Below are 55,398 nucleotides of genomic sequence, written 5' to 3' on the forward strand. Positions count from 1 at the left end.
CCAAAACCAACATCCCGATCTCGCCGCCTGAAAATCCAGCCGGCTGCTTAAACCATCGAAATGAGGGGTCCCTTTTAGACGCCGATCACCCCGCTAACGGGGTCCTTTTTGCACGCCGATCCACACCATGGCATGAGGTGCCGACACGATCACTGCTTTTCAGCCGCTGGCAAAAGTCCGTCTCTTACCTCTTGTAACGCAGCAGCGAACCTTAACGCCCACCAGTTTGAATCAACGCCGAGTGCGAAATGCCAACGACAACCCGGCTACGCCAGACACCGCCAAATACCGCTACAGTTGCAAATTTGGTGGAGACAATGTGGAGACAGCGACCAATTTAAGGAGCTTTGTCTCCAACATTCTGATCGCATCACGCCCCAGAAACCATTGATCTTTCGATGATTTCTGGAGCGGGCGAAGGGATTCGAACCCTCGACCCCAACCTTGGCAAGGTTGTGCTCTACCCCTGAGCTACGCCCGCTCTGGCGGTCGGAGGATGTGTCCCTCTCGACGGGTGAGGCGGCCAACTAGCAGCGCTTTTGGGGATCGGCAAGAAAGAATCGCCGAGAATGCGAAATAACTTCATAGCCATTCGAGGAATGGCGGTTTTCAAAGGATTTAAGCCATTGGTGCAGTCGTGCCTGCCACTGCCGCGCAGTGCCGTCATGCGAAAATATTGCAGGATCGCGGCGTTCGCCCTTATGTTGGACACCGTCTGAACCGATCATTTTTCCAACGTCGGCGGATCGATTGCCGCTTCCCTTCGTATCACAGGCCATACAGGAGAAACGACCAGCCATGCCGTCCGACCAACTCAGCCGCCGCGGGCTTTTGCGTGGCAGCGCTGCGCTCGCTGCTTCGACGCAGGCGTTTTCTGCGGCAAGCGCCGCATCTGCGCCAGCGACCAAGACAAAAGGAGCGAGCATGATTCCCGTCGAATTGACCGTGAACGGACGCGAAACGCATTTGCAGATCGATCCGCGCACGACCTTGCTCGACGCGCTGCGCGAACATCTGCATCTGACCGGCACCAAAAAGGGTTGCGATCACGGCCAGTGCGGGGCCTGCACTGTCATTGTCGAAGGGCGACGGATCAACAGCTGCCTGACGCTGGCGGTCATGCATGATGGGGAGAAGGTGACGACGATCGAAGGTCTGGGCACGACCGATGCCCTGCACCCGATGCAGCGCGCGTTCATCACGCACGATGGCTATCAGTGCGGCTATTGCACGCCGGGGCAGATTTGTTCGGCGGTCGCGGTACTGGACGAGATCAAGGCGGGAATCCCCAGCCATGTAACCGCCGATCTGGATAAGATCATCCTGTCGGACGCGGAATTGCAGGAACGAATGAGTGGCAACATCTGTCGCTGCGCCGCCTATCCTAACATCATCGCCGCCATCAACGATGTCGTGGAAGGGGCAAAAGCATGAAGCCTTTCGTCTATAGCCGCGCAACGAGCGTGGAGGATGCCGCCCGCACGGCCGGAACGGTGCAGGGCGCACGTTTCATCGCTGGCGGCACCAATTTACTGGATCTGATGAAGCATCAGATCGAAACGCCGACGCATCTGATCGATGTCAACCATCTGGGGCTGGACCGGATCGAAAAGACGCCTGAAGGCGGTCTGCGCATCGGCGCTCTGGTGCGCAATACAGACCTTGCCGCCGACATGATCGTGCGCAGCGACTATGCCGTGCTGAGCCGGGCGCTGCTGGCTGGCGCATCGGGCCAGTTGCGGAACAAGGCGACGACGGCGGGCAATCTGCTGCAACGCACCCGCTGCCCTTATTTCTACGATACGCGGATGCCCTGCAACAAGCGCAAGCCCGGCAGCGGATGCGGCGCGATCGGCGGCATGAGCCGCAATCTGGCGATATTGGGCGTCAGCGACGCCTGCATCGCCCAGCATCCCTCGGACATGGCCGTGGCGATGCGCCTGCTGGATGCGCAGGTCGATACGACGGGTGTCGATGGGGCAAGACGGTCCATCCCCATCGCCGATTTCCATCTCCTGCCCGGTGAGACGCCGCATATCGAAAGCGCGCTGAAACCGGGCGAAATCATCACGTCGGTCACGCTGCCCAAGCCCATCGGCGGCACCCATGTCTATCGGAAAGTGCGCGACCGGGCGTCTTACGCCTTCGCACTGGTGTCGGTGGCGGCGGTGTTCGATCGCAAGGGCGGCGCACGCTTCGCCTTTGGCGGCATCGGCGCAAAGCCATGGCGGACGCAGGCAGCCGACGCGGCTGGAAAATCCGGCGCGAAAGCGGTGGCTCAGGCAACGCTGGAAGGCGCACGCACCACCCATCACAATGCATTCAAGACCGTGCTGGTTGAACGGACGCTGGCGTCCATCTACCGCCAGAAGGAGGCACGGGCATGAAGTTCGATACGCCAGCGGGCATCAACCCGATCGACAAGGGTCGCGTCATCGGCCTGCCCCATGACCGCCTCGATGGCCCGGCCAAAGTCACCGGATCGGCCCCCTATGCCTATGAACGGCATGATGCGGCCCCCAATGCCGCCTATGGCTGGATCGTGGGTTCCGCCATTGCCAAGGGCAAGATCGCAGCCATGGATCTGCGCGCGGCCGAGGCAGCGCCGGGCGTATTGGGCATCGTGACGCATGCCAATGCGGGCAAACTGGCCAAGGGCAATAATAACACCGCGCATCTGCTGGGCGGGCCAGACATCGAACATTATGAGCAGGCGCTGGCGCTGGTCATTGCCGACACGCTGGAAAATGCGCGTGACGCGGCCAGGCTGGTGCATATCGATTACACGGTACAGGACGGCAAATTCGATCTGGCCGCCGAACGCCTGAACGGCGCGATCCCGCCATCGGGCTTTGGCGGTCCCGCCGATACCAAGGTCGGCGATTTCGACGGTGCCTTTGCCAAGGCGGCGGTGAAGGTCGATCAGAATTACACCACGCCCGATCAAAGCCATGCGATGATGGAGCCACATGCCACCACTGCCGCATGGAATGGCGACAGGCTGACTTTGTGGACATCGAACCAGATGATCGCGTGGGGCGTCGGCGAAGTAGCCAAGACGCTGGGCATCCCCAAAGCCAATGTGCGGCTGGTATCGCCCTATATCGGTGGCGGTTTCGGGGCCAAGCTGTTCGTGCGTGCCGATGCTCTGCTGGCGGCACTGGGGGCCAAGGCGGTCGGTCGCCCGGTCAAGGTAGCGATTGCGCGTCCGCAAATCCCCAACAACACCACCCATCGCCCCGCTACGATCCAGCGCATTCGCATCGGCGCGGACAAGGACGGCATCATCGACGCGATCGGCCATGAAGTCTGGTCGGGCGACCTGCCCGGCGGCGGACCGGAAACGGCGGCGATGCAGACGCGACTACTGTATCGGGGCGGCAACCGCATGACGGCACACCGGCTGGCGACGCTGGACCTGCCCGAAGGCAATGCGATGCGCGCGCCGGGCGAGGCGGTCGGCCTGCTGGCGCTCGAAGTGGCGATGGACGAACTGGCCGAAGCCTGCGGCGTCGATCCTGTCGAGCTGCGTATCCGCAACGATGTGCAATATGACCCGGAAGCAGGGACGCAGCGCCCCTTTTCCAGCCGCAAGATGGTCGAATGTATGCGCGCTGGCGCGGATCGTTTCGGCTGGAACAAGCGCAAGGCGAAGCCGGGTCAGGTGCGCGACGGCCGCTGGCTGGTCGGCATGGGTGTCGCGACCGCCTTCCGCAACAATATGGTCATGAAGTCAGGTGCGCGGATCGGTGTTAATGCGCAGGGGGGCGTGATCGTCGAAACCGACATGACCGACATCGGCACCGGCAGCTATACGATCATCGGACAGACTGCTGCGGAAATGCTGGGCGTCGATCTGAAACAGGTCGTCGTCAAACTGGGCGATAGCCGTTTCCCCGCATCCGCCGGGTCGGGCGGTCAATGGGGCGCGAACAGTTCGACGGCGGGCGTCTATGCCGCTGCGATGGCGTTGCGCGCGAAGCTGGCGGAAAAGGCGGGCTATCCCGCCGATCAGGCACAGTTTGAGGACGGCCTGATCCGGCATGAAAACAAGTCGCAGACGCTGGCGGCGCTGGCAGGGCGCGAAGGCGTGTGGGCCGAAGACAGCATGGACTATGGCGATCTCGACAAACGCTTTGCGCAGGCGACGTTCGGCGCGCATTTCTGCGAAGTGGGCGTCGATATCGACACCGCCGAAATCCGCATCCGTCGTATGGGCGGCGCATTTGCCGCCGGGCGTATCCTCAACCCCAAATCCGCGCGCAGCCAGGTGATCGGCGCGATGACCATGGGCGTGGGCGCGGCGTTGATGGAATCGCTGGACGTCGATACCCGGTTCGGTCTCTTCATCAATCACGACATGGCCGAATATGTCGTGCCCGTACATGCCGACATCCCGGAGCAGGACGTGCTTTTCATCGACGAACTGGACGATAAAAGTTCGCCGATGAAAGCGAAGGGTGTCGGCGAACTGGGCATTTGCGGCGCGGGTGCGGCGGTGGCCAATGCGATCTATAACGCGACCGGCATCCGCTTGCGCGATTATCCGCTGACCATCGACAAATTGCTGAAGGCGCAGGCGGCCTGATGGAAGGACGGGGGCTGGATTGCAGCCCCCCATCGCACATGGCATGAGACGGGCATGAAACGCATCGGCCTGCTCGGCGGCTCCTTCAATCCCGCCCATGGCGGCCATCGCGCGATATCCCTGTTTGCGATGGAAGCGCTGAACCTGGACGAAGTGTGGTGGCTGGTGTCACCGGGCAATCCGCTCAAACCGCGTAAGGGCATGGCGCCGCTCAAGGCGCGGGTCGCGCGTGCGGGCAAGGTCGCGCGCCGCGCACCGATTCGCGTGACCGCGATCGAATCGCGCCTGCAAACGCGATACACGGTCGATACACTGCGCGCGATTCAGCGAACATATGCGCGCAATCGCTTCATCTGGTTGATGGGCGCGGACAATCTGGCCCAGTTTTCCGCGTGGAAAGACTGGCGCGGCATCGCGCGACAGATACCCATTGCCGTGATCGCCCGTCCGGGTTATGATAGTCAGGCTTATGGCTCTGCGGCCATGAGTTGGCTGCGGCGCTTCGTCCGGCCCGCGCGCCAGAGTGCAGACTGGACGAATTGGAGAGTTCCGGCGCTTGTGCTTTTGCGCTTCCGCCCTGATCCAAGATCGGCAACCCTGCTCCGGCAGGCGGACCCCCTTTGGCATCGCGAATATGTTGAAAGCTGCGTGCGCGACAGGCTCACGCGGCGGTTGATCGTTTAAAGCGTTTTCCGATAGGTCATGCAGACAGGCAGGCCACCGGCTCGAAATGCGGCAACGAAGAAAGATTGGAGTTTTTTTGACCAGACCCGCCCCTGCCAACGACACGGCGTCCAACGCCGATTCAGTGGCCGCCCTGCACGCCCTCGTCATGCAATCGTTAGACGATGACCAGGCACAGGAAACCATCTCTATCCCGCTGGAAGGCAAGAGCAGCATCGCCGATCATATGGTGATCGCCAGCGGCCGTTCGTCGCGTCAGGTCGCGGCCATCGCCCAGCATCTGGCCGAACGGATCAAGAAGGAAACCGGCCGTTCGGCACGGGTCGAAGGCCTGCCGGTCGCCGACTGGGTCCTGATCGACGCGGGCGACGTGATCGTCCATCTGTTCAAGCCGGAAGTGCGCAGCTTCTACAATCTGGAACGGATGTGGGGCTTTGTCGATGCACCGGTGGCAGGCAACGCCTGACGCCTGCGGCTGAAACCTTCGCTCGATCCTTCGACAGCGGCGCGATGATGCGTTAGAGGCGCATCCATGCTCCTCCACATCATCGCGCGCGGGAAGATCGGACGGTCGCCAGAAGCCGATCTGCTCGATCGCTACGTCAAGCGCCTGACCATGCCGCACAAGATCACCGAAATGCCCGATCGCGGCGGCAAGCTGCCCCCTGCTGGTCCCGGCACCGTCACCGTGATGCTGGACGAAAAGGGCAAGCAACTCGGATCGCTGGACTTTGCCCGCCGTATCGAGGGCTGGCGCGACGCCGGTACTCGCGAATGTCGCTTCCTGATCGGCGCGGCGGATGGCTTCGATGACGCGGAACGGGCCAATGCCGACCTGCTGATCGCCTTTGGCGCGATGACATGGCCGCATATGATGGCGCGGGCGATGCTGGCCGAACAATTGTGGCGGGCCTGCTCCATCCTTGCCAACCACCCCTATCATCGCGAAGGATGAGCGTGGGCGGACGGGATATGCCATCGCAATGACGCGTGCAGGGATCAGGGCAGCGATGCTGGCAGGGGCGATGACCCTGATGGCCGCGCGCCTGATCGCCGCCGACGACCGCACGCTCATCCTGTCCGGCACCGCTGGCACCACGCTGGCGCAGGAACAGGCCGCCCTGAAGGCCGCGCGCAAACAATCTGAAGAAGCGCGTGACCGATCCGCCCGGCTGGAAAGCCAGGCCAGCGCCGCGCGCGACGAGGCCGAACAGGCGCGCCGACAGGCCGCCGCCACCGCCGCGCGCATCCAGCAGGCGGAAGCGGATATTCAGGCTGCACAAGCCCGCATCGCCATCATCGCCCGGATGCAGCGGGCGCAGGCCGCCCGCCTCTCTGCCCGGCAGGAGCCGGTCGTCCGCCTGACCGCCGCGCTCCAGATGATCGCCCGCCGCCCACTGGCGATGGCGCTGGTACAACCCGGATCGGTCAACGATGCGGTGCATATGCGCGCCGTGCTGGACCAGATATTGCCGGTGATCCGCCAGCGCACCGTCGGCTTGCGCGCCGAACTGGACCGCAGCCGCGCGCTTCGGGCAACGGCGCAGCAGGCTGCCGACGCACTGGCCCGCGCGCAAGCTGACCGGCAGGAACGACAAGCGGCGCTGGCCATGCTCGAAACACGCAAGCGCCTCGCAGCGCGCGATTATCGCACGACCGCGGGCATGGAAAGCGAACGCGCACTGGCTCTGGGCGAGCAGGCGCGCGACATCGTGGACCTGATGGACCGGCTGGAGCAGGCGGGCGACCTGCGCGAACAATTGGCCGTCCTCCCCGGCCCCCTGCTGCGTCCCGCCCGCCCCGATCAGGTCGCGACACCACCAACCGAGCGCGACACCCTGTCCAGCGGCCCGCCGCCATACCGCCTGCCCGTCATGGGCCAGCTCGTCACCGGCATGGGCGAGGTCAATGACGGGGGCGTGCGGTCGCGCGGCCTGACGCTGGTGACGCAGCCGGGCGCGCAAGCCGTGGCGCCCACGGCGGGCCGCATCGTCTTTGCCGGGCTTTATCGCGGCTATGGGCAGATATTGATTATCGACCATGGTCAGGGCTGGACGACACTGCTGACCGGCCTGCACCGCGTGACCGCACAGGTCGGCGACAGCGTGCGGCAGGGCGACCCGATCGGTATCACGGGGCAAGGGCGCGCGACCGTGACGATCGAATTGCGCCGCAATGGCAGACCCGTTGACATCGTGCCGCTGGTAGGATCGATGTGACGTGCGGCACGTTAACCCGACGCTCATCGCTCATAGACAACATTGGTCGAACCGCCTTTTGCGTCGGACCGCGAATCGGATTATGATGGAACGCAGATGCCGGAATCAAGGACAGCCATGAAATCGACCTTCCTCCAGGGCGCACTCGCGCTTGGGGCGCTTGCGCTCATTCCTGTTACCACCGCAGCGCTCGCCGATGGGGAAGCGTCGAGCTACAAGGCGCTCGATGAATTCATGGACGTGTTCCAGAAAGTGCGCACCGATTATGTCGAGAAAGTCGATGATGAAAAGCTGATCAAGGGCGCGATCGACGGCATGCTGGCCAGCCTCGATCCGCACAGCAGCTTCCTGGACGCGCGCGATTTCCAGAATCTACGCACCCAGACCGAAGGCAATTATGGTGGCCTCGGCCTGTCCGTCACGCAGGAGGATGGCGCGGTCAAGGTGATCGCCCCGACGCAGGATACCCCCGCATGGCGCGCGGGGATCAAGGCGGGCGACTATATCACCCATCTGGACGGCCAGTTGATCTATGGCGGCACGCTCGACGAAGCGGTCGACAAGATGCGCGGTGCGCCGGGCACCACCATAAAGATCACCATAGTGCGCGCCGGTCGCGACAAGCCGATCGACATGACCCTGACGCGCGAGATCATTCAGCTCAAGCCCGTCAAATGGGAAGTGAAGAATAATATCGGCGTCATCAATATCGTCAGCTTCTCCGCCAACACCGGGGCCGACGTGCGGCAGGCGATCCGCAGCATCGACAAGAGCCTGGGCCATCGGCCGACCGGCTACATCCTCGACCTGCGTTCCAACCCCGGCGGCTTGCTGGATGAAGCGGTCTCGGTCAGCGACACCTTCCTGGAACGCGGTGAAATCGTGTCGCAACGCGGCCGCACCAAGGGCGATGTCGAACGCTATTATGCCAAGCCCGGCGACGACGCCAAGGGGCTGCCGATCATCGTGCTGGTCGATGCCGGGTCCGCATCCGCATCCGAAATCGTCGCAGGCGCCTTGCAGGATCAGCATCGCGCGCTGGTGATGGGCGAACGCAGCTTTGGTAAAGGCAGCGTGCAGACCATGCTGCCGCTCAGCAACACTACCGCGCTCAAGCTGACAACGGCACGCTATTATACACCATCGGGCCGGTCGGTGCAGGAAGGGGGCATCCAGCCCGACATCCGCGTGCCGCAACTGTCCGACCCCGATTACAAGAACCGCCCGAAATATCGCGAAAGCGACCTGCGCCGCCATCTGATCAACGAGATCAAGGCGGACGACAAGGTGCTGGAGGAAGACAGCAAGGACGATCCACGCTTCGTCCTGTCTGCCGAGGATCTCAAGAAGAAGGGTGTCGAGGACTTCCAGCTCGACTATGCGCTCAAGACGATCGCGCGCCTGGCCGGAACGCCCGGAGCAACGATCGCCCAGACACAGGTCGCGGCGCGTAAGCCGGGAGCGAAATAGGAGCGCACCGTGTTCCCGCGCAGGCGGGAACCCAGATCAAGCGGCGGGACTGGGTTCCCGCCTGCGCGGGAACACGGTGTAATTACTTCGCCGCCCGGTCAAGTTCAGCATGACGAAAGGGTCCGGGGCGTCTAAGCTCAGGGCGATGACGAAACTCCCCCTCGCCCGCACGCTTGCGTTGCTGATCCCTGTCGTCTTGCTGGGCGGCGCTTATATCTCCCAATATATCGGCGGCCTGCACCCCTGCGACATGTGCTGGTGGCAGCGTTATCCGCATATGGTGGCGATCCCCCTGGCCCTACTGGCGTTCGCAACAAAAGAGCGCCCCGGAACGAGCGCAACCTTCACAACCCTCGCCGCCATCGCCATCGCCATCAGCGGCGGTATCGGGCTGTTCCACGCCGGGGTCGAATATGGATGGTGGGAAGGGTTGACCACCTGTTCCACCACGCCGTCAGGCGGCAATCCTGCGGATATATTGAACCAGATCATGGCGACGCCCGTGATCCGCTGCGACGTCGCGCCCTGGACCCTGCTGGGCATATCGCTGGCGGGCTATAACGGTATCTTGTCGGTCAGCGGCGCAATAGCCATCTTGACGCTGTTGGCTGGCAAAGGACGCCGCGCATGAGTGTATCGAACGACTTCCCCCGCCCCGGCCGCCGCGTGACCGGCGACGCGCGCGACGCGATGGTGCGCGTCGATCAGGCTGGCGAGTTCGGGGCTACCCGCATCTACGCCGGACAACTGGCCGTAATGGGTGACAGGCACCCTTATGGCCGCCTGATTGCTGGCATGGCGGCGCAGGAGGAGCGGCATCGCATTGCGTTCGACGCCATGATGACCCGACGCAGCGTCCGTCCGACAGCGCTCGCGCCGATCTGGAACGTGGCGGGTTTCGCGCTGGGCGCCGTTACGGCGGCGATGGGACCAAAGGCGGCGATGGCCTGTACTGCCGCGATCGAAACCGAGATCGATCGGCACTATGCGCATCAACTGGACGCATTGGGCAAAGACGACCCGGAACTCTCCACCGCCATCGCGGATTTTCAGGCAGAAGAAGTCGAACATCGCGACGCCGCACTGGCGCATGGCGCGGAGCAGGCTCCCGCCTATCCGCTCTTGTCCGGCGCGATCCGGCTGGGATGCCGCGCTGCCATCGCGCTGTCGAAACATATTTGATTAAGGAACGAGCGACGATGACACACCCGATGATCGCCAAAGCCCTCGCCATCGGGTTGATGATGGGCGCGAGCGTCCCCGCGCTGGCGCAGCAGGCAAGCGCGCCGACGGCCGTTGCCGGTCCCAGCAATGAAAAGATCAATCTCGTGATCGTCTATGGCGAGGACGCGTGCCCGCAAAGTCAGGGCGACGACATCGTCGTCTGCGCGCGCAAGGGCGAAGAAGAGCGCTATCGTATCCCCGAACCGCTGCGTGGCAATCCCAATGAACCGAGCAAGCAGGCCTGGGGCGAGCGCGTAAGGTCGATGGAATATATCGGGCGCAGCGGGACGGAAAGCTGCTCGCCGGTTGGCAGCGGCGGTGCGACCGGTTGCTTTGCCCAACTCTCCCGCCTTGCCAAGGCGGAGCGACAGGCGCTGGATAATGCCAGCTGGAAGGATCTGGTCGAGGCTGAGCGTACAAAACGCCTGTCCACGATCGATTCCGACAGCGACAAGATCGAGGCACGCGTGAAGGCTGAAGAAAAGGCGGCGGCGCAGCAACAGCCCACTGCCACTACCCCCGGCCAGCCCTGACGGAAAGCTACGCCGTCTGGCGTCATGATATTATGATATGGCCGGGGCAATGGGCCGCCCCGGTTCCACCACAGGGGACATGAAGGAACTGATCCGATGCGGCGCTCTGTCGTACTGCCCCTTATCGGCCTGATGCTGGCCCCGCTTCTGCCGTCCTCCGCGCTGGCACAGACGCAGCCGCCGCCGGAGCGGATCATTAACCTGCTGGTCTATGGTGACGATCCCTGTCCGCAAAGCCAGGGCGACGACATCGTCGTGTGCGCACGCAAGCCCGAAGCGGAACGCTATCGCATCCCCAAGAAATTGCGCGAAAAGCCAGCTGTTTCCGGCGGTCCCGGCTGGGGCAGTCAGGTCGCGACCATGGAACAGGTGCAGCGCCAGACCCTGCCCGGCAGTTGCAGCGCGATCGGCAGCAACGGCTTTACCGGCTGCGCGGCGCAGCGGTTGCAACAATGGTTCGCCGAACGGAGGATGCAGGAATCCAAGGGCGAACCGTAAGGCTGGTTAGCGACGCATGCCCGGCTGATACATACGCTTGGCCGCATTGACCTTGTCGATCAGGCTGACCAGCGGTTCGGGCGAACTGATCGTCCGGCCCGGCATCGAAATGGCATCCATCCGCTGGCTCAAGGCGTAAAAAGCGTGGTCGATGCGGTCCATCGGATTGTTCCCAAAGCATGTGATGCCTCGTCATCGGACCTTCGTGGTTAAGGAAGCGTAAGCAACGCCCCCGCTTTGCGCCGAACCGAATCAGATCGCAGGCGACAAACAGGCAGACAGGCCTTCGCGATAGGTGGGATAGCGGAGCGACCAGCCCAGCAGCCGCTTTGCCCGGCCGTTCGCAACGCGGCGATTTTCGGCATAGAAACCGCGCGCCATCGGCGACAGCGCCGCCTGCTCCAATGTCTGAACCGGCGGATAGGGCAGCGCGAGCAGATCGCAGGCAGCTTCGATGACGCTATTCTGCGCGCAGGGCAGGTCGTCGGCCAGATTATACACGCCCGGCGGTCCGTCGAACGACGCCATGATGCCGGACACGATGTCATCCGCATGCACCCGGCTGAACACCTGCCCCGGCAGGTCGATACGATGCGCTTTTCCCTCACGCACGCGGTCCAGAGCGGATCGACCGGGACCATAAATGCCGGGCAAGCGAAAGCGCCTGACATCGGCCCGTAGTTCGCCCCAGTCCGCATCGGCCTGCGTCCGCGCCGTGCGGCGGCCCACGCCGATCGGGCTGGCTTCGTCCACCCAAGCGCCGCCTGCGTCGCCATAAACGCCAGTGGAGGACAGATAGCCGGTCCACAGCGCATGCGCAGCGGCTATGGCGGGACCGTAGCGGAGCAGCACCGGATCGACTTCGCCCTCTGGCGGGACGGAGGAGAGGATATGGGTCGCCTGCATGATCGCGACCTGCACAGACGACGCATCGTCAAAGGCCAGGCTGTCGCCATCGGCCGCGCGGCGGATGCCGGTCACGCGCCATTCCTTCGCCCGCAGACGATCGGCCAGCCGTCCAGCCGTATAACCCATGCCGAAAATCAGCAGATGGGGCATCAATGCCCGCCGGTCAGACCGTGAAACTTTCGCCGCACCCGCAACTGCCCTTGGCATTGGGATTGTTGAACACGAACCCGGCGGTGAAATCATCTTCCACCCAGTCCATCGTCGATCCGATCAGATACAGCACCGACCCGCCATCGATATAAAGAACGCCGCCGGGGGTTTCGATCTTCTCGTCGAACTTCACTTCCTGCGTCACATAATCGACCGAATAGGCAAGGCCGGAACAGCCGCGCTTGGGCGTCGACAGTTTGACCCCGATCGCGCCTTCAGGCGCGGCAGCCATCAACTCGGCAATGCGCGCCTGCGAAGAGGGCGTCAGGATGACGGCGGCGGGACGCGCGCGGGTTTTGGTCTGGACGTCTGTCATTCTCATGATCTCCTCCCCTCCCTTTAGGGAGGGGTTGGGGGAGGGTGTGTCGGATAAGAGGAACGTTACAGCCCCTCCCCTGCCCCCTCCCTAAAGGGAGGGGAAAATATTATAGCATGCCCAGTTCCAACTTGGCCTCATCGCTCATCTTCTGCGGATCCCATGGCGGGTCCCAGACGAGATTGACCTCGGCATCGCCCACGCCCGGCACCGCGCCGACGCGCAATTCGATTTCGCCCGGCATGGATTCAGCCACCGGACAATGCGGCGTCGTCAGCGTCATGGTGACGACGACATGGCCTTCATTGACATCCACGCCATAGATCAGGCCCAGATCGTAGATATTGACTGGGATTTCCGGGTCGTAAATCTCCTTGAGAGCCTCGATCACTGCTTCATACAGGTCGCCGCCCGGTTCGCCGACGGGCGTCTCCACCGGCTTTTGCGTCAGGAACCCATCGAGGTAGTCGCGCTGGCGTGACACAGGAGCGATCGGCTCCACGCGCGCCTTGGGCGGCGCTGCCACGGCATCGACTTCCTGCGTCATGATCTTATGGTCTTCGCTGCTCATCCGAAGATCTTCCTTACCCGTTCTATGCCTTTGACCAGCGCGTCCACGTCGCTCTGATCGCTGTAAATGCCAAAGCTGGCCCGCGCGGTCGCTTCGACGCCCAGATGCCGCATCAGCGGCTGGGCGCAATGATGCCCGGCCCGGATCGCGACGCCGGTTTCGTCCAATATGGTGCCGACGTCATGCGGATGCACCCCCCCGACTTCGAAAGACAGGATACCCGCGCTATCGTCCGGCCCGAACAGCCGCACGCTATTGAGGTTGCCGAGCGCATCGCGCGCACTGGCGACCAGCGCACATTCATGCGCGTGGATCGCATCCAGCCCATGGCCCTGCACATAATCGATCGCCGCCGACAGACCCACGACGCCGGTGATATGCGGCGTTCCCGCTTCGAACCGGGTCGGCGCGGGCGCGTAGGTCGTCTTTTCGAACGTCACCTTGTCGATCATCGACCCGCCACCCTGATAGGGCGGCATGGCGTCGAGCAGTTCGCCCCGCCCCCACAGCACGCCGATGCCGGTCGGGCCGTAGAGTTTGTGCGCGGAAAAGACGTAGAAATCGCAATCGAGCGCCTGAACATCGACCGCCAGACGCGGCACCGCTTGGCACCCGTCGATCAATATCTTTGCGCCGACCATATGGGCGATGTCGGCGGCGCGGCGGCAATCGAGCACGCTGCCGAGCACGTTCGACACATGGGCCAGCGCCACCATCCGGTGCTTTGGTGTAATCATCGCGCGCATCGCGTCGAGATCGATTTTGCCGTCGCCGGTGAGCGGCACGACGTCGATCGCCGCGCCGACCTTCTCCGCCGCCATCTGCCATGGCACGATATTGCTGTGATGCTCCAGCGTGGAGAGCAGGATGCGGTCGCCCGCCTTCAACTGTTCCCCGGCCCAGCATTGCGCGACCAGATTGATCCCCTCGGTCGCGCCGCGTACATAGACGATCTCGCTATCCGACGACGCGCCGATGAACGTCGCAACCTTGCGCCGCGCCTCTTCATAGGCGAGCGTCATGTTCGCCGACCGTTCATAGACGCCGCGATGCACAGTCGCATAATCGGGGCCATAGGCCCGCGCGATCGCGTCAATCACAGCACGCGGCTTCTGCGCCGTGGCTGCGCTGTCGAGATAATGCCAGTCGCCAACACCGGGGAAATCGTGGCGCAGGGAAAGCGTCATACCATCCTCCCCTGCAAGGGGAGGTGGCAGCGCGCAGCGCTGACGGAGGGGTGTCCCCCTATCGAGAGGGCAACACCCCTCCACCACTTGCAGGGGAGGATTTTGGCGTATGTCATACCAGCGCCTCCAGCTTGGCGATCGCCGCAGCTTCCAGCGCATCCTTCACCGCCTCATCCGCCACGCCGTCGAACACGCCCGCCACGAAGGAGCGCAGCAGCAGAGTCTTGGCCGTTGCCGGGTCCATGCCGCGCGACGCCATGTAGAACAGCGCCGCCTTGTCCAGCTCGCCCACGGTCGCGCCATGCGCGCATTTCACGTCGTCGGCGTAGATTTCCAGTTCGGGCTTGGCATTCGCCGTCGCGGTGCGATCCAGCAGCATCGCCTTGACCGACTGAAACGCGTCGGTGCGTTGCGCATCGCGGGCCACGCGGATCGCGCCCAGATAGCTGCCGGTCGCGCGCTGGCCCAGGATCGATCGGATCGTCTGGCCACTGGTCGCGTCGGGCTGCGCATGCGTGACCGACGTGATGATTTCCAGCACCTGATCCCCGCCGCCCAAAATCGCGCCGCCCAGTTCGAAATGCGCGCCCCGACCCAATGTCACGTCCAGCGTCACGCGGCCGAATTTGCCGCCGATGTTCAGCACATGAAAATCGCACCGCGCCCCATCACCCACTGTGATGACATAGTCATGCACCGCCACCGTCCCGTCAGCCGCATCCTGCAACAGATGATGGTGCGCGCCGTCGCCCGCCGCCACGTCGATGCGCGTGGGCGCAGGCAACGGCCAGATCGACGCGACAGCCTCCACATCGCTATAGCGCCAGGCTTCGTCCTTGCGGGTGGGAAGGGCGTTCACGCCGCCGCCGCCTCGGTCCCGACGACCTCTGCATAGCCTTCGCGTTCCAGTTCGAGCGCCAGTTCGGGGCCACCCGACTTCACGATCCGCCCGCCCGCCAGCACATGGACATAGTCCGGCTTCACATAATCGAGCAGCCGCTGATAATGGGTGATCAGCAGCACGGCCTTGTCGGGCTTGCGCATGATCGCGTTGATGCCTGCGCCCACGATCTTGAGCGCGTCGATGTCGAGGCCGCTATCGGTCTCGTCCAGAATCGCCAGCTTGGGATCGAGAATGCCCATCTGCACCATTTCCGCGCGCTTCTTTTCGCCGCCCGAAAAGCCGACATTCACCGGCCGCTTGAGCATGTCCATGTCCAGGCCGAGCAGCCCGGCCTTGTCCTTGGCCAGACGGATGAACTCGCCACCGTTCAGTTCCTTTTCGCCGCGCGCGCGCTTCTGGCTGTTCAGGCTTTCGCGCAGAAATTGCAGGTTGGACACGCCGGGGATTTCGACGGGATATTGGAATCCCAGGAAAAGCCCCGCCGCCGCGCGCTCATGCGGGTCGAGCGTGAACAAGTCCACACCGTCGAATGTCGCGCTGCCCCCCGTCACCTCATAACCGGGCCGACCGCCCAGCGTATAGGCCAGCGTCGACTTGCCCGCACCGTTAGGCCCCATGATCGCATGGATTTCCCCCGCGTTGATGGTCAGCGACAGACCCTTAAGGATTGCCTTGCCGTCGATTTCATTGGTCAGGTCGGTAATATTAAGCATGGATCATTCCCGGCAGTGCGGCGTGAAAATTCATCCTCCCCTGCAAGGGGAGGTGTCGGGCCGAAGGCCAGATGGAGGGGTGTCGCGCTCTCGATAGGGCGACACCCCTCCACCACGTCGTGGTCCCCCTCCCCTTGCAGGGGAGGATTGAGGAGGTGCGCCACATCAGCCCTATCCCTTATGCGCGCGTTCGAGCGTGCGTGCGGTCCAGAAGGCCATGTCGCGCACGTCGCCGGGCGCGGGGAACAGCGTATCGATGTGGCGCTTGACCGGCATATAGGGCCACCAGTCGGCCTCGCCTTCGGGCGGACCTTTCTCCAGCAACGCCACGACAAATTCGCTCACCGGACCCATGCGGGCCAGGTTGGGCGCCTTGGCCTTATGGAACGCCTTGTCCTTTCCCAGCTTCTCGGTCATCGCCGCATCGGCTTTTTGCAGAGTTTCGCGGCTGGTTGCCTCATAGGCGTCGAGATCGCCAAACTCCGCACGCGCACGTGGCTCCAGCTCGCCCTCTTCCAACTCATAATCCTCGGTCAGGATACGGATCGCGGCGGTCCATGACTGGCCATTGCCGACATCCTCCGCAAAATCCGCGAGGGCATCCTGAATATCGTCTTCGTCGCTCAAGTCTCAGTCCTCTTAGCTCTCAATTTCCATTCGTCACCCCGGACCTGATCCGGGGTATCGCTGCCTTCTGCCGTCACGCGCAAAAAGCGGGATGCCAGATCAAATCCGGCGTGACGTGGCAGGGGTCACCCCACCGACCCTTCCAGCGAAATCCCCAGCAACTTCTGCGCTTCGACGGCAAACTCCATCGGCAGTTGCTGCAACACTTCCCGCGCAAAGCCGTTCACGATCAGGCCAACGGCGCTTTCCTGATCCAGCCCACGCTGCATCGCATAGAACAACTGATCGTCGGAAATCTTCGACGTCGTCGCCTCATGCTCGATCTGCGCGCTGGGATTGCGCACCTCGATATAGGGCACGGTATGCGCGCCGCACTGGTCGCCCAGCAGCAGGCTGTCGCATTGGGTGAAATTCCGTACCCCCTCCGCCCCCGGCGCCACGCGTACCAGCCCACGATAGGTGTTGTTGCTCCGCCCGGCCGAAATCCCCTTGGACACGATGGTCGATCGCGTGCCCTTGCCATTGTGAATCATCTTGGTGCCGGTGTCGGCCTGTTGCATATTGTTGGTCAGCGCGACGGAATAAAACTCCCCGACGCTGTTCTCGCCATTCAGCACGCAGGACGGATATTTCCATGTGATCGCGGACCCGGTTTCCACCTGCGTCCACGACACCTTGCTGTTCTTCCCCTGACACAAGGCGCGCTTGGTCACGAAATTATAGATGCCGCCCTTGCCGTCCGCATCGCCGGGATACCAGTTCTGGACGGTCGAATATTTGATCTCCGCATCGTCCAGCGCCACCAGTTCCACGACGGCGGCGTGCAACTGATTTTCGTCGCGCATCGGCGCCGTGCAGCCTTCAAGGTAGGAGACATAGCTCCCCTCGTCTGCGACGATCAACGTCCGTTCGAACTGCCCGGTATTTTCCGCGTTGATGCGGAAGTAAGTGGACAATTCCATCGGGCACCGCACGCCTTTGGGAATGTAAACGAACGTCCCGTCGGAAAAGACCGCGCAGTTCAAAGTGGCGAAGTAGTTGTCGTGCATTGGCACGATCCTGCCCATCCACTTCTGAACCAGCTCCGGATATTCGCGCACCGCCTCGCTGATCGAGCGGAAGATGACGCCCGCTTCTTCCAGTTCCTTGCGGAAGGTGGTGGCCACGCTGACGCTATCGAACACGGCGTCCACCGCGATCCGGCGGCTGCCCTTCACCCCGGCCAGCATCTCCTGCTCGGCGATGGGAATGCCCAGCTTCTTGTAAGTCGCCAGAATTTCAGGATCGACCTGATCGAGCGAATCCAGCTCCACCTTCTTCTTCGGCTCGGCGTAATAATAGGCGTCCTGATAGTCGATCGGCGGCACGTTCAGCTTCGCCCAGTCAGGCGGGGTCATCGTCTTCCACATGGCAAACGCCTTCAGCCGCCAGTCGAGCAGCCATTGCGGCTCCTTCTTCTTGGCGGAGATGTAGCGGACCGTATCCTCGTTCAGCCCCTTGGGCGCGAAGTCCTGCTCGATGTCCGACGACCAGCCATGTTCGTAGGTGGAGGCACGGTCGGCGGCCTCCTGCGCTTCGCGGTTGCGGATCGTCGTCGTTTCTTCGGTCATGCCATTTCTCGTGTCAGGCTGGCGATCGTCACACCGGCAAGGGCGGCGCGGATCGCTTCATTGGCGACGTTCATATGCGGGCGGATACGGCAATCGGTTTCCAGATTGCAATCATGCGCACCGCTTTCGGCGCAGGCGGTCATGGCGATCGGCCCTTCGACTGCTTCGACCACATCGGCGAGCGTGATCGTGGCGGGCGGGCGCGACAGGCGCACGCCCCCGCCCGTGCCACGGCTGGATTCGAGCAGCCCGGCGGCCGACAAGCGGCTCACCAGTTTCTGCGCAGTGGGCAGCGGGATACCAGTTTCGGCGGCCAGCGTGGTCGCGTTCATGCGAACGCCGCCGCAATGGCGCGCAGCAGCAGCCATCAGCACGACCGCATAGTCAGCGAAACTCGATAATTTCATATCAATTGCGAACCATTCTCAAATCGGACTGATTCCATCCGATTGGACGCATGTGGTCGCGCACGATCGCTAAATCAAGGTTTTTCTGCCCAACCTGGCCTTAACTCAGCCGGTTGAGCACGGCCACATCGCCACCCAGCGACCGGCGCATCAGCGTGAGTTGCGCCACGGCAGACGGTTCGGTCTGCAACTGATGCGGGGTCAGGCCGATGAAATGCTTGATCTCTCGAATGAAGTGCGACTGGTCATAGAAACCGGCCTCTTCGCATAATTGCTGCCAGCTTTCCTGGTCCAGCGCGATCCGCGCCGAACACCGCAGCGCGCGATATTTGCGCGCCAGCAATTTGGGCGGCGCGCCATAATATTTGTTGGTCAGTCGAGCCAGTTGGCGCGGCGACAGGCCCGTCGCCTCCGCCAGCACTTCGATCCGTGGCGATCCGTCACCCATCAGCCAGGCATCGACCGCCGCCAGCAAATCCCACGTCGCTGGCCGCAACACACTGATAAGACCGCCCATCGTGCGCCAGCACCGGGCCGCCATCGCGTCCATGTCCGCTTCGTCCGTCGCGCGCAGATCAAGCAGCAGCCGGGCATAGATCTCGCCCTGTGCCGCCTCCATATCGCACAGCCGATCAGCCATCCCGCTGGCGTCATCGCCATGGAGCGCCAGCCACCCTGCTGGCAGAAGAGAAATGCCCAGCACGCGCGATGGACGATTCAGTTCAAACCGTGTCGCGCCCATTGTCGGTCCCAACAGGCAGACGTCCGGCGTCGCCATCACCGCGCCATCGTGAAAATGATAGGATCCGCCACCCGCCACCATGAAGCGCAACTGCGGCACATCCGCGCGGGTCACATCGGCATAGTAATCCGCCGAAACGGTGAAATAATAAAGTGCCCCGAAATATTGCCTCAGATGTTCGGGCGGCGCGCAATATTGCAACCGAACCGGTCCCTGACCGGCGGCCACGGTATAGGATAGCGGACCCCGCCCATCCGGCAGGGCTACAACGCCACCCAGCACATCATTATGATGCGACCCCATATTTTTTTCACCCCAGTCAACCACTAAGCGGCAATGCGAGGCCTAGGCAAGAGGGATGGTTAACGATGCGGTATAATTATACCACTGATAAGCCGGGCAAAAAAATGACCCGACAGTTTCCACTGCCGGGTCAGGAAAAGGTCTCTTCAGCTATGGGCGTCAGAGCCTTCGGGTCGCAAGACTTCCTTACGCCTGATTCGGTGATATTTTATTGGACGGATCGGACATTGATGGGATGTGAACGGTCCCAAATGGCGCAATATACGTCATGAAGTTGCGTATCATGGCGATTGTGGCGCTTGGGCAACAGCGACTCGACGGAGGGCTGCGTCGCTGGCATAGCCCCGGCCATGTCCTATCGCCTGATCCGCCCGCTCCTTTTTGCTCTGGACGCCGAACGCGCCCACCATCTGTCGATCGCCGCCCTGCGGATGATGCCGACGCCCGCGCCCGCGCCGCACGACCCGATGCTGGCCAGTATGGTGGCGGGCATTGCCTTTCCCAACCCCGTCGGGCTGGCGGCGGGCTATGACAAGGAAGGGCGCGTCGCGCACAAGATGTACGGGCTGGGCTTTGGCTTTGCGGAACTGGGCACGCTGACGCCCCTGGCGCAGCCGGGCAATCCCCACCCCCGCCTGTTCCGGCTGGTGGAGGACCGGGCGGTCATCAACCGGTTCGGCTTCAACAATGGCGGGCAGGGCGCGGCCGCAGACCGCATCGCGCGATACCGGCGGCCGACAGGGCAAGGCCCGGTGATCGGCATCAATATTGGCGCGAACAAGGATGCCACCGACCGGGTGGCCGACTATGTGACGGGGGTGCGATGCATGGCGCCGCTGGCCGATTATCTGACCGTCAACATATCCTCTCCCAACACGCCGGGGCTGCGCGCGCTGCAGGATCGTGCGGCGCTGGACCAGTTGCTGGGCGCAGTGATGGCGGCGCGGGGGCACGACGCCACGCCCATCTTCCTCAAGGTCGCGCCCGATCTGGAACCGGCCGATGTCGATGATATTGCCGCCGCCTGCCTGGACCACCGCATCGATGCGCTGATCGTGTCCAACACCACGATCGGCCGCCCTGCGCTGCGATCCGCCCATGCGCGTGAAACGGGCGGACTGTCGGGTGCGCCATTGCATGACCTGTCGCTGGCGCGGCTGAAGGATTTTCGCAGGCTGCTGGGAACGCGATTGCCGCTGATCGGCGTGGGCGGCATCGCCAATGCGGATCAGGCCTATGCCCGCATCCGTGCAGGCGCTTCGCTGGTGCAGCTTTACAGCGCGCTGGTCTATGAAGGGCCGTATCTCGCCCGTCGGATCAACGCGGGGCTAAAGGTGCTGATGACGCGCGACGGCGTGGCGAATATCGCCGATCTGGTCGGCGTGGACGCCTGAAGCGCTGCGCACGCGGGAGAAAATCTTGCGAAGCGCGGTACACGGCTTATGGATGTGACATGATCCTACGCCTGTCCGGCCTGCTGGCCCCCTTTGCCCTGCTGACCCTTTCCAATCCGGCTACAGCGCGCGTGCCGGTATCGACCAATGCCACCGTGTCCGCCGCCGATCCGCGCGCGGCGCAGGCCGGGCAGGAGATTTTGCGCAAGGGCGGCAGCGCGACCGACGCGGCGATCGCAATGATGCTGACACTCAACGTGGTCGAACCGCATAATAGCGGCATCGGCGGTGGCGGCTTCCTGCTGCATCATGACGGCAAAAGCGGCGTGCTGGAAACCATCGACGGGCGCGAAACGGCACCGGCTGCGGCACGGCCGGACCGGTTCGTGGGACCGGACGGCAAGCCCCTGTCCTTCCGCAACGCATGGCCGGGCGGCTATTCGGTCGGCGTGCCGGGCAATGTGCGCTTGGCGTGGGACGCCCATAAAAAATGGGGCAAGCTGCCCTGGGCCGACCTGTTCCAGCCCGCGATCCGCGCCGCGCAGGACGGATATGAAGTGCGCCAGCGGCTCGACACCGCGATGAAGGCCGTGGCCGACGTGTGGGCCGACTTCCCAGACATCCAGCGCTATTTCTGGATCGACGGCAAGCCCGCGCCAATGGGCACGATCCTGAAAAACCCGCCGCTGGCCGCCCTGTTCAAACGCATCGCGGCGGAGGGACCGGACGCTTTCTACAAGGGCGAACAGGCCCGCCTCATGGCGCAGACGGTAACGAACGCGCCCAAAAATCCCGTGCCGATGACGGAGGCGGACATCGCCGCCTACAAGGCGCAGCCACGCAAGCCAGTCTGCGGCATATATCGCATCTACAAGATATGCGGCATGGGGCCAGCGTCCGGCGGCGGCGTCACCGTGCTGGAAATATTGGGCATGGTCGAACGCTTCCCGCTCAAACAATGGGGCAAGGATGATGTGCGATCCTGGCATGTCATCGGCGAAGCGATGCAACTGGCCTATGCCGATCGCGAAACATGGCTGGGCGATCCGGCCTTCGTCAACGTGCCGGTCGCGGGGATGATCGACCCGGCCTATCTGAAAAAGCGGTCGGCCCTGATTCGGGAGAATAAGGCGCTCAACGACTATAAGCCCGGCACGCCCAAGGGCGCGCAGCCGCGCACCGCCAGCCTGCCCCAGCCGGAATCGGGCACGAGCCATTTCCTTGCGGTGGACAAGAACGGCGACATCGCCGCATGGACATCCACGATCGAGAGCTTTTTCGGCAGCCAGCTCGTCGCGGGCGGCGTCATATTGAACAATGAACTCACCGATTTCAGCTTCACGCCCGAAAAAAACGGCGCGCCCGTCGCCAACCGGGTGGAGCCGGGCAAGCGCCCCCTCTCCTCCATGTCTCCCACCATCGTTTATGACGCGGCAGGCACGCCGATCTTCACCGTGGGCGCGGCAGGCGGCAAGACGATCATCATGCAGGTGGCCAAGGCGCTGATCGCCCATTTCGACTGGGGACTTTCGGCGCAGGATTCGATCGCGCACGGCCTCATCTTCTTCAATGGCGACGGGCTGGTGCTGGAACAGGGCACATCGCTGGAGGCGATGAAGGCGCCGCTGGAAAAGCTGGGCCACCGGGTCAGCATCAACCGCATGGGCCTCAAAGCCAATGCCGCCGAGCGCATGCCCGACGGCCACTGGCAGGGCGCAGCCGATCCGCGCAGTCCGGGCGTTTCGTTGCAGGAATGACGCCGAGGCTGGCTACCCCCTCCGTTCGTTTCGAGCCTAGTCGAGAAACCAGACATAGCGCTGCCTACTTCTCGACCTTGGCCTGTCCTGAGCGCCTGACATAGCAGGCAGTCGAAGGGCTCGAAGCGAACGGATAGGTTTGGAACGCCTCACACCATCAGCTTGAGATCGGCCACGTTGAACGTGAACGGCGCGGTCTTGTCCTTTGCGCCGATGACCAGATCGACGTTGACGCTTTTCGCATCGCGGATCGCGTCATAGGCACCCTGCGACGGCAGGATGGTGATGCCGTCCTTATTCTGCGTCATCCGGCCCTTCCATTCATGGCGCTTGCCATCGTCGGTGGTCGCGCTGACGTGGCAATCCGACATGTCGCAACTGAACGGTGCACCGACCAGCTTGATCGTCACGTCCGCCGCACCTTTGCCCACCGGCTGCACCAGCAGGACGGAAAAGGTATCGGGCGCAGTCAGGGTCGCAACCGTATTGGCGCTGCCGATATAGGCGACCTTGGCCTTTTCGCCCTCTCCGCCTTCATATTTCCAGCTTTGGCCGATCTGTTCGCGCTGCGTAGGTTCTTTCGATTCCTGCGAACAGGCGGCCAGCAATGCCGTCGCGGCCAGAAACAGGGGTATGCGCTTCATAATAGTCTCCTCGTCGGGAGATGAACGCAGCAGCTTGATCGAGGTTTCGTTATGCGTAGCGCGCAGCGGTATCGCGGATCAGCGCGATCATGTTGGGAATGCCCTGCGTGCGGTTGGAACTCAACTGATTGCGCAGGTCGAACGGGGCCAGCGCACCCTCTATGTCCGTTGCGCCGATCTGCGCGGGCGGGCCGTCCTGCACCGTCAACAGCACCAGCGCGATGATCCCCTTGGTGATCGCGGCATTGCTGTCGGCCAGGAAATGCAGCCGACCATCCTCTAACACCGTTGGATAGACCCACACCGCCGCCGAACACCCCCGCACCAGCGTCGCGTCCGTCTTGAGCGCGTCGGGCATGGGTTCCAGCCCACGGCCCAGGTCGATCAGCAACCGGTAACGGTCGTCCGCATCGAGAAATTCATATTCTTCCTGAAGGTCGGCAAGCACGGGCTGGTCAGTCATGCCCGCCATATAGGCCGCTTTGCGCAAACCGGAACCCCCGTTCGCCTCGTCCCCACCGGGACGCAGCGCTTAAAGATCGACACCCGCCGCGATCGCTTCCAGCTTGCGGATGCGTTCCTTGAGGTCGGCCACCTCGATCCGCGCAGCGGCAGATGGCGGGGCGGCCTGTTCGACATGGCGGGACAGTTCAGCCCGCTTCAAGTCCAGCCAGCCGTTCCAGCCGCGCAGCCCCGCCATGGCGACGATGGCGATGGCGGCCAGCGCCGTGGTCGCCAATGTAAGATAGAAAATAGGGTCTTGCATATCAGCCTCCCTGCCTCGTCGGTCGCGTCAGTCGCGGTTCCGAAGTTTATCGAATTCCCGGTCCAGCGCGGTCGAACTGTCCGTCGCCAGCCGCTCCAGCACGGCGACGCGCTCCTTCAGACCCTTCACCTCGGCCCGCAGCCGCTCGGCTTCCGGGTCGGATCCGCGCTGGATGACCTCTTCGCCCTTGTCGCGGCGCACGACACCATATTTGGCGCGCAGGACGCTGGCGATGGCAGTGATCGCGATGATGGCGACCACCATTTCAAACGGATTCATCTCTTATCTCCCCTTGCCCGGCGTTCAGCGCAGCGCGTCGATTTCGCGCGCGGTGCGGGTGGCAGGATCGGTGGCGATCCTTTCCAGCACGGCGATACGGTCCTCAAGGCGGCTGATTCGGCCCACCAGCTTCTCGTTTTCGCCTGAAAGCAGGTCGATTTTTCGACCGGCGTCGGGATCGGTTCGATGAACGCTATTCCCGTTATCGTCCGTCAATGGATAGCCATGCTTCACGCGAAGCCATGTGGTGATGATCCAGGCGCCCATGGACAGGGCGATGATGGCGATAATAAAATTCGGTCCTGCAAAGCTCATGATCTCTGGCTCCCTCTAACCCTGCACCTTGATCCCGTTCAGCGCAGGCTGTCGATCTCGTCGGCCAGGCGCGTGTTGCGGCTGGTATAATAGATTTCGATGTCGGCCAGACGGCGGTCGATGTCGCGGAACTTGGACCGGACGTCGCGGGTGGAGCGCGCTGGATTGGTGCGCACGCCCTGCCAGAATTTTTCATCGTCCCGGTCCGAATACAGGCCCTGCGGCTTGTTATCGGCGAAATAGGCGGCGGCGACATAGGCGATCAGCGTCCAGGGGAAAGCCCCCATCAGCGTGACCAGCACCGCGCCGACCCGAACCCAGACCACGTCGATCCCGGTATAGTCGGCAATGCCGGCGCACACGCCCGACCATTTGCCATTGGCTTTGTCGAGATAGAATTTTGTACGGCGAGCGCTCATGTCAGTTCCTCCGGTCGAAGGTCAGGTCGTCCGGTTCCTGCGACCGGTGCGGGCGGAAATCGGGATTGTCGGCGGCGACGATCCGTTCGACCGTCATCAACCTTTCTTCCAGACGGCGGGCGAGAAGGTGGAGGTCGTCCAGCAGCTTCTCATCCTCGTCCGTGATCTTGGGCGCCTGCTTCCACTTGGTCACATAGTGGAAGATCAGCCACGGCATGCCGATGAACAACATGCCGCAGACGATGACGGGCAGGAAAACCTCTTCCATCGGATCAGCCTTCCCCGTTCTTATCAGCGTTCATGCTGGCTTTGAGAGCGGCGAGGTCGGCATCCACCTTGTCGGCGGACTTCAGCTCGGCAATCTCTTCTTCCAGCGTCTTGGGCGCACCACCCAGCGTGGCGGCATCGGCGCGGCCTTCGGCCATATCGACGCGGCGTTCCAGCAGGTCGAACCGGGCGAAGGCTTCGTTGACCTTCTCGCCAGCATAGGCTTCGCGCACCCGCAGGCGGTTTTCCGCGCTCTGCATCCGGGTCACCAGACTGTTCTGGCGGACGCGGGCTTCGCGCAGCTTGGCCTGCAACTTGGCGATGTCTTCTTCCGAAGCCTTAAGCGCTTCGTCCAGCGTGACGATCTCATGGTTCAGATGCTCGGCCATGTCGGCGGCCTTCTGCCGTTCGACCAGCGCGGCCTTGGCCAGATCCTCACGATCCTTGCTGAGCGCCAGTTGCGCCTTGTCGGTCCAACTGTCCTGCAACGCGGTCAGCTTGGCGATGTGGCGGCGCATTTCCTTTTGATCCGCGATGGTGCGAGCAGCGCCTGCGCGCACTTCGACCAGCGTCTCCTCCATTTCGAGGATGATCATGCGGATCATCTTTGCCGGATCTTCCGCCTTGTCGAGCAGATCGGTCACATTGGCGGCGATGATGTCGCGGGTGCGGGAGAATATACCCATTATGAAGTCACTCCTGGTGGTGTCTTATGCTCGCCTTACGCCAGATAGCGCAGTGTAGCGGGGGTGGTGTCGCTGGCAAGAACCGGGGTTTCGCTGGCGCGGGCCGAATTTTCGCTGGCGCGGGCTGGGCCAACCGCCGAAAGGACCATGGTCGATCCAAACAGCAGGGCGGCGATGGCGACCGACATCAGCTTGCCGATTTCGCGAACTTTATTGGTCTGCTTTTCCATCGTCTTGCACTCCCTGAACCTTGGCCTTCATATGCGTTCCGCTCTTGTCGTGCGGATTGTCCTGAACATTGCAGGGGCCGTGCCAGTTTTGAAAAGGCGCAGATTTGCGTGGTTTTTCGACTGTTTAAAGCTGGCGAGGCAGAATTTGGCTTGCGAAGAGGTGGGAAATTTCACCATAAGTTGGGCATGGAAAAAAACACCCAGTTTGTCGGCCAGTCTTTCGCCTTTCTCGACGCGGTAGAACTGGCCGGACGCGCCGCCGAACTCAACCGCCCGGTGCTGGTCATCGGCGAACGCGGCACGGGCAAGGAACTGATCGCCGAACGGCTGCATCACCTCTCGCCACGCTGGGGCGAGCCGTTGATCGTGATGAACTGCGCGGCGCTGCCCGAAACCCTGATAGAGGCGGAACTGTTCGGTCATGAACAGGGCGCATTTACCGGCGCGAACCGGGCGCGGCCCGGCCGGTTCGAGGAAGCGGACGGCGGCACCCTGTTCCTCGATGAACTCGGCACCCTGTCGATGGCGGCGCAGGAACGATTGTTGCGCGTGGTCGAATATGGCGAGGTCACACGCATCGGCGCGTCGAAGCCCAAGCGCGTGGATGTCCGCATCGTCGCGGCGACCAACGACGACCTGCCCGCCGCCGCCGATGCCGGGCGCTTTCGCCCTGACCTGCTCGACCGGTTGAGTTTCGAGGTCATCACCCTGCCCCCGCTGCGCGCGCGCGAAGGCGACGTAGCGGTGCTGGCCGATCATTTCGGACGCCGCATGGCCGCCGAAATCGACTGGCCGCAATGGCCCGGCTTCGACGCGGCAACCATGGCGGAGATGGAAGGCTATGGCTGGCCCGGCAATGTCCGCGAACTGCGCAATGTGGTGGAACGCGCCGTCTATCGCTGGAACACGCCGAACCGGCCGATCAGCGCCATCACCTTCGACCCCTTCGCCTCACCGTGGAAGCCCAGGGCGCTGATGCCCACCCCCGCCGCACCGTGCGACGGGCCAGTCGCGGCACCCACCGCCACCGCACCGGTCATCGCCGCGCTGGAAGAAATCAGCGACCTGCGCGCCGCCGTCGATGCCCACGAAGCAGGCATCATCCGCGCCGCACTCGACCGCTACCGCTACAACCAGCGCGCCACCGCCAAGGGACTGGGCCTGACCTACGACCAGCTACGCCACTGCATGAAGAAACATGGGCTGGGGGTTGGGTGAAAATCCCAACCCCGTCATTCCCGCGCAGGCGGGAACCCACCTCCTGAGCCTTCGATGGAGCGCCACGTTGGGGGAAGGCTCTCGGGGATGGCCGATGTGCATCACTCACCGCGTCGGCACAGGCTCCGTACCCGAATAATCGTAAAATCCCTTGCCGACCTTGCGTCCGTACCATCCGGCTTCGACATATTTGACCAGCAGCGGCGCCGGGCGGAATTTCGGGTCGCCGGTGGTGTCCTGCAACACCTTGCAGATTTCCAGGCACGTATCGAGACCGATGAAATCCATCAGCGTCAGTGGTCCCATCGGATGATTGAGGCCCAGCTTGATGCCGGTGTCGATATCCACCACGCCGCCCACGCCCTCGCCTAGCGCGAACACCGCTTCGTTCAGCATCGGCATCAGGATGCGATTGACGATGAAGCCGGGCGCATCGAACGCATGAACCACCGTCTTGCCCAGCCGCGTGGCGAAGGCTTCGATCGCCGCGACCGTTTCCGGCGTGGTGGCCAGTCCCCGAATAACCTCGATCGGGGCCATGACTGGCACCGGGTTGAAGAAATGCACGCCCACGAACCGCCCCGCATCCGGCGCGGCCTGCGCCAGCCGGGTGATCGGGATGGACGATGTGTTGGACGCCAAAATCGCGTCTGCGGCCAGCAGCTTGCCGACATTGCCAAAGATCGCGCGCTTGATCTCCTCCCGCTCGGTCGCCGCTTCTATCACCAGTTGCGCGTTCGCCAGCGGCGCGATCTCACCGACCGGCGTGATGCGGGCCAGCGCGGCGTCGGCGTCGGCCTGGCCGATCTTCTCTTTTTCCACGCTACGGGCCAGCAATTTGGCGATGCCCGCCAGCCCCTTCTCCGCGCGGGCCAAGTCGATGTCCGACAGGATGACGTCATAGCCCGCCTGCGCCGCGACCTGCGCGATGCCCGCGCCCATCTGCCCGGCGCCGATCACGCCTACCGTGCGAATATCCATCATGTCGGCCTTCCTCCACCTGTTGATTCTTCGGCTCTCCCTAACGCGCCATCCTGCGCAGGGCCAGTCCCGCGCCTGCTCATGCAAAGCGCTCCGGCGATTTCCCGCTTTGCCTCCGGCCCGCACCATGGTTAAAAGCCGCCCATGCCTGTTTGTGATTTGATGCCAACGCCTGCGACCGGACGCTTCATCGCCGCCGTGCATCATTTCCCGCTGCGCATCTATTTTGAGGATACCGACCTGTCGGGTCTGGTCTACCACGCCAATTATCTGCGCTATATGGAACGCGCCCGGTCGGACATGCTGCGCCTCGCTGGCATCGACCAGCGCGACAGCCATGCAAGCGGCGCGGGCGTCTATGCCGTCACGGACCTTGCCATCCGTTACCGCCGCCCCGCGCGGCTGGACGACGACCTGATGGTGGTCAGCCGCGTAACCGCCGTGCGCGCGGCCAGTTGCGCCATTCATCAGTCAGTCATGCGCGCCGATGAACAATTGACCGACGCCACCATTTCCGTGGCCTGGCTGACGCCACAGGGTCGCCCGCAGCGGCAGCCCAGGGCCTGGACCGATATTTTCAGCCGTTTGATGCAAGGGGAAGATTTCCACCCATGACGCTCCACCTGCCTGACGTCGGCGCGGTCGCCGACGCCGCCACCATATCGCCGCTGGTCCTGTTCCTTCAGGCCGACATCGTCGTGAAGGGCGTGATGCTGGGCCTGCTGCTGGCGAGCATCTGGACCTGGGCGATCATCATCGGATTTTCGGTGACGCTGCGCCGCGCGACGAAGGAAAGCCGCAAGTTCGAGGAAGATTTCTGGAAGGCGGAGGATATCGACCGCTTCTATGAATCGCGCGGCAAGGCGGATTTCCCCGCAGCGAAAGTCATGGCGACGGGCGTGGCCGAATGGCGGCGCTCCACCGCGCAGAAGGTCATCGACCGCGAAGGGACGCGCGACCGCCTGTCCACCGCCATGGCCAGCACGATCGGCGAAGTGATCGACCGCCTGTCCGACCGGCTCAACATATTGGCGACGGTCGGGTCGGTCGCCCCCTTCGTCGGCCTGTTCGGTACGGTCTGGGGCATCATGCGCGCCTTCACCGCCATCGCGGCGGAACAGAATAGCAGCCTCGCCGTCGTCGCGCCGGGCATCGCCGAAGCGCTGTTCGCCACTGCCATTGGCCTGTTCGCGGCGATCCCGGCGGTCATCGCCTACAACCGGTTCAGCCATGGCATCAACCGCCTGGAATCGCGCCTCTCCCGCTTCGCCGACGGCTTCTATTCGACGCTGAGCCGCGAGCTGGAGGCGCAGCGGTGATCGGCCACATATTCCCCGTCATCCCAGCGAAGGCTGGGATCCCTCTTTTCTTTGCCGCACGGGTCGAAAGAAGTGAAATGCCCACCTTTGCTGGCATGACGAAAGTGGGAGCAACCCGCTAATGGCCATGTCCGGTCCTCCCTCCGGCCGTCGCGGGCGCGGGCGTGCGCCGATGGCCGACATCAACGTGACGCCGCTGGTCGATGTCATGCTGGTTCTGCTCATCATCTTCATGGTCACGGCCCCGCTGCTGGTGACGGGCGTGCCGGTCAACCTGCCCGAAACGCGGGCAAAGGGGCTGGATCAGGACGCCAAGCCCACCGTCGTGTCGATCGACCGCGACGGCGGCACCTATATCGACGATGCGCAGGTCAGCGACACCGACCTGCCCGATCGTCTGGCCGAGATCGTGTCCGCCAACGCGGGCAAGCCCGAAGCGCCGCAAATCTTCCTGCGCGCGGACAAGGGGCTGGATTATGGCCGGGTCATGCGGGTCATGGCCGAACTCAACCGCGCGGGCCTGAACAAGGTGTCGCTCGTCTCCTCCCCCGACGACGCCGACAGCGCCTCCGCGCCAGCGGGGCAGTAGGCGATCGCCATGGAGCGCACGGAAAAGATCGGTCTGGGCGTCGCGACGGCGGGGCATGTCCTGCTGTTCGGGCTGCTGTCCGCCGGGTTTCTGGCCACGCCGAACCCACTGAAGCTCAAGACGCCGCCCATGGAAGTCTCCATGGTGGACGAGGTCGCGCTGCAATCCACCGCGCCGCAAGTCTCGACCCAGCCGCCCCCACCCAGCGTCGCCCCCGAACAGGGTCCGACGGAGGATGCCGCGCCCGCGCCGGAACCTGAACCCGCGCCAGAACCCACGCCCGCGCCGCCGCCGCCTAAACCCCAGCCCAAGCCGGTTCCAAAACCGACGCCCAAACCCGCCCCGGCCAAGCCAGTGGTGAAGGAAGCGCCTGCCAAGCCTGCGCCCAAACCAACGCCGGCGAAGAAAGAAACGCCAAAGGCCAAGCCCAAGCCCGCACCAGCCAAGCCCGCCCCGGAAAAGCCAGCGGCCAAGGCAAAGCCGACGCCAGCCAAGCCCACCCCGACCAAATCCGCGCCCGCCAAGCCCAAAGCCGCCGCGCCTTCATCGTCGGCATCGAAATCCCCGGCCAAGGCCAAAACGGACGCCCCCGCGCGCGCCTCCGGTCAGGGCAAGGCAGCCAAGCCCAAGGGATCGCTGCTCGGCAATGATTTCCTCAAGGGCATCGACACCAACGCCGACGCCCCCCGCCGTCCGCCCGCGCCGGCGCCAGCCGCCGCCATGGGCCCGGCGCAGAAATCCGCGCTGGATGGCGAATTGCGCCGTCAGCTGAAACCGCACTGGCGCCCCCCATCGGGCGCGGACGCAGACCAACTCGTCACCCTGCTGGAAGTGCGGCTGGACAAAAGCGGCGCAGTGATCGGCACGCCTGAAGTCATCGACCAGTTGGGCGTCACCGCCAGCAATCGCCCTCAGGCCAAGCTGCACGCCGAACGCGCGATTCAGGCGGTGAAGCTGGCGTCCCCCTTCCGCAACATGCCGCCCGAATTTTACGACCAATGGAAATGGCTCCGGCCACTCCGCTTTGACGCGAGGCTGAACCGATGAAATCCCTCTTCCTGCGCCGTTTTTCCGTTGCGATCGCTGCGATCGCCGCCGTGCTGGCCGCGCCCGCCATGGCCCAACTGTCGGTCGATGTGACTGGCGAGATCGACAGCAATCTGAAAGTCGCGGTCCCCGCTCTGCCCGCGCAGCAGGATGTCGCCACCCCGGCCGGCACTGCCAGCGAACTGGGCCGCAAGATCGCCGAAGTGATCGTGTCCGACCTTAAAGGCTCCGGCCTGTTCGATCCGTCCGGGCCGGGCGGCATGCCCGCTATCGCCTTCCCCGAAGTCACCAACCCCGTCTATGACAAATGGGGCGCCTATCAGGCACTGGTGCAGGGCTTCGTGCGCACCGCTGGCGGCGACGCGGACATCACCGTGGGCTGCTACCTCTACGACGTGGCGCTGAAACAGGAACTCACGCGGCAGGGCTATGTCGTGTCCCCGCGCGACTGGCGGCGGGCCGCGCATAAATGCGCCGACGCCATCTATGCGCGCCTGTCGGGCGAAAGCCCCTTCTTCGACAGCCGCATCGCCTATATCGCCGAAAGCGGGCCGAAGGGGAACCGCGTCAAGCGCCTCGCCATCATGGATAGCGATGGCGCAAACCACCGCTTCATCACCAATGGCCAGTCGATGGCGCTGACCCCGCGCTTTTCGCCCGATTATAAATCCATCGTCTATGTCAGCTATCTGGGCAGCCGGGTGCGCATCTATATCTACGACATCGGCGCAGGGCAGCAAAAGCTGGTGAGTGAAAGCAACAACCCCGCCTTCGCCCCGCGCTGGTCGCCCGATGGTCGCAACATCCTGTTTTCCATGGCGGTCGCGGGTAATACCGACGTGTATCGCGTGTCCGCCAGTGGCGGCACCCCGGTCCGCCTGACGACCTCGCCGGGCATCGACGTGGGCGGCAGCTATTCCCCCGACGGCAGCCAGATCGTGTTCGAAAGCGATCGGTCAGGCGGGCAGCAGCTCTATGTCATGAACGCCGACGGATCGAACCAGCGCCGCATCAGCCACGGCGGCGGCCGCTATGCGACGCCCGAATGGAGTCCGCGCGGCGACCTGATCGCCTTCACCAAGCTGTCGGGCGATTTCAAGATCGCGGTCATGAGTCCCAATGGCGATAATGAGCGCACGCTGACGAACGGATGGCAGGACGAACAGCCGACATGGTCGCCCAATGGCCGCGTCCTGCAATTTTTCCGCACCACGCCGGGCAAGCAGGGATCCAGTCAGGTGTGGCAGGTCGACCTGACCGGCGTGAACGAACGGCGCATCCCCACCCCGCTTGCCGGATCGGACCCGGCCTGGGGTCCGTTGTTGCCGTAACGGGAACCAAATCCCACCCGCGCCTGTTCGTCTTGACAGCGTAACGAACTTCCCGGACCGTGCTGCCCATTCTGGTAGGCGGCACAGTGATTGATCGAAGGAGATTCTTGATGAAATTGTCCCGGCCCCTGTTGATGGCGACCGCCATCGTCGCGCTCGCCGCCTGTTCCAAGAAGCCCCCCGCCGAACTGCCACCCGCGCCCGGCGGGGAACAGACCGCGCCCATTGGAAATGGCGGCGGCAACATGGGCGGCCCGGTCAAGGGCAGCCAGGCCGATTTCGTCGCATCGGTCGCGGCCGACCGCATCTTCTTCGGCCTCGACCAATATGATGTCGATGGGGAAGATCAGGCGACGTTACAGAGTCAGGCCGCCTGGTTGCAGCAGAACCCACAGGTGCGAGTCACTGTCGAAGGCCATGCCGACGAACGCGGCACCCGCGACTATAATATCGCGCTGGGCGAACGGCGCGCCAACGCAGCGAAAAACTATCTCGCCTCGCTCGGCATCGACCCCAGCCGCATCACGACCGTCAGCTATGGCAAGGAACGCCCCGCAGCGCTGGGATCGGACGAAGCATCCTGGGCGCAAAACCGCCGCGCAGTGACCGTCACCGTCCAATATTGATCCTGCCTAATCTGCAGCATCGCAAGGCCCGCCGGTCCCCACGACCGGCGGGCCTTTTTATGTGGAGCGCGAGGCAACGCCGAGCGTAACAGCAGCGCTGCCATCCGACACCCCATCACCCTAATACCCCGCCACACTGGATTTACGCCGAAGTCTCAGGCAATCATCCCATCGCCGTCGCCACGACAAGGACTTCACCAATGCGCCCGACCGCCTTCCTGATCCCGCTCCTGCTGGTCGCCGCACCCGGCTCGGCACAGGCGCAACACTGGTCGCGCAGCTGGATGGCCGCGCCGCTCGTCTGGCATGAGCCGGTCGAAAAGCGCCCGGTCCTGACCGACCGCACCATCCGTCAGGTCGTGCGCATCTCCAACGGCGGCGACCGGTTGCGCCTGCAACTGTCCAACCAGATGTCGGAGGAAGCGCTGCTGATCGGCGCGGTCCATGTCGCGCTGGCCGGGGAAGACGGGCGCATCCTGCCCGGCACCGACCGGGTCGTCAGCTTCAACCGCGCGCAGGGCGCGACCATCCCTCCGCGCGCGCCGCTCATCAGCGACCCGATCGACATGGCGGTCAAACCGCTCACCCGGCTGACCGTCAGCATCCACCTGCCCACCGGCACGGCCTCCCCCACCGTCCACGCCTATGCCGCCGCGACCAACTGGATCGCGCCGGGCGACCAGACCGGCGCGGACGCCATGACCGGCGCGACGACCATCGGCCCGCGCCTGATCCTGTCTGCCGTGGAAGTGGAAACCCGCAAGGCCGCCACGACCATCGTCACGCTGGGCGATTCGATCACCGACGGCGTGCGCGCCACCGATGACAGCAATCGCCGCTGGCCCGACCTGTTGGCTGAACGCCTGCAAAAGGCGGGACGCAGGGATGTCGGCATCGCCAATGCCGGGATCAGCGCCAACCGCCTGCTGAGCGAGGCGGAAGGCTATAACGCCCTCGCCCGGTTCGACAGCGATGTGCTGGCCGTCCCCGGTGTCACCCATGTCGTGATCCTGGAGGGGGTGAACGATATCGGCTCCGCAGCGCGCGACGGACGAGCCATGCTGTCGCCCGACGCCCTCATCGGTGCCTATCGCCAGATGATCGCCCGCGCCCATGGCAGGGGGATCAAGGTCATCCTGGCCACCATCCTGCCCTATAAGGGCGCAGGCTATTGGAGCGAACAGGGTGAAGCGACACGTTTAGCGGTAAACCAATGGATCCGCGACAGCGGCGAGGCCGATGGCGTGGTGGACTTCGCCAAGGCCATCGCCGATCCTGCCGACCCCGCCCGCATGGCCAAAGCCTATGATGTGGGCGACGCGCTGCACCCCAACGACACAGGCTTCGCCACGATGGCCGCCGCCTTCGACCTCAGGCTGTTTCGCTAGGCGCAAAATGTCTGGTCCTCACTCTGGAAATTACCCGCGCCATCGCCTGAAAGGATCGTCGGCTCATGCCCCTGATTGATCGCAGAACCCTGCTCGCCGGAACGCTGGCAAGCGCCACCCTCCCCTCCGCCGGACAGGGGCAGGGCTTTCCGATCCCCCAAGGGTTCGAACGCTTTCCCATCTGGCCGGGAGGGAAAGCACCGGGCGGCGAAAAAGTGGTGGTGCAGGAAGTGGAAACGCTGCGCACACCCCAAAGCGCGCAGGACGACACCGCCTTCGCCCACGTCGTGACGCCAACGCTCACCCTGCTGCGGCCCGCGCGGCCCAATGGCGCGGCGATCCTGCTGATCCCCGGCGGCGGCTACACCCGCGTCGCCATCGGCAAGGAAGGCTATGCCGTCGCCCGCCGCTTTGCGGAGGCGGGTTATAGCTGCTTCTCGCTCGTCTATCGCATGCCCGCCGACGGCTGGGGCGCGGGCGCGCAAGCCCCGTTGCAGGACGCCCAGCGTGCGCTGCGCCTCGTCCGCTCTCTTGCCTCCCGCGAACGCTTCGATGCGAACCGTGTCGGCGTAATGGGCTTTTCGGCCGGCGGCCATCTCGCCGCCTGGCTGACCGCCCGCACGCCACAGGAAAGCTATGCGCCCATCGACGCCGCAGACCGAGAACCGATCCGGGCCGCCGTCGCTGCCTATATGTACCCCGTGATCCAGATGGACGGCCCGTTCGTCCATGCCGGATCACGCACGCAATTAATGGGTGCCAATCCCACATCCGACCAGATGCGCAACCTGTCGCTCGACCAGAATGTCAGCGCCCAGACCCCGCCTGTCTTTCTGGCCCATGCGCTGGATGACAAGGCCGTGCCGCCGGAAAACAGCCTCGCCATGCTGGCGGCGCTCCGGGCGCAGGGAGTCGCAAGCGAATGTCATCTGTTCGACAATGGTGGCCACGGCTTTGGCCTCATCCCGCCGCCCGCCGCGCCAGCCCCCTGGCCCGACCTATTCCTCGCCTTCGCCAAGCGGCACGGGCTGTAGCGGCGCTCAGGGCGTCCAGCCACCACCCAGCGCCAGGAACAGCGCGACCTGATCCTGCACCAATTGCGTCCGGGCGGTCGCTGCCGTGGCCTCCGCGCTGGCCAGACTGCGTTGCGCGTCGAGCAGCGAGAGGAAATCACCCCGCCCAAAGCGAAACAGCTTGCCCGCCTGATTGGCCGACAGCGCAGCACCGTCCCGCGCCCGGTCAAGCATGGCCGCCCGCTGCGCATCGCGGCGATAGGTTTCCAGCGCGCTTTCGACCTGCCGCAACGCTTCCAGCACCGCGCCGTCGAAGCCCGCCAGATCGCCGCGTATCTGCGCATCGGCCTGCGCGATCCGCGCTCTGACCACGGGCCGGTTGGGGAATGACCAACTGAGCAATGGCCCAAGGCTAAAGCCGAAGGCCGACCCATTACCGAAATCCTTGAGCGGCCCGGACAGGCCGACCGACCCGCCGATTCTGACCTGCGGATAAAGGTCCGCCATCGCCACGCCCAGCCGCGCGGTGTCGCCCGCGATCGTGCGCTCCGCCTGCCTGATGTCGGGCCGCCGCCGGATCAGCGCCGCGCCATCGCCCACCGGCAAAGCCTGCGCCAGCGTCGGTAGCGCGGCGCAACTTTCCACGTCGCGGGGATAATCAGCGGGTGGCCGCCCCAGCAATGTCGCCAGCAGATACAGGCCATTTTGCCGCTGCCCTTCAAAGCCGGGCAGCGCCGCCGCGCTGGCATCGACGGCCGCCTGCGCCCGGCTGACGTCGAACGCCGTCCCACGCCCGCCCCGCGCCAGCCGACGAGTCGCGTCCAGCGTATCGCGCTGCAACTTCACCACTCGCCGGTTGATCGCCAGCGCATAATTGGCGGCACACACCTGCGCATAGGCGCGCGCCGTCGCCGCCGCGACGCTGGTGCGCACATAGTCGCGCGCCGCTGCGCTTGCCTCGACATCCGCCACGCTCGCCTCGATCGCGCGGCGGATGCGGCCGTTCAGGTCGAGCGGGTAAGCCGCGCTCAGCCCGAAATCATAGCTGACCGTGCCGGGCAGATGTTGGCCGACACCCGACGGCCGGGCCAGCGTTTCGCCCCCGCTGATGCTGGTGCTGATCGCCCGCCCCGCCTCCGCCTCGCGCAACACCGCCTCTGCCCGGTCGAGATTAGCGTCAGCCTGCCGCAGGTCGGTATTGGCGGCCAAGGCCTGTTCGACCAGCGCGTCGAGCCGGGGATCGGCATAGAGCCGCCACCAATGATCGGGCAGGTCGGCCTGACTAAACTGCCCGCCCTGCGCCGAATGAAACGCCCCCGTCGCCGAAGGCGCGGTAGCGACCGACTGTTCAGGCGACCGATAGTCCGGCCCAGCGGTAGCGCAGGCGGACAGCGCAAGCGCAAGAATCGGCGCACCAGCTCTGCCCCAGACACGCCGTGTTCCCACGCAGGCGGGAACACGCTGCCTTTTTGCCCATGAAACCTCACCCATGACGGCACGCCCCCGGCTTCCCATCCTTGCCCTGCGCCATCGGCTGCACCGTCACCGTCGCCGTCCGCCCGGAAATCAGCCGCACGCCCGCAGGTGGCCGGTCCAGCTTCACCCGCACCGGAATCCGCTGCGCCAGCCGCACCCAGGAAAAGGTCGGCTCGACCGAGGGCAGCAAATTGCCCGCATTGCTGCGACTGTCGTCGTTGATGCCATAGGCGATGCTATCAACATGGCCGCGCAGATCCTGCGCCTCTCCCATCAACCGTACCGTCACCGGCGCACCGATGCAGATGAGGCCCAGCTTGGTTTCCTCGAAATAGCCCTCCACCCGCAGCGAATCGCCGTCGATCAGGGCCAGTGCCTGCGTCCCCGCCCCGACATAGTCGCCCGGATGCAGGTCCAGATTGGTGACGACGCCATTGACTGATGCCAGCACGCGTGTGCGTTTGAGGTTCAGCGCCGCGCCCTCGCGCGCGCTCATCGCTTCGGTCAACGCGGCCTGCGCCGTCTCCACCTTGGCGACATTCTGCTCATGACTTTCCGCTGCGACCAGATCGCCCAGCGCCAGATCGCGCCGCGCTTCCCGCCGGGCCTGCGCCAATACCGCCTGCGCGCTGGCGATCTGCGACTGCGCCTGTTCCAGCGCCAGCGCATAGCGCGGCGTGTCGATCACGAACAGCAGATCGCCTGCCTTCACTCGCTGGTTGTCGCGCACCGCCACGGAGGTCACCAGACCGCTGATGTCGGGCGTCACCCGCACGACATCAGCGCGCACCCGCCCGTCGCGGGTCCACGGACTGCCCTGATAATGGCGCCACATCCAGATCGCGACCAGCGCAGCGGCGATGACGATGATGATGGTGGCGGCGCTGCGGGTCAGCGTGGGGATCAGGCGGTTCATAGGCGGATTCCAAGGGTGGGAAAGACCAGCGCCAGCGCGCCGAGGATGAGGATGAAGAGGCTAAGGTCCACCGCCGCGCGATAGGCGAGGAAGCGATAGAGGCCGAGCGCGGCGATCAACCGGGTCGCCACCCAGCTTAGGATCAATGCAGCCAGCGCCAGCAGCAGGAAAGTGGGCAGATAGATGCCGCCCAGCGCGATTTCCCCCGTCATGCCATCCCCCTGCGATAGCCATCGGCGTGCGGAAACAGATTCCGGCGCAGGCTGACCAGCGCCAATATCCCCTCCCGCCGCACGGGCGGGCGCGGATTGGCGGACAGGTCGCCGATCGCCGCGTCGATGTCGCGCAACAGCGCCGGTTCCGCTGGGGCGGGAGCATCGGGGTCCAGCCGTCGATAATAATGGCCGACCCCGCCCAGCACCGCGCCAAGCGGCGCGGCATCCTGCGGCGGCAGGTCCAGGCGCAACTGCCGCAACTCGCCGATCGCGACGCCCGTGCGCAGGTCGCGCAGCGCATCATAAAGCGGCGTGCCACTGTCTCCCCCCGTCGCCGCCAGCCGTGGCGCAAGCAAAGCGACCCGATCGAGCATGCGGTTGATCCACCCGCGCACATCGGGTGGGCTGGTCAACGTCGCGCGGTTGGCGATGTCGGTCCACCCCGCGCGGATGGTGCGGCGGATCGCCCGCTCCACCCCCGCCGACTGCAACAGCCCGGCCATGATGATCGCGTACCAGATGCCCACGATCTGCGCGATCGCGCCATTGGCGTAGCTGGCGAAGGCGTTGATATAATGATCCGACAGCAGCACCGGACTACCCAGCCCCAGCAATGTGGGCAGCGCGATCCCGGCCCAGCGTGGCGAGGCCATCAACGCACCCAATGTCAGCAGCGGCGGCGCATAGGCCAGCGCCAGCATCCCAAACCCGTCCAGTCGGGGCATGATGGCATAGCCGTAAAGCGCACCCAATGCCGACGCGACGATGGTGCCGATCATGAAGCCCTTGAGTGGCGCCAGCGGATTATCGACCGCCGCGAACAGTGCCAGAAACACGCCCGCCAGCATGACAGCTGTGCCGCCATCCTTCCACCCGCTGCCGATCCACAGAGCGCAACCCAGCGCAACGGTAATGAACGTCGCCAATGCGCTACGCGCCGCGCCCGCGACATCGCGATGCAATTCCCGGTTGCGCCGCCCGTCGAGCAGTTCGGCGACATGCGGCGTGACGGCGGATCGGCGATGCGTCACCATCTGGTCATACAGGTCGCGGCTGTCGCGATGCACCGCGATCAGCGTGGCGAGCCGGGCATAGAGGCTGAGCCGCATCATGTCGGCCCACGCCATCCCCTCCCACGCCTCCGGCTCCAGCGCGGCGCAGCGGTCGATCAGCGTCTGCGCCCGGTGCGCGCGGGTGGCGCTGTCGACGACAGGCGAGTCCAGCCAGGCCCGCACATCGGCGATCAACGCCTCCACCGACAGCGGCACGACGCCATCATGCGCTGCCGTCAATTGATCCAGCCGATCCTCCACCGCCGCGCCCAGCGGCAGCAGCAGGGACAATTGGTCCTGCAAAGCGCGCACCGTCCGCACGCGCGGCGCCAGACGGCTGATGTCGAAGGGCAGGTGGATCGACATCTGGTGCAATTCGGTAATGTCCTGCGCCAGCCGTCGGCGTTCGGCATCCAGCCCCACAACCGTCTCCGTCGCGATGGCATCGCGTGACCAGCGTTCCGCATCGCGCAGGATCGCCTCCACTCGGCGCAGCAACGCGCCGCTGATCGAACCGGGCAGGACAAGACCGTGGATCAGGCTGCCACAGGCGATGCCGATCAGGATTTCCTGCACGCGCAGTGACGCCACGGTGAAGATCGTCTGCGGCGCATCGACATCGGGGAAAACGATCAGGCAGGCGGTGTAGCCTGCCAGCACAAACATATAGGATCGCGGCGTCCGGTCCATCAGCGACACGAACACACACAGCGCCAGCCAGGCCGCCATCGCCAGTGACAACAACATGGGCGTGTTGACCAGCGGCGGCACGATGGCGACCGCGAACATCGCCCCCACGATCGACCCGATGGCGCGAAACACCGCCTTGGAAATGACCGCACCTGCCAGCGGCTGCGCAACGATGTAGCTGGTCAGGAACGCCCAGTAAGGCCGCTCCAGCCCGATACTGAGCGCCACATAAAGCGCCAGCATAGCTGCCATATAAGCCTTGATGGAAAAGAGCGCTGCGGGAACGCCCAGCCGCTCCTTCCAACCTGACGCGCTCATGGCCGGGCGCTCATGCCGCGTTACGCCGTTCTGCAATGCGACGGCCCAGCAGGTGGAGCAGGTTGACCGTAATCTCGATCGCTGCCTCCGGCACACCGTCCAGCAATTCCACGCGCAACGCGTCCAGTTCCGCCTCGATCCGCCCCACCAGCAATTGGCCTTCGGGCGTCAGGGCGATGCTGTTGGATCGTTTGTCATCGGGATGCGGCGTGCGCGCCACCAAGCCAGCCGCCTGCAACTGGTCCAGCGTCCGCACCAGTGAAGGCTGGCTGATGTCGAGCGAGTCCGCCAGATCTGCCTGACGCAGGTCCGGGCCGAGCCGGTCGAGATGGATCAGGCACCATCCCGCACTGTTGGATACGCCGAACTGCGCCAGCGCGGCATCGGCCAATTGGCGCCATCCGCGCGCGACAGGGGCTATGTGATGCGCGAGTGCGCGCTTGGTATCCGTCAACATTTTGCTTAGATAGCTAACTAATGCCGATTTTCAATGGGCACGACATCGTCAGTCTATCGCGGTCCGGGTCGGTCGCCCGAACCGCGAAGTCCAGCGGTTCAGGCCCGCCGCGTGCCGGAAAAGGCCGACGCGCCGAACGCGCCCAGCTGCATCGTGCCGGTCACGCTATCGCCCGCCACCTGCGCATCGCATTCCAGCGTCATTGGCATCGGCATGGTCATTTCCATCTTCCAGGTCAGCCGGTCGCCATCGACTTTGCCATCCACGACGTCTAGCGACCCCATCATGCCCGCAAAGGTGCCGTTGAAGCGATCACCGCTGCTAACGACGGTAAACACGCCCTTCTGATCGCCCATCGGGGTCTTGGCCACGCAATCATAAGCGCCATCGACTTGTGCCATCTGCAATACTCCTGTTCGTTGCCGTCAATCGGCCAGTGTGCCCATTTCCACTGGCAGGCCGACCTCGTCAAGTTGTGGCCGCACCAGCTTCGCGTCGCCCACCACGACCCAGATCAGGCCATCGGCGTTGATCGCCTCCCGCGCGGCCTTGTCGAAATCGGCGGGGGTCATCGCCCGATAGATTTTGGGCAGCGTTTCGTAAAAATCATCGGCCCGCCCGATCAGGTCGTTGCGCATCATTGCAGACAACAGGTCCGACGATGTTTCGAAACTGCCGGGCAGCGACAGGATCTGGCTGTTGATCGTCTGGTTGCGCTCCGCAGGCGTCGTCCCCTTGGTCGTCAGATAATCAGTGATGTCCTTGCGCGCCGCGATGATGGACTCGCCGGTCTTGTCGGTCTGCACCGGGGCATAGACCAACAATGGGATCGTATCCTTCACGCCCGGCAGCGCCGTTCCCGCGCCATAGGCCCACCCCTTGGTTTCGCGCAGGTCCATGGTCAGGCGCGACGTGGTGCTGCCGCCCAGCACTTCGTTGGCGCTTTGCAGCGTGACGGGATTGTCCATTCCCTTCTTTGCCGTCAGCACGCCCGCCAGAATCATCGATTGCGGGCTCTGCGGCTTGTCGATCAATATGATCCGCGCCGGGCGGGCCATACGATCCATGCGGAACGTCTTGACCCCCTTGGCCGTGGCGGGTGCTTTCCAGTCGCCGAACCGCTTTTCCAGCAGCGGCATCAGATCGGCCAGGCTGGTGTCCCCGGTTACGAATATCTTCACATTGTCGGGGCGCAGCCAGCTATTCTGGAACGTCACCAGATCGGCACGCGTCACCGCCTTCACGCCGCTTTCCGTGCCGGACCCTGTGAAGGGAATCCCATAGGGATGCGCCGACCCATAGAGCAGCGGGGGCAGCATCCGCTGCGCAATAGCCATCGGCTGCGTCTTTTCCGCCGCGATCCGCGTCAGCATCTGCCCGCGCAGCCGCTCGACATCGGCAGGCGCAAAGGCGGGGTTGCGGATCACGTCGGCCAGCAGACCCAGCGACGCATCAAGATTGGGCTTCAACGCGAACAGGCCGACCGATGTGCGATCCATGCCGTTGGCTGCGCTGACTGAAGCGCCCAACCGTTCCTGTTCCTGCGCGATTTGCAACGAAGTCCGGTTCTTCGTCCCTTCGTCCAGCAGCGCGGTAGTCAGCGCCGCTGTCCCCAGCTTCGCCTTGTCATCCGCTGCATTGCCCGCGTCGAACGCCACGGACACCCGCACTGTCGGCACCGTCGCCCGACGCGCGAACGATACCGGGATACCGTTTTTCAGGGTCGCATGTTCGACCGTGGGAAAATCGAGGTCGGCGACTGGCTCGATCGGTGGTTCGGCGATCCTGGCGGGCGCTGGCGGCGTCGCTGCCACCGGGGCAGGCGCAGCGGGATCGCGAAAATAGGCGGGCCTCATCGTTGCATTACCCGCCAGCGCATTGTCCGCCGCCGATCGTTCGCCCGGTGACACGGTCAGGCGGAATACCGGACGGCCCAGCCATTTCTGCGCCGCCGCCTTCACCTGCGCAGGCGTAGCGGCAGCATAGGTGGCCAAATCCTTGCTATATTTTTCCGGATCGTTGGAATAGACTGCGCCCTCGGCCAGCGTCACCGCCTTGCCCGAAAAACCGCCGACCTGCTCCAGGCCTGAGATCGTCCCCGCAACCTCCTGCGTCGCGGCGCGCTGCACCTCGTCGGCGCTTGGTCCCTTGGCCAGATAATCGGCCAGCAGCGCGTCCAGCCGCTTGCCCACCGCAACCGCATCGACGCCCGGCTTTACGTCCACCGTGATTTCGGCAATGCTCAGTTTCTCGAACGGCTGGATGCTCGCCTTCACCCCGACCGCAACTTTCTCTTCGCGCACCAGCGTGGTGTAAAGGCGCGAGGAGCCAAGCCCCCCGAACACAGACAGCGCGATATCCAGCGCGGGCAGGTCCGCCCCGTTAACGCCCGGCACGATCCAGTTGCGATACAGGCGCGTGGCGGCGACATTGTCCTGCATCGCCTTGTCCACGTCCTTCCCCAACGTCGGCACTGTCGCATCGACATCCTTGGGCGCGGGACCAGCGGCGATATTGCCGAACCAGCGCTCGACCTTTTTCTTGGCGGTCGGCACGTCGATGTCACCGGCCAGCACCAGCACGGCATTGTTCGGGCCATAATGCGTCTTGAACCAGTTCTGCACGTCGCTCAGGCTGGCGGCATTCAGGTCGGCCATAGATCCGATGGTCGAATGGCGATAGGGATGGCCGGCTGGCAACATCGCGTCGAGCTGCGCATATTCGACCAGACCATAAGGCTCGTTTTCGCCCATCCGCTTTTCATTCTGCACGACGCTGCGCTGCGCATCCAGCTTGGCCTGCGTCACCGCGCCCAGCAGATGGCCCATCCGGTCGGATTCCAGAAACAGCGCCCGATCCAGCGCGCCGGTCGGCACCGTTTCGAAATAATTGGTGCGGTCGAACCATGTCGTCCCGTTCCAGTCGGTCGCGCCGATATCCTCCAGCCGCCCGAAGAAGGGACCATCGGCATTTTCCGAACCATAGAACATCAGATGTTCGAACAGATGCGCAAAGCCGGTCTTGCCCGCCGGTTCGAAGCGCGATCCGACATGATACCAGACCGACACGGCCACCACCGGCGCCTTGCGATCGGTATGAACGATGACGCGCAGGCCGTTTTTCAGCGTGAACTCCGCATAGGGAATGTCGACCGCCGCCACCAGGCTGGACAGGGGCGCGGGCGCTGCCGTGGCAGTAGCGCCCTGGGCCAGCGCCTGCGTCACGGGGGCAAGTGCCAGAACGGAAAGACCGATCGACAGGGGCAGGCAACGCGACAGGGAAGAAAGAGTCATTATGGGCCTCAAGGCAGGAGCGACGGACCGTGCGACCTGATGGGAAGGCGGGCCGCCATGGCGCGCAGCATAGCGGGGCATGGGGGCCGCGCAATATGCATCGTTCCGGAGTAGGATGGTTGGCGACATGAAAAGGGAAAAGGTTTCGCCGCCCCCTTGTGTTGCCAATTGGCAACACTACATCGAGACCAGTCTTATCCAAGGGCAATCCTATGAACCTAGAAAAATTCACCGACCGCGCCAAAGGCTTCCTGCAATCGGCGCAAACCGTCGCGATCCGCATGAGCCATCAGCGGATCAGCCCGGAACATCTGCTAAAAGCGCTGCTGGAGGATGAGCAGGGCATGGCGTCGGGCCTGATCAAGGCGGCGGGCGGCGATGCGCCAACCGCGCTACGCGAAACGGACGCCGCGCTGGCCAAGGTGCCATCGGTATCGGGCAGCGGCGCTCAGCAGACGCCGGGGCTGGATAATGACATCGTGCGCGTCCTCGACAGCGCGGAACAGGTCGCGGCCAAATCGGGCGACAGTTTCGTCACTGTCGAACGGCTGCTGCTCGCGCTGACGCTGGCGACCACGACGACGGCGGGCAAGGCGCTGGCCGCAGCGGGCGTGAAGGCGGACGCGCTGAACGGCGCGATCAACAGCCTGCGTCAGGGCCGCACCGCCGACACGGCAGGCGCGGAGGACCGCTATGACGCGCTGAAAAAATTCGCCCGCGACCTGACGCAGGCGGCACGCGACGGCAAGCTGGACCCGGTGATCGGTCGGGACGAGGAAATCCGCCGCACCATTCAGATTCTGGCGCGCCGGACCAAGAACAACCCCGTGCTGATCGGCGACCCCGGCGTCGGCAAGACCGCGATTGCGGAAGGGCTGGCACTGCGCATCGCCAATGGCGACGTGCCGGATACGCTCAAAGACCGTACGCTGATGGCGCTCGACATGGGGTCGCTGATAGCTGGCGCAAAATATCGCGGCGAGTTTGAGGAACGGCTCAAAGGCGTGCTGGACGAAGTGAAAGCCGCCGAGGGTCACGTCGTGCTGTTCATCGATGAAATGCACACGCTGATCGGCGCTGGCAAATCCGAAGGCGCGATGGACGCAGGCAATCTGCTCAAGCCTGCCCTGGCGCGCGGCGAACTCCATTGCATCGGCGCGACGACGCTGGACGAATATCGCAAATATGTCGAAAAAGACCCCGCGCTCCAGCGGCGGTTCCAGCCGGTGTTCGTCAGCGAACCCACGGTGGAGGACACCATCTCCATTCTGCGCGGGCTGAAGGAAAAATACGAACTGCACCATGGCGTGCGGATCACCGACGGCGCGATCGTGTCCGCCGCGACGCTGTCCAACCGCTACATCACCGACCGTTTCCTGCCGGACAAGGCCATCGACCTGATGGACGAAGCCGCCTCTCGCCTGCGCATGGAGGTGGAGTCCAAACCCGAAGAGATCGAGAATCTCGACCGGCGCATCATCCAGCTCAAGATCGAGCGGGAAGCGCTGAAGAAGGAAAGCGACCAGCCGTCGAAGGACCGTCTCGCGACGCTGGAGGCAGATCTTGCGGGTCTGGAGGAGCAATCCGCCGCCCTCACCCAACGCTGGCAGGCGGAAAAGGACAAGATCGCAGGCGAAGCGAAGATCAAGGAGCAGCTGGACGCCGCCCGGCTTGAACTGGAGCAGGCGCAGCGCGCGGGCGATCTCGCGAAGATGAGCGAGCTGTCCTACGGCTCCATCCCCGCACTCGAAAAGCGGCTCGCCGAAGCGGAAACCGCATCGGAAGGCGCGATGCTGCGGGAAGAAGTGACGGCGGAGGATATCGCCGGCGTCGTCGCCCGCTGGACCGGGATTCCGGTCGAACGCATGCTGACTGGCGAGCGCGAAAAGCTGCTGGCGATGGAAGAGACGCTGGGCAAACGCGTCATCGGGCAGGCCCATGCCGTCCACGCCGTGTCCACTGCGGTGCGCCGCGCACGCGCGGGATTGCAGGACCCCAACCGGCCGCTGGGTAGCTTCCTCTTCCTCGGCCCCACGGGCGTGGGCAAGACCGAACTGACCAAGGCACTGGCTGGCTTCCTGTTCGACGATGAAAGCGCGATGGTGCGCATCGACATGAGCGAATTCATGGAAAAGCACAGCGTTGCCCGTCTGATCGGCGCGCCTCCGGGCTATGTCGGCTATGAAGAAGGTGGCGTGCTGACCGAAGCCGTGCGCCGCCGTCCCTATCAGGTCGTTCTGTTCGACGAGGTGGAGAAGGCGCATGGCGACGTGTTCAACATCCTGTTGCAAGTGCTGGACGACGGACGCCTGACCGATGGTCAGGGGCGGACGGTCGATTTCACCAACACGATCATCGTGCTGACGTCGAACCTGGGCAGCCAATATATCGCATCGCTGGGTGATGACGAGCCGGTCGAAAAGGTCGAGGATCAGGTAATGGACATCGTGCGCGGCCATTTCCGCCCCGAATTCCTCAACCGGCTGGACGAAGTGATCCTGTTCCACCGCCTGGGCGCGAGTCATATGGCCCCGATCGTGGATATTCAGGTCGCGCGGGTTCAGAAGCTGCTCAAGGATCGCAAGATCACACTCGACCTGTCCGATGGCGCACGGGCGTGGCTGGGCCGGGTCGGCTATGATCCGGTCTATGGCGCCCGACCCCTGAAGCGGGCGGTGCAGCGCTATCTGCAAGACCCGCTCGCGGACCTGATCCTGCGCGGTCAGGTGCCGGATGGATCGAGCGTGACCGTCGGTGATGGCGACGGCGCGCTGACGCTGGACGTGCGCTGATTAAAGGACTGCTCGTTCCCCCTGCGAAGGGGTAACGAGCAGGACCGCCTTCAACCGCTGGGGTTCATGCCCGCACGGCTGCGGCTGATCAGGTCGTCCGCGTCCCGGTTCTGCTGCTCGCTGACCTTGCGCCATTCGGCGTTGGTGCGGCAGACGCGCTCCTTCTTCACCAGCGATCCGGTGATCAGGAATTTGCGGCAGCGCGTGGCGTTGGGATCATTCTTGTCCAGCGGTGGCTTTTCCTGCGCCAGCGCGGGCAACGCGACGAGGATGAGGCTGGATGCCCAAAGCGCCTTGATGACCTGCATTATGATTCTCCCAGAAAAGCCAGCGGCGCTCCTTGCGCGACATGCGCGGGCGTCCTTGCCGTCGATCAGATGCGCGGCAGGACGGATATCGTCTTGCTCGCATCGGCCGTGGCATAGAATTGCTTCAATAGCTGTTGTTCCGCAAGAGACAAATGCGGGTTCCACACGTCGAAAATCAGCACCACCCGCAAATGATCGCTCTCGTTCCACGCTTCATGTTCGATCGTATCGTCAAAGGCGAACGCGCGCCCTTCTTCCCAGACGCGGGTTTCGCCGCCGACACGGAAGCTGCAACCGGGCGGCACGATCAGCGGCAAGTGAATGATCGTCCGGCTGTTGGTGACACCCGTATGCGCGGGGATATGGCTGTGCGATTTGAGCAGCGAAAAGAAGGCCGACGGCGCGCGACCGGGAATGTCGGCGCGCGGCAGCGCTTCGAGCGCAGCGACCGTTTGCGGACAGGCGGCGCAGATCGCTTCGTTGCGCACGCCATATTCCCATAGAAACACCGCGCCCCAGTCGAGCGAGCCATCGAGCGCAGTCCACTTATTCTGCGGCGTTCCCGCATCTTGCCTGACATAAGGGCGCACAGCCCCGCCGTCCCGCTCCACTAATGCTAAAAATTCGGCACGGATCGCGTCGGCCTTCGCCTCCAGTTCCGCCATCCAGGGAAAATGGTCACGATCGAAATATTCGTCTGCGGGCAGAAAAGGGTAATGCAGGCCAGAGCAGTGATTGTGGTAGATGGTTCGCCGCCCGAACTCCCGGTCGAGGCAGGCATTGAAGCGCCGCTGCGACAAGGGGTCGGCTTGCGCCAGCGTCGGCGCGACACCCGCTTCGATAAAGCCAGCGAACCGCGCCTGATGATCGGCGACGAAAGCGCGCGCCTCTGCCAGCGTGTCGGCCAGAGCGGGCGGCATATCAGGCAGCGCTGCGGCTAGCGCCAGCGCCTTGATCCAGCTGTCGCTTGCCCCCTGCCGCTCGTCCAGTCGCTGTTGCAACTGGGCCATGCGGATCTGCGCCATCAGGTTGCGCTGGTCGATGGCGAGCGCGCGGTCCAGCGCCAGCCTTTCGCCCGCCGCATCGGACAGTCCACGCTGCGCGGAAGCGACATTCATCCACAGCGCCGCCTCCCCCGGATCGGCCTGCGCCGCGGCCAGGAAATGGTTGCGCGCGGTCGCAAAGTCGCTTTGGTCCAGCGCGATCATGCCTGCCAGATTGCGCGCCTGCGGCATGTCCGGCGCGCGAGCCAACGCTCCCGCCACCGCCCGTTGCGCATCGGCGACCCGCCCCTGCCGCCGTGCCTCGCCCGCCTGTTGCAACAACCGCTCTACGCTCGCGTCCATCCAAAAACCCCTTCTGCCCGCTCATCGCTATCACAAGTCATGATGCTGGCAAGGGGCAGGGCAGCGATATCGGACCTATCTTGTGCGACGCATGCGCCCATGCCAAGGCTGCTGGCCATGAGCGCCGATTTCCCGCCCGTGCCCGACGTCATGGCCAGCGCCCAATGGCTGGCGCACCGTTATGATCCGGGGCACGACGCCTTTCACATGCTGTATGTGCCTCGCCCACGCCATGCCCAGGTGCCGTTCCTGACGGACATGCATCTGACCGGTGCCGGGGATCCCGTCGTCGTAGGGCGCAAAGACGCGATGGCCATCGCGACGCCCCCCGCGCCGATACATTTCCTGTTTCACTCCGCCTATTGCTGCTCTACCCTGCTGGCCGCCGCGTTCGACATTCCGGGCTTCGCGATGGGCCTTAAAGAACCGGTGTTACTCAACGACCTGGTCGGATGGCGCCATCGCGGGGCCAAGGGGCCGGAGGTCGCACGCGTGCTCGACGAAAGCTTGCGCCTGCTGGCGCGTCCCTTCGCGCCAGGCGAAGCGGTGGTCGTGAAGCCCTCCAACCTCATCAACCCGCTGATCCCCGCCATCATGGGATTGCGACCCGATGCGCGCGCCCTGCTGCTCCATGCCCCTCTCGACGCCTACCTCGCCTCGATCGCGCGCAAGGGGCTGGCCGGACGATTGTGGGTACGTGACCTGTTTGGCAAGCTGATGAAGGAAGGGATGCTGGGCCAACTGGGCATCGCGCCCGCAGACTATCTGGGCCTGACTGACATACAGATCGCCGCTGCCGGATGGCTGGCGCAGCAGCAGCAGTTTGGGATGCTGTGCGACCGGCTGGGGCCGCGTGTCGCGACGCTCGACAGCGACATGCTGATCGCGCGGCCAGAGGATAGTCTTGCGGCATTATGTGCGCTGTTCGGACTGCCATTGGACCGAGCGACGACCGACGCCATTGCGCAGGGACCGATCTTTGCCCGCGACGCCAAGACCGGCGGGTCGTTCGGCGAAGGCCAGCGCGCGCAGGACGCACAGCGGGGGCTGGAGCAGCATGCCGACGAAGTTGAGAAGGTCGCCCACTGGGCGCGCGTAGTAGCCGACAATGCGGGCATCGCGCTAACGCTGCCAAGGCCGCTGCTGGACTGAACCTCCGCTTGCCGAGCGCCTTCCTACTATGACGCTCACAAGAAAAGGGGCCGGTGTCACCACCGGCCCCTTTCTTTTCATGCCTGATCGATCAGGATCAGAAGCGCAGCTTGGCAGCGATCGTGTAACGACGGCCCAGCGTGTCGTAGGTCGATGGATAGACGTTGCCACTGTTGTAGCTGGTCGAACCGATCGAGTTGCCGACGACCTTAGGCTGGTTGTCCAGCAGGTTCTGCACGGTCATGGTGATCGTCACCTCGTCCGAAGCATGGAAACGACTGGTGAGGTCGAAATAATGCTCGGCCGGGATGGAGTTGAAGTCCACCTGCTTGCCGTTCAGCGTACCGACGAAGGCGTCACCGTCTTCATACTTCACGCCGTCGATGTAGCGCCACAGCAGCGACACGTCGAACGACTTGAAGCTGAAGGTGTTGCGCACCGACCAGGAGAATTCCGGCTGGATCGACGCACAGTTGACCGAATAGAGGCCAACGCATTCGCGGTTGATCGAGGTCGGAGTCGCCTGGAACGTCGAGCTGTTCGTCCAGTTGCCGGTGGCATTGAGCGCCCAGTTGGTGAAGCCCAGGTCCTTGTTGTAGTTCAGCGAAACGTCGATGCCGTCCGTTGCCAGCTTGCCGAGGTTCGACAAAGGCTGGAACAGGCCGGGTGCGACGGCGGCTTCACCGAACAGCGTGCCGGTGGCCGGATCGCGACGGATAACCGTACAGGCCGGGTCGGTAGCGCTGGCCGCAGTGACGTTGCCAAAGCAGGCGTCGACGACGTCATCAGGCGTCGGGCTGGTGATGGCACCCGTGATCTTGATGTTGTAATAATCGACCGTCAGGCTGAGGCCCGGAGCCGGCTGAATTACCGCACCAATGGTGTAACTGTTCGACTTTTCAGGACCAACGTTCAGGTTGCCACCGCCGGTGGTGTTCACCTGGCCAGCCGGATCGTTGATGATCGAACCGATCAGCGACGCAGGTGCGCCCTGAGCGATACAGACCGCACGCAGATTGGCATTCTGAACCGGCGCCGAACCGGCGCAGGGATCCTGGTCCAGGTTGGTCAGCGTCGTGTTCAGCGGCGCAAACAGTTCGGCGATGTTCGGAGCACGAACAGCGCGCGAATAGTTACCGCGGACCTTGATGCCTTCAACCGGGGTCCAGCTACCGCCAGCCTTCCAGGTGGTGGTGTTGTAACCCGATGCACCTGCCGCATCGATCTTGTAGTCCGAATAACGGATGCCGGCTTCGAGCGTCAGATCCTGGAAGAATGGCTTGTCCTGCACCAGCGGCAGGATCAGTTCGCCAAAGGCTTCATAGACTTCATAGCCACCGTCAATGTTCGGAGCCGCACCGCCAGCACCGCCCAGATCGCCCGACTGCGACAGCAGATCGGATTCTTGGCTGGCGCCGTATTTGCGATATTCGCCACCGATCGCGAAAGCGACCTGATCGCTTGCCCATGGAGCCGCAAAGCCTGCGTCGCCGCTGATCGTCGCCTTGGCCTGCGCCAGAGTCGTCTTGGTGATGATCTGGCTGTTGGCGGTCAGGTAAGCATTCTGGTCAGCCGTGATCGAACCATCAGGGCCGAAGACGTTGAGCGGAACGCAGCCGTTGGTGTCGGTGATGCAGGTCGTGGTGTTGGTCGCGAGCAGCGCCTGACGCACGCGCGAGTTCAACCAGTAGCCCTGCTGCGTCTGGACGTTTTCCGATTCGCCATAAGCACCCGACACATCCCAGTCGATCGAGTCGGTGATACCCCCACGGGCGCCGATCCGATAGTCGAAGAAGGTGGTGGTGAAATCGGAAACGCGCGGACCCAGTTCGGTCGCACGGCGCGACAGCGTGGTCGTGACAGTGCGATAGTTGGGGTTGGCAGTGCCATCGGCCAGCGTCGGCTGTGCGGTCGCGGCAGCAGCACATTGTGCAGGCGTGAAGCGTGCCGTGTAGCCAACACCGGGGTTGGTGTCGAACGCGCAGAATGCGTTACGCTGCGCAGCCGACAAATAGGGGTTGCTGAGCGGAATGGCGACCGAGATGCCGAACGTGCCCGACGGCGCAATGATCGTGCTGACGGTGTTCTTGGAAAATACGCCGCGTGTATAGACTTCCACGGCGTCGCTGACTTCGTAACGGCCCGCACCGTACATGTTGAAGCGCTCGAACGGCGTCTGGAAAATGTTGAAGGGGTTGAAGTTATAGGCGTCGAAAGCCGAAGTGCCACGGAAAGCGCCACCGGCAGCAGTTACCTGGCGGTTCCCCTGAACAGTGTTGCACGCAACCTGACCGGCTGCACCGCAACCTGTGGTGATCGAATCAGCACCGGTGGTGTTCACGTTGGTGAAGCGCGAAGGCGTCGACGTGCCCGAACCGCCGCCCAGGCCGGTGAACGAATCGATCGCCGAAACCGAATAGGGGCGATCACCCTGATAGACCGGATCGGACTGCTGATAACCGACCGAGAAGGTTACATTGCCGCGACCGTCGTCGAAATTGGCGCCCAACGTGAGATCGGCGCGAACATAATGGCCATCACCTTGTTCGGTGATCTGGTTGGCCAGGTTGGCTTCCAGGCCCGAGAAGTCGGACTTGGTGATGAAGTTGACCACACCGGAAATGGCATCCGCGCCATAAGTGGTCGATGCACCACCGGTCAGCACTTCGACGCGCTCCAGCAGTGCGAGCGGAATGTTGTTAAGGTCGAAACGGCCGTTCAGTTCGGCAGGAACCAGACGGTTGCCATCGATCAGCACGACGTTGCGGTTGGAACCCAGGCCACGCAGGTTGACGAACGAAGCGCCGCCGTTGCCGTTATTGACCGCGGAACCGATGCTGGGAACGATGCCCGGAATTTCGCGCAGAACTTCTTCAGCGGTGTTGTTCTGCTTCAGTTCGATCTGGTCGGCGGTGGTCGCCGTAACCGGGGTCGAACGGACCAGGTTAGGGTTCTTGATCAGCGAGCCGGTGACAACGATGGTGTCGCCTGCATCCGCTTCGGCAGCCTGCGGCGCGGTGTCTTGCGCGAACGCAACGGTTGCGATCAGCGACGCACCAATAATCGCCGGTGCGGCGCTGGCACGCAGAAGTGCCCTCTTTGAAAATGTCTTCACGGTCCAGTCCCTTGCTCTGGAGTTTGGCAGATGGCCTGCCATTCAATCTCCTACGGGGGGACAAGGTGCCCGACAGCGATCCCCCCATATGGATCGGGCGAAACTGCGCGGGGCGCGGGCACCTGTAAAGCATGGGAAATCGTGTTGCACCGCTTTTGGTCAAGCCTGTATCATAAATGCAACAAGCATCGGATACAGCTGTTTTACGGCTGGATAGCAAGATAGTTTCACGCTGTTGGACGCTCATGCAGTTATGGTGCGGGCAGATGCGCAAGGCTCGATCGATTATAACGTGGAATAGCCTGACGCGCGCCTTTCCAAGGCGGTTGACGTCCCGCCTGCGGGGTGCATGGTGGCCGCTATAGAGGGTCATGGGAAGGAGACGATCAGGATGAAGAACGCGCTGACCGGGATTTTGTTGCTGCCGCTGCTGGCGATTGCGCCGCACGCGCAGGCTGCGTCACAACGGCAACAGCCGCGCCCGGAAATTTTCACCGACCTGCTGAAATGTCGCGGCATCACCGACGACGCTCAGCGCCTGACCTGTTTCGATCGGCAGGTCGGCGCGATGGAGAGCGCAGCGCAGCGCGACGAGGTGGTCGTGCTGGACAAGGGCGAGTTGAACAAGACGCGCAAGACCCTGTTCGGCTTTTCCTTCCCCAAGCTGCCCTTCCTGGGTGGTGGCGAAGATGAGGATAAGACACAGGAACAGGAAGAAGGCTTCAGCCACATCGTGGCGACCATCGCGTCGGTCCGGAACCTGGGTTACGGCAAATGGCAGATCGGGCTGGAGGACGGCGCGCAATGGGCGACGACCGAAGCGATCACAAACGGTTCGCCCAAGCCCGGCCAGTCCATCGAGATCAAGCGCGCCGCCATGGGCAGCTTCATGAGCAAGATCGAGGGCGGTCGGGCCGTGCGGATCAAGCGGATCGGCTGATCAGGGCATAGGCCCGGCCAGCAGCAGCGGATCGATTCGCGCGCCGTCCCACATCATGCCCCAATGCAGATGCGGGCCGGTCGCGCGCCCGGTCGCGCCGACCGCGCCGATGCGTTGCCCTTGTGCAACAACCTGTCCCGGCTTCACGTCGATCCGCGACAAATGCAGGAACGCGCTGTTCAGGCCATGACCATGGTCGATCATCAGCAGATTGCCCTCCAGCGAGAAGGGTTTGTCCGCCGCCAGGATCACGACGCCCGCTGCCGGAGCGACCACAGGCTCCCCGGTCGCGCCTGCCACATCGACGCCCCCATGATAGGCACCCGGCTGCCCCTGATAGACGCGCTGCGATCCAAAAAGGCCGGACAGGCGCCCGGTGCGCGGCCAGATGAACCTTTGTCGCCACCCCTGCGCATCGGTGTGCATCGCCCGCGCGGCCGCGATCGCCGCCAATTCCGGCTTGCGCAGCGCCAGAAACGCCTCCGTGCTTCTGGTCGGGCGCATCGGCGCGTCAATCCGCTCGATCCGCCAGTAGCGCGGCGCAACTATCAATGTCCGTTCGACCATATGACCGTCGGGCAACCGTGCGGTGAGGTGCGCGGACGGCCCTGCGTCGCGATCAAAGGCGATGAGGAATCGCCCGTCGGCATCGACCGGCACCTGTTGATCCCCCAGGCGCAGCGCCACCGTGCCAGTCGGCGCAAAGCCCAGCAGGACACCGCCCTGAACCATCGGCCCGGTCAGGCGAAAGTCGCTGGCCGGCTGACTGCTGACGGGAATCTGGACCTGCGCTACAGCCATCGCCGATCCAGCCAGCGCGATACCCAGCGCCGCGACCATATGCAGCCTCATCGAACGCCCGCCCGCCTGAGCTGCGCCTGTGTCGATGCCTCGGCGTTAACATAGGCTTCCTGCCGCGCGATGCTCCAGTAACGCAGGTCTTCGAGCGCGATCCGCTGGCCGGTGACAGCGCACAGCACATGGTCGCCCGGCGTCAGCACGCGAAAGCTGTAGGCCATATAATGAAGCCGGGCGATACGATCGCCGTTGGACATGAGCATGGGGCTGCGACCTTTATGCCTGTGCAATTTTCAGGAGGAGAAGAGATCCTGCTGCATCGTGCCGTCCTCGCGGGATTTGCGAGGCGAACGCGATGGCGCAGATATAACCTGCGGCTCCAGCTTCTCAAGCCGAGCGCCGTCACCGCCGACCGCCGCATCGACCGTCCCGTCCCGAAAATGCAGCGTCACCGCACCCGCCGCCTGCGCCGCCGCAACCGACTGGATCAAACGCCCCTGCGCCATCACCCGCGCATAGCCGCGCGCCAGCGGCAAGTCCGGGTCA

At 63.9% G+C, this 55,398-nt stretch carries 61 protein-coding genes and 1 tRNA gene (1 of these 62 only partly in view); 26 read left to right on the forward strand and 36 right to left on the reverse strand.

Features of this window, described 5'->3' with window-relative positions:
- Positions 1-406: 406 nt before the first annotated feature.
- Both WA070_RS09755 and WA070_RS09760 read right to left on the reverse strand, forming a co-directional pair.
- Positions 407-481 (reverse strand) — tRNA-Gly (locus WA070_RS09755).
- A gap of 46 nt (positions 482-527) precedes the next feature.
- Positions 528-926, reverse strand: a complete 399-nt coding sequence (locus WA070_RS09760; RefSeq protein WP_422633909.1) for a hypothetical protein — start codon at positions 924-926, stop codon at positions 528-530.
- On the opposite strand from WA070_RS09760, the gene paoA reads away from it, so the two are divergent.
- The 12 genes from paoA to WA070_RS09820 all read left to right on the forward strand — a co-directional run bounded on the left by paoA (position 832) and on the right by WA070_RS09820 (position 11,216).
- Positions 832-1,434 (forward strand): aldehyde dehydrogenase iron-sulfur subunit PaoA, encoded by a 603-nt coding sequence (gene paoA, locus WA070_RS09765; protein ID WP_422633895.1) that lies wholly within the window; start codon positions 832-834, stop codon positions 1,432-1,434. The two genes, WA070_RS09760 and paoA, sit on opposite strands and share 95 nt — an antisense overlap.
- On the forward strand, positions 1,431-2,387 hold the full coding sequence (locus tag WA070_RS09770; RefSeq protein WP_422633783.1) for an FAD binding domain-containing protein: 957 nt from the start codon (positions 1,431-1,433) through the stop codon (positions 2,385-2,387). Before paoA ends, WA070_RS09770 begins: the two co-directional genes overlap by 4 nt.
- Positions 2,384-4,588, forward strand: coding sequence for an aldehyde oxidoreductase molybdenum-binding subunit PaoC (gene paoC / locus WA070_RS09775; protein ID WP_422633784.1), 2,205 nt, complete (start codon positions 2,384-2,386; stop codon positions 4,586-4,588). The genes WA070_RS09770 and paoC overlap by 4 nt, the downstream gene beginning before the upstream one ends.
- A gap of 18 nt (positions 4,589-4,606) precedes the next feature.
- Positions 4,607-5,272, forward strand: a complete 666-nt coding sequence (locus WA070_RS09780; RefSeq protein WP_422633896.1) for a nicotinate-nucleotide adenylyltransferase — start codon at positions 4,607-4,609, stop codon at positions 5,270-5,272.
- A 76-nt stretch (positions 5,273-5,348) separates the two neighbouring features.
- Positions 5,349-5,738: a ribosome silencing factor gene (rsfS, locus tag WA070_RS09785; RefSeq protein ID WP_422633785.1), complete on the forward strand. Its 390-nt coding sequence runs from the start codon at positions 5,349-5,351 to the stop codon at positions 5,736-5,738.
- Positions 5,739-5,804: 66 nt separating this feature from the next.
- Positions 5,805-6,227 carry a 23S rRNA (pseudouridine(1915)-N(3))-methyltransferase RlmH gene (locus WA070_RS09790; RefSeq protein ID WP_422633786.1) on the forward strand — a complete coding sequence of 141 codons (423 nt, stop codon included), beginning with the start codon at positions 5,805-5,807 and terminating at the stop codon, positions 6,225-6,227.
- Between the two features lie 28 nt (positions 6,228-6,255).
- Positions 6,256-7,491: a murein hydrolase activator EnvC family protein gene (locus tag WA070_RS09795; RefSeq protein ID WP_422633897.1), complete on the forward strand. Its 1,236-nt coding sequence runs from the start codon at positions 6,256-6,258 to the stop codon at positions 7,489-7,491.
- 117 nt (positions 7,492-7,608) lie between these two features.
- Complete coding sequence (locus WA070_RS09800) at positions 7,609-8,961, forward strand: S41 family peptidase (RefSeq protein WP_422633787.1); 1,353 nt, start codon at positions 7,609-7,611, stop codon at positions 8,959-8,961.
- Between the two features lie 145 nt (positions 8,962-9,106).
- On the forward strand, positions 9,107-9,592 hold the full coding sequence (locus WA070_RS09805; protein WP_422633788.1) for a disulfide bond formation protein B: 486 nt from the start codon (positions 9,107-9,109) through the stop codon (positions 9,590-9,592).
- Complete coding sequence (locus WA070_RS09810; protein WP_422633789.1) at positions 9,589-10,143, forward strand: demethoxyubiquinone hydroxylase family protein; 555 nt, start codon at positions 9,589-9,591, stop codon at positions 10,141-10,143. Before WA070_RS09805 ends, WA070_RS09810 begins: the two co-directional genes overlap by 4 nt.
- Before the next feature lie 17 nt (positions 10,144-10,160).
- On the forward strand, positions 10,161-10,718 hold the full coding sequence (locus tag WA070_RS09815; RefSeq protein WP_422633790.1) for a hypothetical protein: 558 nt from the start codon (positions 10,161-10,163) through the stop codon (positions 10,716-10,718).
- A 96-nt stretch (positions 10,719-10,814) separates the two neighbouring features.
- Positions 10,815-11,216 carry a hypothetical protein gene (locus WA070_RS09820; protein ID WP_422633791.1) on the forward strand — a complete coding sequence of 134 codons (402 nt, stop codon included), beginning with the start codon at positions 10,815-10,817 and terminating at the stop codon, positions 11,214-11,216.
- Positions 11,217-11,222: 6 nt separating this feature from the next.
- Here the strand turns inward: WA070_RS09820 and WA070_RS09825 are convergent, their stop codons facing one another.
- From WA070_RS09825 to WA070_RS09875, 11 genes are all read right to left on the reverse strand, one after another.
- Positions 11,223-11,378: a hypothetical protein gene (locus tag WA070_RS09825; RefSeq protein ID WP_422633792.1), complete on the reverse strand. Its 156-nt coding sequence runs from the start codon at positions 11,376-11,378 to the stop codon at positions 11,223-11,225.
- A gap of 90 nt (positions 11,379-11,468) precedes the next feature.
- A complete protein-coding gene (locus WA070_RS09830) occupies positions 11,469-12,275 on the reverse strand; it encodes an SDR family NAD(P)-dependent oxidoreductase (RefSeq protein ID WP_422633793.1) in 807 nt (268 codons plus the stop codon).
- Positions 12,276-12,288: 13 nt separating this feature from the next.
- Positions 12,289-12,651, reverse strand: a complete 363-nt coding sequence (locus tag WA070_RS09835) for a HesB/IscA family protein (RefSeq protein WP_422633794.1) — start codon at positions 12,649-12,651, stop codon at positions 12,289-12,291.
- A gap of 109 nt (positions 12,652-12,760) precedes the next feature.
- Entirely contained in the window at positions 12,761-13,222 is a 462-nt protein-coding gene (locus tag WA070_RS09840) for an SUF system Fe-S cluster assembly protein (protein ID WP_422633795.1), read from the reverse strand.
- Positions 13,219-14,409, reverse strand: coding sequence for a cysteine desulfurase (locus WA070_RS09845; RefSeq protein WP_422633796.1), 1,191 nt, complete (start codon positions 14,407-14,409; stop codon positions 13,219-13,221). Before WA070_RS09845 ends, WA070_RS09840 begins: the two co-directional genes overlap by 4 nt.
- A 112-nt stretch (positions 14,410-14,521) precedes the next feature.
- Complete coding sequence (locus WA070_RS09850) at positions 14,522-15,268, reverse strand: SufD family Fe-S cluster assembly protein (protein ID WP_422633797.1); 747 nt, start codon at positions 15,266-15,268, stop codon at positions 14,522-14,524.
- Positions 15,265-16,026, reverse strand: a complete 762-nt coding sequence (gene sufC, locus WA070_RS09855; RefSeq protein WP_422633798.1) for a Fe-S cluster assembly ATPase SufC — start codon at positions 16,024-16,026, stop codon at positions 15,265-15,267. Before sufC ends, WA070_RS09850 begins: the two co-directional genes overlap by 4 nt.
- A gap of 171 nt (positions 16,027-16,197) precedes the next feature.
- The gene (locus tag WA070_RS09860) at positions 16,198-16,653 is read right to left on the reverse strand and encodes a hypothetical protein (protein WP_422633799.1); all 456 of its coding nucleotides are present in this window, start codon (positions 16,651-16,653) and stop codon (positions 16,198-16,200) included.
- A gap of 125 nt (positions 16,654-16,778) precedes the next feature.
- Entirely contained in the window at positions 16,779-18,263 is a 1,485-nt protein-coding gene (gene sufB / locus WA070_RS09865; RefSeq protein WP_422633800.1) for a Fe-S cluster assembly protein SufB, read from the reverse strand.
- Positions 18,260-18,670 (reverse strand): RrF2 family transcriptional regulator, encoded by a 411-nt coding sequence (locus tag WA070_RS09870; protein ID WP_422633801.1) that lies wholly within the window; start codon positions 18,668-18,670, stop codon positions 18,260-18,262. Before WA070_RS09870 ends, sufB begins: the two co-directional genes overlap by 4 nt.
- 100 nt (positions 18,671-18,770) lie before the next feature.
- The gene (locus tag WA070_RS09875) at positions 18,771-19,715 is read right to left on the reverse strand and encodes a helix-turn-helix transcriptional regulator (protein ID WP_422633802.1); all 945 of its coding nucleotides are present in this window, start codon (positions 19,713-19,715) and stop codon (positions 18,771-18,773) included.
- Positions 19,716-20,065: 350 nt separating this feature from the next.
- Between WA070_RS09875 and WA070_RS09880 the strand changes: the two genes are divergently transcribed.
- Both WA070_RS09880 and ggt read left to right on the forward strand, forming a co-directional pair.
- Positions 20,066-21,109 carry a quinone-dependent dihydroorotate dehydrogenase gene (locus WA070_RS09880; protein WP_422633803.1) on the forward strand — a complete coding sequence of 348 codons (1,044 nt, stop codon included), beginning with the start codon at positions 20,066-20,068 and terminating at the stop codon, positions 21,107-21,109.
- A gap of 59 nt (positions 21,110-21,168) precedes the next feature.
- Positions 21,169-22,866: a gamma-glutamyltransferase gene (gene ggt / locus WA070_RS09885; protein WP_422633804.1), complete on the forward strand. Its 1,698-nt coding sequence runs from the start codon at positions 21,169-21,171 to the stop codon at positions 22,864-22,866.
- A 149-nt stretch (positions 22,867-23,015) separates the two neighbouring features.
- Here ggt and WA070_RS09890 read toward each other — a convergent pair whose 3' ends face one another.
- From WA070_RS09890 to WA070_RS09930, 9 genes are read right to left on the reverse strand one after another with little or no spacing between them, the layout of a single operon-like run.
- Positions 23,016-23,510, reverse strand: coding sequence for a hypothetical protein (locus WA070_RS09890; protein WP_422633805.1), 495 nt, complete (start codon positions 23,508-23,510; stop codon positions 23,016-23,018).
- A 49-nt stretch (positions 23,511-23,559) separates the two neighbouring features.
- Positions 23,560-23,982: a SufE family protein gene (locus WA070_RS09895; protein ID WP_422633806.1), complete on the reverse strand. Its 423-nt coding sequence runs from the start codon at positions 23,980-23,982 to the stop codon at positions 23,560-23,562.
- 60 nt (positions 23,983-24,042) lie between these two features.
- Positions 24,043-24,276: a hypothetical protein gene (locus tag WA070_RS09900; protein WP_422633807.1), complete on the reverse strand. Its 234-nt coding sequence runs from the start codon at positions 24,274-24,276 to the stop codon at positions 24,043-24,045.
- 27 nt (positions 24,277-24,303) lie between these two features.
- Positions 24,304-24,555 (reverse strand): hypothetical protein, encoded by a 252-nt coding sequence (locus WA070_RS09905; RefSeq protein WP_422633808.1) that lies wholly within the window; start codon positions 24,553-24,555, stop codon positions 24,304-24,306.
- A 24-nt stretch (positions 24,556-24,579) separates the two neighbouring features.
- A complete protein-coding gene (locus tag WA070_RS09910) occupies positions 24,580-24,870 on the reverse strand; it encodes a hypothetical protein (RefSeq protein WP_422633809.1) in 291 nt (96 codons plus the stop codon).
- Positions 24,871-24,908: 38 nt separating this feature from the next.
- Positions 24,909-25,289, reverse strand: coding sequence for an envelope stress response membrane protein PspC (pspC, locus tag WA070_RS09915; protein ID WP_422633810.1), 381 nt, complete (start codon positions 25,287-25,289; stop codon positions 24,909-24,911).
- Position 25,290: 1 nt separating this feature from the next.
- Entirely contained in the window at positions 25,291-25,557 is a 267-nt protein-coding gene (gene pspB / locus WA070_RS09920; RefSeq protein ID WP_422633811.1) for an envelope stress response membrane protein PspB, read from the reverse strand.
- A gap of 4 nt (positions 25,558-25,561) precedes the next feature.
- Complete coding sequence (pspA, locus tag WA070_RS09925; protein ID WP_422633812.1) at positions 25,562-26,242, reverse strand: phage shock protein PspA; 681 nt, start codon at positions 26,240-26,242, stop codon at positions 25,562-25,564.
- Between the two features lie 35 nt (positions 26,243-26,277).
- Positions 26,278-26,472 (reverse strand): hypothetical protein, encoded by a 195-nt coding sequence (locus WA070_RS09930; protein WP_422633813.1) that lies wholly within the window; start codon positions 26,470-26,472, stop codon positions 26,278-26,280.
- Positions 26,473-26,658: 186 nt separating this feature from the next.
- On the opposite strand from WA070_RS09930, the gene pspF reads away from it, so the two are divergent.
- Positions 26,659-27,690: a phage shock protein operon transcriptional activator gene (gene pspF / locus WA070_RS09935; RefSeq protein ID WP_422633814.1), complete on the forward strand. Its 1,032-nt coding sequence runs from the start codon at positions 26,659-26,661 to the stop codon at positions 27,688-27,690.
- Positions 27,691-27,795: 105 nt separating this feature from the next.
- On the opposite strand, the gene WA070_RS09940 is transcribed toward pspF, so the two are convergent.
- Positions 27,796-28,674 carry a 3-hydroxyacyl-CoA dehydrogenase NAD-binding domain-containing protein gene (locus WA070_RS09940; protein ID WP_422633815.1) on the reverse strand — a complete coding sequence of 293 codons (879 nt, stop codon included), beginning with the start codon at positions 28,672-28,674 and terminating at the stop codon, positions 27,796-27,798.
- 141 nt (positions 28,675-28,815) lie between these two features.
- Between WA070_RS09940 and WA070_RS09945 the strand changes: the two genes are divergently transcribed.
- The 8 genes from WA070_RS09945 to WA070_RS09980 all read left to right on the forward strand — a co-directional run bounded on the left by WA070_RS09945 (position 28,816) and on the right by WA070_RS09980 (position 36,005).
- Complete coding sequence (locus WA070_RS09945; protein ID WP_422633816.1) at positions 28,816-29,286, forward strand: YbgC/FadM family acyl-CoA thioesterase; 471 nt, start codon at positions 28,816-28,818, stop codon at positions 29,284-29,286.
- Complete coding sequence (gene tolQ / locus WA070_RS09950; protein ID WP_422633817.1) at positions 29,283-29,990, forward strand: protein TolQ; 708 nt, start codon at positions 29,283-29,285, stop codon at positions 29,988-29,990. Before WA070_RS09945 ends, tolQ begins: the two co-directional genes overlap by 4 nt.
- A 121-nt stretch (positions 29,991-30,111) precedes the next feature.
- Complete coding sequence (tolR, locus tag WA070_RS09955; protein ID WP_422633818.1) at positions 30,112-30,579, forward strand: protein TolR; 468 nt, start codon at positions 30,112-30,114, stop codon at positions 30,577-30,579.
- 9 nt (positions 30,580-30,588) lie between these two features.
- On the forward strand, positions 30,589-31,626 hold the full coding sequence (locus WA070_RS09960; protein ID WP_422633819.1) for a cell envelope biogenesis protein TolA: 1,038 nt from the start codon (positions 30,589-30,591) through the stop codon (positions 31,624-31,626).
- Positions 31,623-32,957 carry a Tol-Pal system beta propeller repeat protein TolB gene (gene tolB / locus WA070_RS09965; protein ID WP_422633820.1) on the forward strand — a complete coding sequence of 445 codons (1,335 nt, stop codon included), beginning with the start codon at positions 31,623-31,625 and terminating at the stop codon, positions 32,955-32,957. Before WA070_RS09960 ends, tolB begins: the two co-directional genes overlap by 4 nt.
- A 110-nt stretch (positions 32,958-33,067) precedes the next feature.
- Positions 33,068-33,583: a peptidoglycan-associated lipoprotein Pal gene (gene pal, locus WA070_RS09970; RefSeq protein ID WP_422633821.1), complete on the forward strand. Its 516-nt coding sequence runs from the start codon at positions 33,068-33,070 to the stop codon at positions 33,581-33,583.
- Between the two features lie 200 nt (positions 33,584-33,783).
- Positions 33,784-34,971, forward strand: coding sequence for an SGNH/GDSL hydrolase family protein (locus tag WA070_RS09975; RefSeq protein WP_422633822.1), 1,188 nt, complete (start codon positions 33,784-33,786; stop codon positions 34,969-34,971).
- A gap of 65 nt (positions 34,972-35,036) precedes the next feature.
- Positions 35,037-36,005 carry an alpha/beta hydrolase gene (locus tag WA070_RS09980; protein ID WP_422633823.1) on the forward strand — a complete coding sequence of 323 codons (969 nt, stop codon included), beginning with the start codon at positions 35,037-35,039 and terminating at the stop codon, positions 36,003-36,005.
- Positions 36,006-36,011: 6 nt separating this feature from the next.
- Here the strand turns inward: WA070_RS09980 and WA070_RS09985 are convergent, their stop codons facing one another.
- The 7 genes from WA070_RS09985 to WA070_RS10015 form a co-directional block, all read right to left on the reverse strand.
- The gene (locus tag WA070_RS09985; RefSeq protein WP_422633824.1) at positions 36,012-37,430 is read right to left on the reverse strand and encodes an efflux transporter outer membrane subunit; all 1,419 of its coding nucleotides are present in this window, start codon (positions 37,428-37,430) and stop codon (positions 36,012-36,014) included.
- A gap of 37 nt (positions 37,431-37,467) precedes the next feature.
- A complete protein-coding gene (locus WA070_RS09990; protein ID WP_422633825.1) occupies positions 37,468-38,376 on the reverse strand; it encodes an efflux RND transporter periplasmic adaptor subunit in 909 nt (302 codons plus the stop codon).
- Positions 38,373-38,588, reverse strand: a complete 216-nt coding sequence (locus WA070_RS09995) for a DUF1656 domain-containing protein (protein ID WP_422633826.1) — start codon at positions 38,586-38,588, stop codon at positions 38,373-38,375. The genes WA070_RS09990 and WA070_RS09995 overlap by 4 nt, the downstream gene beginning before the upstream one ends.
- A complete protein-coding gene (locus WA070_RS10000; protein ID WP_422633827.1) occupies positions 38,585-40,651 on the reverse strand; it encodes an FUSC family protein in 2,067 nt (688 codons plus the stop codon). Before WA070_RS10000 ends, WA070_RS09995 begins: the two co-directional genes overlap by 4 nt.
- Positions 40,652-40,661: 10 nt before the next feature.
- The gene (locus WA070_RS10005; RefSeq protein WP_422633828.1) at positions 40,662-41,108 is read right to left on the reverse strand and encodes a MarR family winged helix-turn-helix transcriptional regulator; all 447 of its coding nucleotides are present in this window, start codon (positions 41,106-41,108) and stop codon (positions 40,662-40,664) included.
- A 98-nt stretch (positions 41,109-41,206) separates the two neighbouring features.
- Positions 41,207-41,509: a hypothetical protein gene (locus WA070_RS10010; protein ID WP_422633829.1), complete on the reverse strand. Its 303-nt coding sequence runs from the start codon at positions 41,507-41,509 to the stop codon at positions 41,207-41,209.
- A gap of 24 nt (positions 41,510-41,533) precedes the next feature.
- The gene (locus WA070_RS10015; protein WP_422633830.1) at positions 41,534-44,401 is read right to left on the reverse strand and encodes a M16 family metallopeptidase; all 2,868 of its coding nucleotides are present in this window, start codon (positions 44,399-44,401) and stop codon (positions 41,534-41,536) included.
- A gap of 212 nt (positions 44,402-44,613) precedes the next feature.
- Between WA070_RS10015 and clpB the strand changes: the two genes are divergently transcribed.
- Positions 44,614-47,193: an ATP-dependent chaperone ClpB gene (clpB, locus tag WA070_RS10020; protein ID WP_422633831.1), complete on the forward strand. Its 2,580-nt coding sequence runs from the start codon at positions 44,614-44,616 to the stop codon at positions 47,191-47,193.
- A 50-nt stretch (positions 47,194-47,243) separates the two neighbouring features.
- On the opposite strand, the gene WA070_RS10025 is transcribed toward clpB, so the two are convergent.
- Entirely contained in the window at positions 47,244-47,501 is a 258-nt protein-coding gene (locus WA070_RS10025) for a hypothetical protein (protein ID WP_422633832.1), read from the reverse strand.
- 65 nt (positions 47,502-47,566) lie between these two features.
- On the reverse strand, positions 47,567-48,847 hold the full coding sequence (locus WA070_RS10030) for an aspartyl/asparaginyl beta-hydroxylase domain-containing protein (protein ID WP_422633833.1): 1,281 nt from the start codon (positions 48,845-48,847) through the stop codon (positions 47,567-47,569).
- Positions 48,848-48,964: 117 nt separating this feature from the next.
- Between WA070_RS10030 and WA070_RS10035 the strand changes: the two genes are divergently transcribed.
- A complete protein-coding gene (locus WA070_RS10035) occupies positions 48,965-49,999 on the forward strand; it encodes a hypothetical protein (protein ID WP_422633834.1) in 1,035 nt (344 codons plus the stop codon).
- A gap of 97 nt (positions 50,000-50,096) precedes the next feature.
- Here the strand turns inward: WA070_RS10035 and WA070_RS10040 are convergent, their stop codons facing one another.
- Positions 50,097-53,114, reverse strand: a complete 3,018-nt coding sequence (locus WA070_RS10040; RefSeq protein WP_422633835.1) for a TonB-dependent receptor domain-containing protein — start codon at positions 53,112-53,114, stop codon at positions 50,097-50,099.
- Positions 53,115-53,505: 391 nt separating this feature from the next.
- On the opposite strand from WA070_RS10040, the gene WA070_RS10045 reads away from it, so the two are divergent.
- A complete protein-coding gene (locus tag WA070_RS10045; RefSeq protein ID WP_422633836.1) occupies positions 53,506-54,054 on the forward strand; it encodes a hypothetical protein in 549 nt (182 codons plus the stop codon).
- On the opposite strand, the gene WA070_RS10050 is transcribed toward WA070_RS10045, so the two are convergent.
- The 3 genes in view from WA070_RS10050 to xseA are tightly spaced (at most 47 nt apart) and all read right to left on the reverse strand, a layout consistent with a single transcriptional unit that may run on beyond the window.
- Positions 54,055-54,855 (reverse strand): M23 family metallopeptidase, encoded by an 801-nt coding sequence (locus tag WA070_RS10050; protein ID WP_422633898.1) that lies wholly within the window; start codon positions 54,853-54,855, stop codon positions 54,055-54,057.
- Between the two features lie 47 nt (positions 54,856-54,902).
- On the reverse strand, positions 54,903-55,115 hold the full coding sequence (locus WA070_RS10055) for a DUF2093 domain-containing protein (RefSeq protein WP_422633837.1): 213 nt from the start codon (positions 55,113-55,115) through the stop codon (positions 54,903-54,905).
- A gap of 30 nt (positions 55,116-55,145) precedes the next feature.
- Positions 55,146-55,398, reverse strand: partial view of an exodeoxyribonuclease VII large subunit gene (xseA, locus tag WA070_RS10060; protein WP_422633899.1) — the 3' end only. The gene runs 1,244 nt beyond the window's last position; only the last 253 of its 1,497 coding nucleotides appear in the window; the start codon falls outside the window, past its right edge; its stop codon occupies positions 55,146-55,148.

The sequence above is a fragment of the Sphingobium sp. genome, from assembly GCF_049304695.1.
Taxonomy (GTDB): domain Bacteria; phylum Pseudomonadota; class Alphaproteobacteria; order Sphingomonadales; family Sphingomonadaceae; genus Sphingobium.

Excerpts from the sequence above, each read along its gene's own strand:
- WA070_RS09760 (WP_422633909.1), bottom strand. The coding sequence starts at position 926 with ATGCTCGCTCCTTTTGTCTTGGTCGCTGGCGCAGATGCGGCGCTTGCC.
- WA070_RS09770 (WP_422633783.1), top strand. The coding sequence starts at position 1,431 with ATGAAGCCTTTCGTCTATAGCCGCGCAACGAGCGTGGAGGATGCCGCC.
- paoC (WP_422633784.1), top strand. The coding sequence starts at position 2,384 with ATGAAGTTCGATACGCCAGCGGGCATCAACCCGATCGACAAGGGTCGC.
- WA070_RS09790 (WP_422633786.1), top strand. The coding sequence starts at position 5,805 with ATGCTCCTCCACATCATCGCGCGCGGGAAGATCGGACGGTCGCCAGAA.
- WA070_RS09795 (WP_422633897.1), top strand. The coding sequence starts at position 6,256 with ATGACGCGTGCAGGGATCAGGGCAGCGATGCTGGCAGGGGCGATGACC.
- WA070_RS09800 (WP_422633787.1), top strand. The coding sequence starts at position 7,609 with ATGAAATCGACCTTCCTCCAGGGCGCACTCGCGCTTGGGGCGCTTGCG.
- WA070_RS09805 (WP_422633788.1), top strand. The coding sequence starts at position 9,107 with ATGACGAAACTCCCCCTCGCCCGCACGCTTGCGTTGCTGATCCCTGTC.
- WA070_RS09810 (WP_422633789.1), top strand. The coding sequence starts at position 9,589 with ATGAGTGTATCGAACGACTTCCCCCGCCCCGGCCGCCGCGTGACCGGC.
- WA070_RS09815 (WP_422633790.1), top strand. The coding sequence starts at position 10,161 with ATGACACACCCGATGATCGCCAAAGCCCTCGCCATCGGGTTGATGATG.
- WA070_RS09820 (WP_422633791.1), top strand. The coding sequence starts at position 10,815 with ATGCGGCGCTCTGTCGTACTGCCCCTTATCGGCCTGATGCTGGCCCCG.
- WA070_RS09825 (WP_422633792.1), bottom strand. The coding sequence starts at position 11,378 with ATGGACCGCATCGACCACGCTTTTTACGCCTTGAGCCAGCGGATGGAT.
- WA070_RS09830 (WP_422633793.1), bottom strand. The coding sequence starts at position 12,275 with ATGCCCCATCTGCTGATTTTCGGCATGGGTTATACGGCTGGACGGCTG.
- WA070_RS09835 (WP_422633794.1), bottom strand. The coding sequence starts at position 12,651 with ATGACAGACGTCCAGACCAAAACCCGCGCGCGTCCCGCCGCCGTCATC.
- WA070_RS09840 (WP_422633795.1), bottom strand. The coding sequence starts at position 13,222 with ATGAGCAGCGAAGACCATAAGATCATGACGCAGGAAGTCGATGCCGTG.
- WA070_RS09845 (WP_422633796.1), bottom strand. The coding sequence starts at position 14,409 with ATGACGCTTTCCCTGCGCCACGATTTCCCCGGTGTTGGCGACTGGCAT.
- sufC (WP_422633798.1), bottom strand. The coding sequence starts at position 16,026 with ATGCTTAATATTACCGACCTGACCAATGAAATCGACGGCAAGGCAATC.
- sufB (WP_422633800.1), bottom strand. The coding sequence starts at position 18,263 with ATGACCGAAGAAACGACGACGATCCGCAACCGCGAAGCGCAGGAGGCC.
- WA070_RS09870 (WP_422633801.1), bottom strand. The coding sequence starts at position 18,670 with ATGAAATTATCGAGTTTCGCTGACTATGCGGTCGTGCTGATGGCTGCT.
- WA070_RS09875 (WP_422633802.1), bottom strand. The coding sequence starts at position 19,715 with ATGGGGTCGCATCATAATGATGTGCTGGGTGGCGTTGTAGCCCTGCCG.
- WA070_RS09880 (WP_422633803.1), top strand. The coding sequence starts at position 20,066 with ATGTCCTATCGCCTGATCCGCCCGCTCCTTTTTGCTCTGGACGCCGAA.
- ggt (WP_422633804.1), top strand. The coding sequence starts at position 21,169 with ATGATCCTACGCCTGTCCGGCCTGCTGGCCCCCTTTGCCCTGCTGACC.
- WA070_RS09890 (WP_422633805.1), bottom strand. The coding sequence starts at position 23,510 with ATGAAGCGCATACCCCTGTTTCTGGCCGCGACGGCATTGCTGGCCGCC.
- WA070_RS09895 (WP_422633806.1), bottom strand. The coding sequence starts at position 23,982 with ATGGCGGGCATGACTGACCAGCCCGTGCTTGCCGACCTTCAGGAAGAA.
- WA070_RS09900 (WP_422633807.1), bottom strand. The coding sequence starts at position 24,276 with ATGCAAGACCCTATTTTCTATCTTACATTGGCGACCACGGCGCTGGCC.
- WA070_RS09905 (WP_422633808.1), bottom strand. The coding sequence starts at position 24,555 with ATGAATCCGTTTGAAATGGTGGTCGCCATCATCGCGATCACTGCCATC.
- WA070_RS09910 (WP_422633809.1), bottom strand. The coding sequence starts at position 24,870 with ATGAGCTTTGCAGGACCGAATTTTATTATCGCCATCATCGCCCTGTCC.
- pspC (WP_422633810.1), bottom strand. The coding sequence starts at position 25,289 with ATGAGCGCTCGCCGTACAAAATTCTATCTCGACAAAGCCAATGGCAAA.
- pspB (WP_422633811.1), bottom strand. The coding sequence starts at position 25,557 with ATGGAAGAGGTTTTCCTGCCCGTCATCGTCTGCGGCATGTTGTTCATC.
- pspA (WP_422633812.1), bottom strand. The coding sequence starts at position 26,242 with ATGGGTATATTCTCCCGCACCCGCGACATCATCGCCGCCAATGTGACC.
- WA070_RS09930 (WP_422633813.1), bottom strand. The coding sequence starts at position 26,472 with ATGGAAAAGCAGACCAATAAAGTTCGCGAAATCGGCAAGCTGATGTCG.
- pspF (WP_422633814.1), top strand. The coding sequence starts at position 26,659 with ATGGAAAAAAACACCCAGTTTGTCGGCCAGTCTTTCGCCTTTCTCGAC.
- WA070_RS09940 (WP_422633815.1), bottom strand. The coding sequence starts at position 28,674 with ATGATGGATATTCGCACGGTAGGCGTGATCGGCGCCGGGCAGATGGGC.
- WA070_RS09945 (WP_422633816.1), top strand. The coding sequence starts at position 28,816 with ATGCCTGTTTGTGATTTGATGCCAACGCCTGCGACCGGACGCTTCATC.
- tolQ (WP_422633817.1), top strand. The coding sequence starts at position 29,283 with ATGACGCTCCACCTGCCTGACGTCGGCGCGGTCGCCGACGCCGCCACC.
- tolR (WP_422633818.1), top strand. The coding sequence starts at position 30,112 with ATGGCCATGTCCGGTCCTCCCTCCGGCCGTCGCGGGCGCGGGCGTGCG.
- WA070_RS09960 (WP_422633819.1), top strand. The coding sequence starts at position 30,589 with ATGGAGCGCACGGAAAAGATCGGTCTGGGCGTCGCGACGGCGGGGCAT.
- tolB (WP_422633820.1), top strand. The coding sequence starts at position 31,623 with ATGAAATCCCTCTTCCTGCGCCGTTTTTCCGTTGCGATCGCTGCGATC.
- pal (WP_422633821.1), top strand. The coding sequence starts at position 33,068 with ATGAAATTGTCCCGGCCCCTGTTGATGGCGACCGCCATCGTCGCGCTC.
- WA070_RS09975 (WP_422633822.1), top strand. The coding sequence starts at position 33,784 with ATGCGCCCGACCGCCTTCCTGATCCCGCTCCTGCTGGTCGCCGCACCC.
- WA070_RS09980 (WP_422633823.1), top strand. The coding sequence starts at position 35,037 with ATGCCCCTGATTGATCGCAGAACCCTGCTCGCCGGAACGCTGGCAAGC.
- WA070_RS09990 (WP_422633825.1), bottom strand. The coding sequence starts at position 38,376 with ATGAACCGCCTGATCCCCACGCTGACCCGCAGCGCCGCCACCATCATC.
- WA070_RS09995 (WP_422633826.1), bottom strand. The coding sequence starts at position 38,588 with ATGACGGGGGAAATCGCGCTGGGCGGCATCTATCTGCCCACTTTCCTG.
- WA070_RS10000 (WP_422633827.1), bottom strand. The coding sequence starts at position 40,651 with ATGAGCGCGTCAGGTTGGAAGGAGCGGCTGGGCGTTCCCGCAGCGCTC.
- WA070_RS10005 (WP_422633828.1), bottom strand. The coding sequence starts at position 41,108 with ATGTTGACGGATACCAAGCGCGCACTCGCGCATCACATAGCCCCTGTC.
- WA070_RS10010 (WP_422633829.1), bottom strand. The coding sequence starts at position 41,509 with ATGGCACAAGTCGATGGCGCTTATGATTGCGTGGCCAAGACCCCGATG.
- WA070_RS10015 (WP_422633830.1), bottom strand. The coding sequence starts at position 44,401 with ATGACTCTTTCTTCCCTGTCGCGTTGCCTGCCCCTGTCGATCGGTCTT.
- clpB (WP_422633831.1), top strand. The coding sequence starts at position 44,614 with ATGAACCTAGAAAAATTCACCGACCGCGCCAAAGGCTTCCTGCAATCG.
- WA070_RS10025 (WP_422633832.1), bottom strand. The coding sequence starts at position 47,501 with ATGCAGGTCATCAAGGCGCTTTGGGCATCCAGCCTCATCCTCGTCGCG.
- WA070_RS10030 (WP_422633833.1), bottom strand. The coding sequence starts at position 48,847 with ATGGACGCGAGCGTAGAGCGGTTGTTGCAACAGGCGGGCGAGGCACGG.
- WA070_RS10035 (WP_422633834.1), top strand. The coding sequence starts at position 48,965 with ATGAGCGCCGATTTCCCGCCCGTGCCCGACGTCATGGCCAGCGCCCAA.
- WA070_RS10045 (WP_422633836.1), top strand. The coding sequence starts at position 53,506 with ATGAAGAACGCGCTGACCGGGATTTTGTTGCTGCCGCTGCTGGCGATT.
- WA070_RS10050 (WP_422633898.1), bottom strand. The coding sequence starts at position 54,855 with ATGGCTGTAGCGCAGGTCCAGATTCCCGTCAGCAGTCAGCCGGCCAGC.
- WA070_RS10055 (WP_422633837.1), bottom strand. The coding sequence starts at position 55,115 with ATGCTCATGTCCAACGGCGATCGTATCGCCCGGCTTCATTATATGGCC.